This window comes from Tessaracoccus zhenghani, assembly GCF_055326325.1.
Window position 1 is genome coordinate 285,739 of the sequence record NZ_JBUZNQ010000004.1, and the last position, 43,515, is coordinate 329,253.

The 43,515-nt window shown below is 67.8% G+C and carries 39 protein-coding genes (1 of these 39 only partly in view); 29 read left to right on the forward strand and 10 right to left on the reverse strand.

What is annotated here, in order from left to right:
- Both ACZK4S_RS11190 and ACZK4S_RS11195 read right to left on the reverse strand, forming a co-directional pair.
- Positions 1–1,513: the 5' end (the start) of a S8 family serine peptidase gene (locus ACZK4S_RS11190; protein ID WP_463644305.1), read on the reverse strand. The gene continues 1,622 nt to the left of window position 1, outside the view; the window shows 1,513 of its 3,135 coding nt (coding positions 1–1,513); its start codon is at positions 1,511–1,513; its stop codon lies off the left edge, out of view.
- A gap of 160 nt (positions 1,514–1,673) precedes the next feature.
- On the reverse strand, positions 1,674–4,850 hold the full coding sequence (locus ACZK4S_RS11195) for a S8 family serine peptidase (RefSeq protein WP_463644306.1): 3,177 nt from the start codon (positions 4,848–4,850) through the stop codon (positions 1,674–1,676).
- A 258-nt stretch (positions 4,851–5,108) separates the two neighbouring features.
- On the opposite strand from ACZK4S_RS11195, the gene ACZK4S_RS11200 reads away from it, so the two are divergent.
- The 7 genes from ACZK4S_RS11200 (at position 5,109) to ACZK4S_RS11230 (ending at position 13,684) form a co-directional block, all read left to right on the forward strand.
- A complete protein-coding gene (locus tag ACZK4S_RS11200; protein ID WP_076063707.1) occupies positions 5,109–6,629 on the forward strand; it encodes a sugar ABC transporter ATP-binding protein in 1,521 nt (506 codons plus the stop codon).
- Positions 6,626–7,627 (forward strand): ABC transporter permease, encoded by a 1,002-nt coding sequence (locus ACZK4S_RS11205; RefSeq protein ID WP_076063709.1) that lies wholly within the window; start codon positions 6,626–6,628, stop codon positions 7,625–7,627. The genes ACZK4S_RS11200 and ACZK4S_RS11205 overlap by 4 nt, the downstream gene beginning before the upstream one ends.
- An 86-nt stretch (positions 7,628–7,713) precedes the next feature.
- The gene (locus ACZK4S_RS11210; protein WP_238974204.1) at positions 7,714–8,793 is read left to right on the forward strand and encodes an ABC transporter substrate-binding protein; all 1,080 of its coding nucleotides are present in this window, start codon (positions 7,714–7,716) and stop codon (positions 8,791–8,793) included.
- Positions 8,794–8,989: 196 nt separating this feature from the next.
- Positions 8,990–10,759 (forward strand): L-fucose isomerase, encoded by a 1,770-nt coding sequence (locus tag ACZK4S_RS11215; RefSeq protein ID WP_463644307.1) that lies wholly within the window; start codon positions 8,990–8,992, stop codon positions 10,757–10,759.
- A gap of 75 nt (positions 10,760–10,834) precedes the next feature.
- Positions 10,835–12,247 (forward strand): rhamnulokinase, encoded by a 1,413-nt coding sequence (locus ACZK4S_RS11220; RefSeq protein WP_463644308.1) that lies wholly within the window; start codon positions 10,835–10,837, stop codon positions 12,245–12,247.
- Positions 12,244–13,230, forward strand: coding sequence for a LacI family DNA-binding transcriptional regulator (locus ACZK4S_RS11225; RefSeq protein WP_463644309.1), 987 nt, complete (start codon positions 12,244–12,246; stop codon positions 13,228–13,230). Before ACZK4S_RS11220 ends, ACZK4S_RS11225 begins: the two co-directional genes overlap by 4 nt.
- A gap of 19 nt (positions 13,231–13,249) precedes the next feature.
- Positions 13,250–13,684: an RbsD/FucU family protein gene (locus ACZK4S_RS11230; protein WP_463644310.1), complete on the forward strand. Its 435-nt coding sequence runs from the start codon at positions 13,250–13,252 to the stop codon at positions 13,682–13,684.
- A 25-nt stretch (positions 13,685–13,709) separates the two neighbouring features.
- Here ACZK4S_RS11230 and ACZK4S_RS11235 read toward each other — a convergent pair whose 3' ends face one another.
- Positions 13,710–14,321, reverse strand: a complete 612-nt coding sequence (locus ACZK4S_RS11235; protein ID WP_463644311.1) for a protealysin inhibitor emfourin — start codon at positions 14,319–14,321, stop codon at positions 13,710–13,712.
- Positions 14,322–14,478: 157 nt separating this feature from the next.
- On the opposite strand from ACZK4S_RS11235, the gene ACZK4S_RS11240 reads away from it, so the two are divergent.
- Complete coding sequence (locus tag ACZK4S_RS11240) at positions 14,479–15,183, forward strand: hypothetical protein (RefSeq protein ID WP_463644312.1); 705 nt, start codon at positions 14,479–14,481, stop codon at positions 15,181–15,183.
- Here ACZK4S_RS11240 and ACZK4S_RS11245 read toward each other — a convergent pair.
- Positions 15,164–15,688, reverse strand: coding sequence for a GyrI-like domain-containing protein (locus tag ACZK4S_RS11245; protein ID WP_463644313.1), 525 nt, complete (start codon positions 15,686–15,688; stop codon positions 15,164–15,166). The two genes, ACZK4S_RS11240 and ACZK4S_RS11245, sit on opposite strands and share 20 nt — an antisense overlap.
- Positions 15,689–15,790: 102 nt before the next feature.
- A complete protein-coding gene (locus tag ACZK4S_RS11250; RefSeq protein ID WP_463644314.1) occupies positions 15,791–17,368 on the reverse strand; it encodes a sulfite oxidase in 1,578 nt (525 codons plus the stop codon).
- Positions 17,369–17,504: 136 nt separating this feature from the next.
- Between ACZK4S_RS11250 and ACZK4S_RS11255 the strand changes: the two genes are divergently transcribed.
- The gene (locus tag ACZK4S_RS11255) at positions 17,505–18,455 is read left to right on the forward strand and encodes a nuclease-related domain-containing protein (RefSeq protein WP_463644315.1); all 951 of its coding nucleotides are present in this window, start codon (positions 17,505–17,507) and stop codon (positions 18,453–18,455) included.
- Positions 18,456–18,545: 90 nt separating this feature from the next.
- Here ACZK4S_RS11255 and ACZK4S_RS11260 read toward each other — a convergent pair whose 3' ends face one another.
- From ACZK4S_RS11260 to ACZK4S_RS11270, 3 genes are all read right to left on the reverse strand, one after another.
- Positions 18,546–18,896, reverse strand: coding sequence for a VOC family protein (locus ACZK4S_RS11260; protein ID WP_076063732.1), 351 nt, complete (start codon positions 18,894–18,896; stop codon positions 18,546–18,548).
- A 284-nt stretch (positions 18,897–19,180) separates the two neighbouring features.
- Positions 19,181–19,444: a type II toxin-antitoxin system RelE family toxin gene (locus ACZK4S_RS11265; RefSeq protein ID WP_463644316.1), complete on the reverse strand. Its 264-nt coding sequence runs from the start codon at positions 19,442–19,444 to the stop codon at positions 19,181–19,183.
- A complete protein-coding gene (locus ACZK4S_RS11270) occupies positions 19,441–19,704 on the reverse strand; it encodes a type II toxin-antitoxin system Phd/YefM family antitoxin (RefSeq protein ID WP_463644317.1) in 264 nt (87 codons plus the stop codon). The genes ACZK4S_RS11265 and ACZK4S_RS11270 overlap by 4 nt, the downstream gene beginning before the upstream one ends.
- Positions 19,705–20,084: 380 nt before the next feature.
- Between ACZK4S_RS11270 and ACZK4S_RS11275 the strand changes: the two genes are divergently transcribed.
- From ACZK4S_RS11275 to ACZK4S_RS11285, 3 genes are all read left to right on the forward strand, one after another.
- On the forward strand, positions 20,085–20,600 hold the full coding sequence (locus tag ACZK4S_RS11275) for a SigE family RNA polymerase sigma factor (protein ID WP_463644318.1): 516 nt from the start codon (positions 20,085–20,087) through the stop codon (positions 20,598–20,600).
- The gene (locus ACZK4S_RS11280) at positions 20,597–22,342 is read left to right on the forward strand and encodes a hypothetical protein (protein WP_463644319.1); all 1,746 of its coding nucleotides are present in this window, start codon (positions 20,597–20,599) and stop codon (positions 22,340–22,342) included. Before ACZK4S_RS11275 ends, ACZK4S_RS11280 begins: the two co-directional genes overlap by 4 nt.
- Positions 22,343–22,412: 70 nt before the next feature.
- Positions 22,413–23,369, forward strand: coding sequence for a COX15/CtaA family protein (locus ACZK4S_RS11285; protein ID WP_463644320.1), 957 nt, complete (start codon positions 22,413–22,415; stop codon positions 23,367–23,369).
- Here the strand turns inward: ACZK4S_RS11285 and lplAB are convergent.
- Positions 23,335–24,450, reverse strand: a complete 1,116-nt coding sequence (gene lplAB / locus ACZK4S_RS11290) for a lipoate-protein ligase LplAB (RefSeq protein ID WP_463644321.1) — start codon at positions 24,448–24,450, stop codon at positions 23,335–23,337. The two genes, ACZK4S_RS11285 and lplAB, sit on opposite strands and share 35 nt — an antisense overlap.
- 289 nt (positions 24,451–24,739) lie before the next feature.
- Here lplAB and ACZK4S_RS11295 point away from each other — a divergent pair, with 289 nt between their 5' ends.
- The 9 genes from ACZK4S_RS11295 (at position 24,740) to ACZK4S_RS11335 (ending at position 33,847) form a co-directional block, all read left to right on the forward strand.
- Positions 24,740–25,246 carry a SigE family RNA polymerase sigma factor gene (locus ACZK4S_RS11295; RefSeq protein ID WP_459396948.1) on the forward strand — a complete coding sequence of 169 codons (507 nt, stop codon included), beginning with the start codon at positions 24,740–24,742 and terminating at the stop codon, positions 25,244–25,246.
- Position 25,247: 1 nt separating this feature from the next.
- Positions 25,248–26,333, forward strand: coding sequence for a hypothetical protein (locus tag ACZK4S_RS11300; protein WP_463644322.1), 1,086 nt, complete (start codon positions 25,248–25,250; stop codon positions 26,331–26,333).
- 306 nt (positions 26,334–26,639) lie between these two features.
- Positions 26,640–27,125 (forward strand): SigE family RNA polymerase sigma factor, encoded by a 486-nt coding sequence (locus ACZK4S_RS11305; RefSeq protein WP_463644323.1) that lies wholly within the window; start codon positions 26,640–26,642, stop codon positions 27,123–27,125.
- A 1-nt stretch (position 27,126) separates the two neighbouring features.
- Positions 27,127–28,542, forward strand: a complete 1,416-nt coding sequence (locus tag ACZK4S_RS11310; protein WP_463644324.1) for a serpin family protein — start codon at positions 27,127–27,129, stop codon at positions 28,540–28,542.
- Positions 28,539–29,762 (forward strand): serpin family protein, encoded by a 1,224-nt coding sequence (locus tag ACZK4S_RS11315; RefSeq protein ID WP_463644325.1) that lies wholly within the window; start codon positions 28,539–28,541, stop codon positions 29,760–29,762. The genes ACZK4S_RS11310 and ACZK4S_RS11315 overlap by 4 nt, the downstream gene beginning before the upstream one ends.
- On the forward strand, positions 29,759–30,973 hold the full coding sequence (locus tag ACZK4S_RS11320) for a serpin family protein (protein WP_463644326.1): 1,215 nt from the start codon (positions 29,759–29,761) through the stop codon (positions 30,971–30,973). Before ACZK4S_RS11315 ends, ACZK4S_RS11320 begins: the two co-directional genes overlap by 4 nt.
- A 94-nt stretch (positions 30,974–31,067) precedes the next feature.
- Positions 31,068–31,403, forward strand: a complete 336-nt coding sequence (locus tag ACZK4S_RS11325; RefSeq protein ID WP_182762573.1) for a hypothetical protein — start codon at positions 31,068–31,070, stop codon at positions 31,401–31,403.
- Positions 31,355–31,738, forward strand: coding sequence for a MerR family transcriptional regulator (locus ACZK4S_RS11330; protein ID WP_463644327.1), 384 nt, complete (start codon positions 31,355–31,357; stop codon positions 31,736–31,738). Before ACZK4S_RS11325 ends, ACZK4S_RS11330 begins: the two co-directional genes overlap by 49 nt.
- Positions 31,739–31,747: 9 nt before the next feature.
- Positions 31,748–33,847, forward strand: a complete 2,100-nt coding sequence (locus tag ACZK4S_RS11335; RefSeq protein ID WP_463644328.1) for a prolyl oligopeptidase family serine peptidase — start codon at positions 31,748–31,750, stop codon at positions 33,845–33,847.
- A 111-nt stretch (positions 33,848–33,958) separates the two neighbouring features.
- On the opposite strand, the gene ACZK4S_RS11340 is transcribed toward ACZK4S_RS11335, so the two are convergent.
- Complete coding sequence (locus ACZK4S_RS11340; protein WP_463644329.1) at positions 33,959–35,002, reverse strand: LacI family DNA-binding transcriptional regulator; 1,044 nt, start codon at positions 35,000–35,002, stop codon at positions 33,959–33,961.
- A gap of 125 nt (positions 35,003–35,127) precedes the next feature.
- Here ACZK4S_RS11340 and ACZK4S_RS11345 point away from each other — a divergent pair, with 125 nt between their 5' ends.
- The 8 genes from ACZK4S_RS11345 to ACZK4S_RS11380 all read left to right on the forward strand — a co-directional run.
- On the forward strand, positions 35,128–36,177 hold the full coding sequence (locus ACZK4S_RS11345; RefSeq protein ID WP_463644330.1) for an autoinducer 2 ABC transporter substrate-binding protein: 1,050 nt from the start codon (positions 35,128–35,130) through the stop codon (positions 36,175–36,177).
- Positions 36,178–36,260: 83 nt separating this feature from the next.
- Positions 36,261–37,772 carry a sugar ABC transporter ATP-binding protein gene (locus ACZK4S_RS11350; protein ID WP_463644331.1) on the forward strand — a complete coding sequence of 504 codons (1,512 nt, stop codon included), beginning with the start codon at positions 36,261–36,263 and terminating at the stop codon, positions 37,770–37,772.
- The gene (locus ACZK4S_RS11355; RefSeq protein WP_463644332.1) at positions 37,769–38,779 is read left to right on the forward strand and encodes an ABC transporter permease; all 1,011 of its coding nucleotides are present in this window, start codon (positions 37,769–37,771) and stop codon (positions 38,777–38,779) included. Before ACZK4S_RS11350 ends, ACZK4S_RS11355 begins: the two co-directional genes overlap by 4 nt.
- The gene (locus ACZK4S_RS11360) at positions 38,776–39,852 is read left to right on the forward strand and encodes an ABC transporter permease (RefSeq protein WP_463644333.1); all 1,077 of its coding nucleotides are present in this window, start codon (positions 38,776–38,778) and stop codon (positions 39,850–39,852) included. Before ACZK4S_RS11355 ends, ACZK4S_RS11360 begins: the two co-directional genes overlap by 4 nt.
- 26 nt (positions 39,853–39,878) lie before the next feature.
- A complete protein-coding gene (locus ACZK4S_RS11365) occupies positions 39,879–40,319 on the forward strand; it encodes a VOC family protein (RefSeq protein ID WP_463644334.1) in 441 nt (146 codons plus the stop codon).
- 11 nt (positions 40,320–40,330) lie between these two features.
- Positions 40,331–41,191, forward strand: coding sequence for a sugar phosphate isomerase/epimerase family protein (locus tag ACZK4S_RS11370; RefSeq protein ID WP_463644335.1), 861 nt, complete (start codon positions 40,331–40,333; stop codon positions 41,189–41,191).
- A 131-nt stretch (positions 41,192–41,322) separates the two neighbouring features.
- The gene (locus ACZK4S_RS11375; RefSeq protein ID WP_463644336.1) at positions 41,323–42,324 is read left to right on the forward strand and encodes a carbohydrate kinase family protein; all 1,002 of its coding nucleotides are present in this window, start codon (positions 41,323–41,325) and stop codon (positions 42,322–42,324) included.
- Between the two features lie 631 nt (positions 42,325–42,955).
- Positions 42,956–43,515: transposase (locus ACZK4S_RS11380; protein WP_463644337.1), on the forward strand; the 560-nt coding region annotated here is incomplete at its 3' end.

Genomic DNA, 43,515 nt, shown 5'->3' on the forward strand with positions numbered 1-43,515 from the left:
ACGAGGTGAACACCGAGGCCAGGCCTGGGGTGTAGGGGTTGGGGTCGTCGATGAAGGTACCCGGCACCGTGACCGTGACCGGACCCTGCTCAAGCGCCGCCTGCACCTGGCGTCCCGCGTCGGAGAGGATGCCGATGACGGGCGCGCCGTCGCTCCACACCCAGTCCCAGAAGTACTGCTTGTGCAGCACGACGCCGATCGCGCCGGACTGGAGCGCGAGCTGGGTGCGTCGTTCGATGTCGCAGCCGCCGTCGCCGGAGAAGAACGCCACCTTCCCGGCCAGCGTCGGGTCCGGCTTGCACTGCAGGGGGTCGCTGAAGGTGGCCAGTTCGCCGGTGAAGCCCGTCGGCACCGGGGCCTCGGACACCACGGTGTAGCCGGAGCGGATGGCCTCGCCCGCGGCGGGAGTGAAGACCACCTCGGGGGTGGAGATGCTGGTGGCGTCGAACGAGGCCACGGAGATCGCCTTGGCGGCCACAGACGGGGCGCGCAGCGTCTGGGTGCCGAACTCGCCCTCGTTGCCGGCGGCGACCACCAGCACCACGCCGGCGTCGACCATGCGGTCACCGGCCTGCGAGAGCGGGTGGTTCGCTGAGCTCTGCAGCGGCCAGCCCAGGCTCATGTTGACCACGTCCATGCCGTCGGCGGTGGCGCGCTCCATGGCGTCGAGCACGATGGCCATGGTGGTGTCGCCGCTGCAGGTCAGCACCTTGTAGGCGCCGAGGGTGGCTTCGGGGGCGACGCCCACCACGTCGCCGGCGCCGCCGACGGTGCCCGCCACGTGCGTGCCGTGGCCCAGGCAGTCCATGGGGTCGCCGTCGGGCGTGATCTCGCCCACCTCGCCGAACTCATCGGGGAAGGACGTCCAGTCGTCGCCGATGAAGTCCCAGCCGTAGGCCACGCGCTCGGTGGGGAACGTGGTGGTCTCCGAACCGGTGCCGCCCAGGTCGGGGTGCGCGTAGTCGATGCCGGAGTCGATGATGCCCACCTTGACGCCCCTGCCGGTGGCGCCGAGCTCGCTCTGGGCGCGGTCCGCGCCGATCATGGCGAGCGTCGGCCTGGTGGCGGAACCCTCGGCCGACGGAGGGGCGGCCGGCACCCGCATCGCCAGCACCGGGTGCACGGATTTCACCGAACGCAGCCCGGCCAACTTCCGGGCCTGGGCGTCGTCGGCCTTCACGGTCACGCCGTTGAACAGCCGCGTGTAGATGCGGCCCACCTCCGCGGGCAGGCTCGCGGCACGCGCCTCGGCGGTGAAATCCGAGCGGTTGCGTTGGAGCTGGGTCTGCCGGCCGCCGGAGGCGGTGGGCTGGGAGCGGAACTCGACGAACCATTCGCCGGTGGGCCTGGTCCTCCCCAGGTCTGCGGCCGGGTTGGTCACGTAGTCGGCGAGGTTGCCGAGGTTGACGGGCGCGGGGGCCTCGTCGTCGGCGCGCGACACCGCGGGGGAGAGTGCGAGAGCAGCGACGACGAGCGAAGTCATCGCCGTGCGCCACCAACGTTGCTGGAACATGGCGTCCTTCCGTTGCCAAGAGATGAGCACAACCTACTGGTCCGCGGCCCCCCTCGTCTCCGCCCCAGGTCTAAAGGGCCCGGCGCCCACGGGATGACGCGAAAAGGGGGCCCGGCGACCGTGTCGCCGGGCCCCCTCTGGGTGCTTCAGGTGCCGCTGGTCAGTTCTTGAAGCGGACCATGTTGTTGAGGATCTCCTTGGTGGCCCAGCGGTAGGCGTAGCCACCGTCAGCCGCCGGGTAGGCCTCGATGACGCTGGCGGTGATGTAGGAGCGGCAGCCGCCGCGCCCCGTCGTCGCAGTGTCGCATTCGGTGCGCCACGTGCGGCCGTCGGTGCCCTTCCAGGTGCCGTTGACGGCCAGCGGGTTGGTGCCCCACTGCGCCCGCGTCATGTGCGGGAGGTAGGTGAGGTTGTTGAACGCCCACCCGCTGCGCGGCACGAACGAGCCGTCGTCGGCCTGGATCACGGTGGTGGCCCAGATCATCGTGCGGCATCGCACCGTCTGCGAGTAGTCCTCACATGCGGTGAACCACTTGCGGCCGTTGACCTCGTGCATGCCGGGCGTGTTGTACACGTCGGCCGGCAGCTCGGGCGCAGGCGACTTCGTGACGGTCACCGTCGGCTTCGCCACCGGCACCGTGGGCGACTTCGACGGCGTGGGCGTGGGCGACGCCACCGGCGTGTTCTTCCAGCCGAAGGCCGCCGACGTCCAGCTCTGGCTGCCGCCGTCGCCGTCCGCCGCGACGCCCGTGACCTGGATCACGTAGTTGCCGGGCGTGGCCGGGACGAGCAGGCCGGCGTCGTTGGGCAGCTGGCCGTTCCACGTGTACAGCGACTCGAATTCGGAGCGTCCCAGGTGGTCGAAGCTGAGCACCGTGGCGCGGCTGGCGTCGATGGGGTTGCCCTTGGCGTCTGCGCGCAGCACGTCGATGGTCAGCTTCTGCACCGGCACGGCCTGGTGGAAGGCCACCGTCGGCAGGTCCTCGCCGCCGGTGAAGATGCGTCCGGCGTCGACGATCTCGTAGTCGACGTCCGGGTCCACGCACTGGCCCTCGTCCCAGAAGGAGCAGGCGGTGATCTCGACCACTGCCGGGAGGTCCCAGATCTCCGGGAAGATCTCGAGGTTGCCGTAGTCGCCCGCCATGCCGGCGAACGGCACGGACACGGCGGTGGCTCCCTCGTCGGAGGTCAGGTGGACGAAGCCCGAGTACTGGGCGCCCTCCGGGGCCTCCGGGTCCGCGTTGATCGTGACGTCGACGGTGGCCGCGCCGCCGGCGGGCACGGTGACGCTCGGCGCGGAGAAGGACACCTGCGAGGCGAACAGGTTGTAGCCGACGGTGTTCTGCGTGCCGTCGCCCCAGTCCGGATCGGTCTCCAGGTAGGTGCTGAGCGCGTCCTCGTAGGACAGCGCCCAGGTGACGGGGGCGTCGGTGACGTTGGTGATGGTCAGCGTCTCGGTGTGGGCGCCGTCGGCGGATTCGCCGGCGGAGATCTTGCCCGGCGAGACGACGAAGCCGTCCTGCAGTGCCCGGTCGACGCGGATCAGGCCGGCGCCCTGACGGTGGGCCGCGTCGAGGATGCCCGCATCGGGAAGTTCGGCGATCGCGGCGGGCACGGCGCTGTTCTGCAGCCGGCTGCGGATCTCCGCCGGGGTCATCGACGGCGCGTTCTCCAGCATGAGCGCCACGGCGCCGGCCACGTGCGGCGCCGCCATGGAGGTGCCGGACAGGGTGGCGTAACCGTCGGCCTTCTCCAGCGGGTAGGTAGAGCGGATGGACCCGCCCGGCGCGCCGAGATCCGGCTGCAGGGTCAGGTCTGCGGCCAGACCCCAGGAGGAGAAGTCCGAGATCAGCCCGCCGGTGGGGTTGGGCTGCTGGCTCTCCCCGCCGGTGAACTGGATGGTGGCGGGGAGCGCGCCCACCACGGAGGTGCCCACGGCCTGGGTGACGGTGACCACCGGGATGGTGATGGTCACCTCGCCCTCGACGGTAGCGTTGATGAAGCCGGGCTCGTTGTTGTAGATGACCAGCGCCTCGGCGCCGGCGGCCTGGGCGTTGGCGGCCTTCTGGTGGAAGGTGCAGGTGCCGCGCTGGGCGATGGCCACCTTGCCGGTGAGATCAGCGGCCTCCGCCTCGCAGTTCAGCGGGTCCGTGGTGCGCGCGACCGGCAGGTTGTTCAGCGCCGACGTCGCGTCGGGCGAGCCCGTCGCGCCCAGGAAACCTGCGGAGACGGGGCCGTTGGCCGTGGTGAACAGCACTTCGTCCATGGTCACGTGCGAGTTGTCGAAGGACGCCACGTTGATGGCGAGGCCGGCCGTGCCGGGAGAGCCGATCGTCATGGTGTACCTGTCGCCGGCGTTGCCGGCGGCGTTGACCACCACGACGCCGTTGCGCACGAGGCGGTCCGAGGCCTTGGAGGTGGGGGCCTCCGGCCAGGAGTCGTAGTCGGCGCCGAGGCTCATGTTGACCACGTCCATGCCGTCGGCCTCCGCGCGCTCCAGCGCGTCGAGGATCACCTGGTCGTCCACGGAGCCGTTGCAGCCGAACACGCGGTAGGCGCCGAGGGTGACGCCAGGGGCGACACCGGTGACCTCACCGTCGGCGCCGACGATGCCGGCCACGTGGGTGCCGTGGCCCTGGCAGTCGTCCGGGCGGCCGTCGGGCTTCGGGACGGGCTGGTAGGAGGTCGACGTCGGGTCGGCGTTGTAGTCGTCACCGACGAAGTCGTAACCGTAGGCCACCCGCGCGCTGGGGAAGGCGGTGGAGCCGTTGGTGCCGCTGCCGCCGAAATCCGGATGGTCGATGTCGATGCCGGTGTCGATGATGCCCACCTTGACGCCCTCACCGGTGAGGCCGAGCTCGGTCTGGGCGATGTCCGCGCCGGTCTGCGCGATGGCGGTGATCAGCCGTGGGGTGACGTCCTGCGGTTCCGGCACGGAGAATATGCGCACCGGGTGGACGGCCTTGACTCCTGGGAGCTCTGCGTACTGCTCGGCGGTGGCGGTGTCAGCGGTGACGGCCACGCCGTTGAAGAGGCGCTCGTAGTTCCTGATGACGTTCGCGGGGCGGCCCGCGCGGCGCGCCTCCTCGGCGAACGAGCGGTGTTGACGCTGGATCGTCGTACGGCTGCCGCCGCTGGCGGTGGGCTCGCTCTCGAACTCGACGAACCACTTGGTGGCGTTCAGCCAGCGGGCGGTGCGATCTTCGGCGGCGGCGCTGTCGCGCGGCACACGCAGGTCCGGGTCTCCGGGGTCTGCTGAGGCGGTCAGGGGTGCGAGCCCGACGATGGCCGCAATGGCAACCGTCGCTGCGCGCCTCCAGGCGGAGGGCAGGGGCATGGGTTTCTCCTCGCAATGGTGGTCTGGCTGGCAACCTAGCGGTTCGTCGGGCCAGCCACGCGGCTTCCGGGCAGGTGGTGTCATCGAAGGCATGGCCCGGGGGACGGCTGAATCGGCGGCGGTGTCGTATCCGAAGAGCGATGAGTCACGGTTTGATAACAAACCCTGCATCAATCGTGGAGGAGTGCTAGCGTTAACATCGTCGTTCAGAGAGCCGCATAGTTGCGGGATTTCCGGCGAAAGTACGAAGGAGTACACGTGAGCAAACTTCTTGAGCTGAAGAACGTCAGCAAGACGTTTCCAGGCGTCAAAGCGTTGCAGAACGTCCATTTGGACCTCAACGCCGGCGAGGTGCTGGGCCTGTGCGGCGAGAACGGTGCCGGCAAGTCCACGCTGATGAAGATCCTGACGGGCATCTACACGCCGGATCCGGGCGCGGAGATCTGGCTGCAGGGCCAGAAGGTCACCGTCCGCGACGTGAACCACGCCCGTGATCTGGGCCTGAGCATCATCCACCAGGAACTCAACATGGTGCCGGACCTCACCGTCGCCCAGAACCTGTACCTCGGGCGCCCCGGCAGCAGCAAGGGCGGCTTCGTCGACGACAAGGCACTCAACCGCGAGGCGAGCGAGCTCTTCGAACGCCTCGGGATGAGCATCCGCCCCACCTCCCGCGTCGGCGACCTCTCGGTGGCCCGGCAGCAGATGGTGGAGATCGCGCGCGCCCTGTCGTTCGAGTCCACCAAGATCCTGATCATGGACGAGCCCACCGCGGCGCTGACCATCTCGGAGACCGACGCCCTGTTCGGCATGATCCGCGACTTCGTCACCCCGGAGACCGGCCTGATCTACATCTCGCACCGCATGCCGGAGATCGAGGAGATCACCGACCGGGTCTCGGTGCTGCGCGACGGCCAGTACATCGGCACCGTCACCACCGACGAGGTGGAGATGCGCGAAATCATCTCGATGATGGTGGGCCGCGAGGTCTCGGGCGACGCGCGACCCCGCACCACCGTCGACAGCGACGAGGTGCTGCTCAAGGTGGAGAACCTCAACACCAGGAAGCTCCTCCACGACATCAACTTCGACGTGCGCAAGGGCGAGGTGCTCGGCTTCGCCGGCCTCGTCGGCGCCGGCCGCACCGAGGTGGCCCGGGCCGTGTTCGGCGCAGACCCCCGCACCTCCGGCGACATCCACGTGCACGGCAAGAAGATCAACATCCGCTCCGCCGCCGACGCGGTGCGCGCAGGCATCGGCTACCTCTCCGAGGACCGCAAGACCTACGGCCTGCTGCTCGAGCAGGACATCAAGTACAACGCCGTGCTCGCCGCCATGAACGACTTCAGCATCGGCGGGTTCGTCCTCGACGGCAAGATCCGCACCGTCGGCAAGGAGTTCTCCGACAAGCTCAGGGTCAAGACGCCGTCGGTCAACCAGCTCCTCGGCAAGCTCTCCGGTGGCAACCAGCAGAAGGTCGTCATCGCGAAGTGGCTCGTGCGTAACTCCGACATCCTCATCTTCGACGAGCCCACCCGAGGCATCGACGTGGGTGCCAAGGAGGAGATCTACGACCTCATCGAACAGTTGAGCGCCGCGGGCAAGGCCATCATCGTCATCTCCTCCGAACTGCCGGAGGTGCTGCGCGTCTCGCACCGCATCGTCGTGATGGCGCACGGACACATCACCGGCATCCTCGACAACGAGGACGCCACCCAGGAAAGCATCATGGAGCTCGCCACCCTCGGCAAGGCTCAGTTGAAAGGAACCGCAGCGTGAGCACTCAAGCCACCACCAAGCAGACGACGAGCCCCGTCCAGGGCTACCTGAAGTCGTCGCTTCAGCAGATTTTCGTCTTCCTCGCGCTGGTCCTGATCTACATCGTCTTCATGCTCGTGGCGCCCAACTTCGCCACGCTCGGCGTCGCGCTGGACATCGTCTCCCAGTCGGCCTACGTCGGTGTGATGGCGTTGGGCGCGACCTTCGTGATCGCGACGGCCGGCATCGACCTCTCGGTCGGCACGGGCATGAGCCTGGTCGCCGTCGCGGCGGGCGCGTTCCTCGCGGCCGACCCGTGGCTGAACCTGCCGCTGGGTGCGGGCCTCGCGTTGACCATCCTCGTGGGCGCGTTCATCGGCCTGATCAACGGCTTCAACATCGCCTTCCTCGGCCTACCACCGTTCATCGCCACGCTGGCGATGATGATGGCGGCCCGCGGCCTGGCGCTCGTCGTGTCGGACAAGCAGACCATCAGCATCAAGAACCCGCAGTACACCTGGCTGTTCAACGGCGAACTCATCCCCGGCCTCAAGAACGCCATCTTGTGGTTCATCCTCTTCGCGATCATCGCCGGCGTCATGCTCAACAAGACGCTGCTGGGCCGCTACGCCATCGCCATCGGCTCCAACGAGGAGGCCACCCGCCTCTCCGGCGTCAACGTGCGGTTCTGGAAGACGATGGTCTACGTCACCGCCGGCGTCTTCATGGCCTTCGGCGCCATCCTCTACTCGTCGCGGTTCGGCTTCGTCCAACCCGCTGAAGGCGTGGGCTTCGAGCTCAACGTCATCGCCGCCGTCGTCATCGGTGGCACCTCACTCGTCGGTGGCCGTGCCAACATCATCGGCACCGTCGTCGGCGCACTCATCATGGAGACCCTCCGCAAGGGCCTCCAGATGATGGGCATCGCACAGGAATGGCAGCTCGTCGCCACTGGCGTCGTCGTCCTGCTGGCCGTGTTCATCGACAACGTCCGCCGCGCCAGAGCTGCTGCGGTCTGACCCGCCCCCCGTCCACCACTCACGCACAACAACACCCTGTACCGGGAGGGCGGTCCTCCCAACAACCGAAAGGAACCGCTATGCGCATGTTGCGCTCCGCACTGGCTCTCGGAGCCGTGCTCAGCCTGGGCCTCACCGCCTGCGGCACGTCCACCTCCACCGAGACCGAAGCTCCCGCCCCGGCAGAGGAGACCAGCGCTTCGGCACCCGCGGAAGAGACCTCGGCCCCGGCTGAGGAAGAGTCCCCCTCCGAATCCGCTTCTGAAGAAGCCCCTGCGGACGGCGATGTCCCCAAGGGCGACGGCACGCAGACCATCTACCTCGTCTCCAAGGGCTTCCAGCACCGCTTCTGGCAGGCCGTGAAGGAAGGCGCTGAGCAGGCCGGCGAAGAGCTGGGCTACAAGGTTCAGTTCGTCGGCCCGCAGGACGAGACCCAGGTCACCGAGCAGCTCAACCAGCTGAAGACGGCCCTGGACTCCAAGCCCGCCGCCATCGGCTTCGCCGCCCTCGACTCGGGCGCCGCTTCGGATCTCCTCAACGAGATCGAGGCTGCGAACATCCCGATCATCGCCTTCGACTCCGGTGTCGACTCCGACATCCCGCTGACCACCGTCTCGACCGACAACACCGCAGCCGCTGAGAACGCCGCTGAGCACATGGTCGAACTCATCGGTGGCTCCGGCCAGGTTGGCCTGATCTGCCACGACCAGACCTCCGCCACCGGCAAGCAGCGTTGCGACGGCTTCCAGAACTGGATCAAGGACAACGCTCCTGACGTCACCGTTCTCGAGCCCCAGGTTGCCGGCGCGGTCGACCTCGCCGCCAACACCGCCAAGTCCATGATCCAGGCCAACACCGAGCTCAAGGGCATCTACGGCACCAACGAGGCCGCCGCCACCGGCGCCATCCAGGGCGCCAAGGAATCCGGCGCTGACGTCGTCGTCGTGGGCTTCGACTCCGGCAAGACCCAGATCGAGGCCATCAAGTCCGGCGACCAGGCCGGCGCCGTGACCCAGGCCCCCGTCAAGATGGGCTACGAGACCGTCGTCGCCGCCATCAAGGCCATCAACGGACAGGAGCTGCCGAAGGTCATCGACTCCGGCTTCGCCTGGTACGACGCCTCGAACATCGAGGATCCCGAGATCGCCGCCAACCTCTACGAGTGATGCGTGAGGGTGGGCCCGCCCGGGCCCACCCCACCTCATGAACAATCCCTAGGGGCGCCTGTCCGCGTTTGCCTGCCTCGCGTGGGACACGCAGACAGGGGCCCCTTTTCATCCGACGCAGCCACCCGGCCGCCTGCGCGGAGCACACCGTGCCGGAAACCTGAACCACTAGTAACGAACAAAGAAGGTGTGATTCGTGACCAACTACCCGAAGATCGGTATCCGTCCCATCATCGACGGCCGGCGTAACGGCGTGCGCGAGGCGCTCGAGGACCAGACGATGGGTATGGCGCTGCGCGTCAAGGAACTCTACGAGTCTGAGCTGAAGTACCCCGACGGCACCCCCGTCCAGGTGGTCATCGCCGACTCGACGATCGGCCGCGTGCCGGAGGCCCAGGCCGCCGCCGCGAAGTTCAAGGCCGAGAACGTCGGCCTCACCCTCTCGGTCACGCCGTGCTGGTGCTACGGCTCCGAGACCATCGACATGGACCGCACCATGCCGCACGCGATCTGGGGCTTCAACGGCTCCGAGCGTCCGGGTGCCGTCTACCTGGCCGCCGCGCTGGCCGGCCACGCACAACTGGGCATCCCCGCCTTCGGTATCTACGGCGAAGAGGTGCAGGACGCCGACGACGAGTCCATCCCGGCCGACGTGCGTCAGCGCCTGCTGGACTACGCACAGGCCGGCCTCGCCGTCGCCCTGATGCGCGGCCAGTCGTTCCTCTCCATCGGTGGCGTGTCCATGGGCATCGCCGGCTGCGTGGTGAAGGAGGAGTTCTGGAACTACTGGCTGGGCATGCGCAACGAGTACATCGACATGGTCGAGATCGAGCGTCGCATCAACCTGGGCATCTACGACAAGGACGAATACGAGGTTGCGTACACGTGGGTGCGCGAGAACCTCAAGCAGGGTGAGGACTTCAACCCCGAGGAGTGGCAGCGCTCCGCCGAGGACCACGAGAAGTGGTGGGAGTGGAGCACCAAGATGGTGCTCATCGGCCGCGACCTGATGATCGGCAACCCGAAGCTCGCCGAGATGGGCTTCGAGGAGGAGGCCGTCGGTCACGGCGCGCTCGTCTCCGGCTTCCAGGGCCAGCGTCAGTGGACCGACTACCTGCCCAACGGCGACCTGATGGAGACGCTGCTCAACACGCAGTTCGACTGGAACGGCAAGAGGCAGCCCCTCATCCAGGCCACGGAGAACGACAACCTCAACGGCGCGTCGATGATGTTCAACTACCTGTTGACCAACACGGCGCAGATCTTCTCCGACGTGCGCACCTACTGGAGCGCGGACGCCATCGAGCGCGTCACGGGCCACCGTCCCGAGGGTCGCGCAGCGGCGGGTGTCATCGACCTGCGCAACTCCGGCGCCACCACCCTCGACGGCACGTTCGCCGCCAAGGACGCCGACGGCAACCCCTGCATCAAGCCCTGGTGGGAACTCAGCGACGACGACATCCAGGCGATGATCGACGAGACGACGTTCCATCCTGCCAACACCGGCTACTTCCGCGGCGGTGGCTTCTCGACGCACTTCCGCTCCGCCGGTGAGGTGCCCGTCACGATGACGCGCATCAACTGGGTCGACGGCCTCGGCCCGGTCATGCAGATCGCCGAGGGCTACACCGTCGAACTGCCCGACGAGGTGGCCAAGACCATCGAACTGCGCACGGATCCCGGGTGGCCCACCACCTGGTTCGTGCCGAACCTGACGGGCGAGGGTGCCTTCACCAGCGTCTACGAGGTCATGAACGCCTGGGGCGCCAACCACGGCGCCATCTCGTACGGTCACATCGGCCACCAGCTGATCACGCTGGCGTCGATGCTCCGCATCCCGGTGAACATGCACAACGTGGAGCGCGAGCGGATCTTCCGCCCGAAGAACTGGCTGGGCTTCGGCACGGCTGACCTCGAGGGAGCAGACTTCCGCGCCTGCGCCCAGTTCGGCCCGATGTACAACTAGTAGCGCTGTTGGTTCCCTGGGCCGGCCGTGCGCGGCTGGCCCAGGGAACGCGCACCACCATCCAGGAGGAGAGAAGTGTCCACCGTCACCGCCCTTGCGGTTGATCTCGGGTCGTCGACCGGGCGAGTGATCGCCGGCACGTTCCGCGACGGCCGCATCGAGGAAGTCGAAGTCCGCCGCTTTCCCCACGAGGCGCGGATGCGCGACGGGTACCTCTCCTGGGATCTCGATGTCATCTGGGGCGAGGTGGTCGAGGGGCTCCGCGACGCCGTCGCCCGCTTCCCCGACGCGGTGAGCGTCTCCGTCGACACCTGGGGAGTCGACTACGTGGCACTCGGCGACGACGGCGCGGCGCTGACTCCCGGCCGCGCGTACCGCGACGAGCGCACGATCCGCACCCATGAGGCCTTCCGCGAGCGCCTGTCCGACGAGGCCCTGTGGGCCGCCACCGGTATCGCGCCGGCCACCATCAACACCGCGAACCAGCTGTTCGCGCTCCTTCAGGAGGAGCCGGAGGTGGCGGCCAGGACGTCGCAGATCCTCCTGCTGCCTGACTACTTCACCTATCTGCTGTCCGGCGCCCGCGGCTGGTCGCGTTCCCACGCGTCGTCGTCGGCGCTGATCCGCCCAGGCGCCCACGAGTTCTCCGACGAGGTGTTCGAGGCGCTGGGCATCCCGCGCTCGTGGGTGGGCGACGTGACGAGCGAGCTCAACGTGGTGGGCCGGTGCATCGTCGAGGGGCTCGAGCAGCTCACCGTGGTGCGCGCCGGGGCCCACGACACAGCCTGCGCCGTGCACGCGCTGCAGCGCGACGTGAGCCAGGACTCGTACTTCCTGAGCTGCGGCTCATGGTCCGTGCTGGGCGTGCTGCGCGACGAACCGCTGCTCTCCGACGAGGCCCGCGCGCTGGGCCTCACCAACGAGGCCCGCGCCGACGACGGCCTGCGCCCCCTGTTCAACATCACCGGCCTGTGGATCCTGCAGGAACTCCAGCGAGACTGGGAACAGCAGGGCCGCACCCACGACATCGTCGAGCTCATCCGGCGGGCCGAGGCCTCGCCGTCGCTGGGTGCCACCATCAACCCCGACGAGCCGCAGTTCGTGCTGAAGGGCGAGATGGAGAGGCGGGTGCTGGACGCGCTCGCTGCCCAGGGTGTCGCCGTCGACGACCTCGACGAGGGGGCGGTCACGCGGGTGGTGTTGGAGTCGTTCGCGGCGCGCTACGCCCGCGGCATCGCCGACCTCGCCGCCCTCACCGGAACTCCCGCCACGCAGTTGAACCTGGTGGGGGGCGGGTCGCGCAACAGGTTGTTGTGCCAACTGACCGCCGATGCGCTGGGGGTGCCGGTGATCGCGGGGCCAGTGGAGGCCTCCGTGCTCGGCTCGCTGCTGGCGCAGTTGGAGATCATGGGCCACCTGGACCCGGCCAACCGCAACGACGTCATCGCCAGCACCGCCCGTACCGAGACCTTCGGGCCGCGGTCATGAGGGCCGGGCAGCAACGCGCCAACCTGCGAGACATCGCCGAAGCCTCCGGCGTCTCCATCCAGACCGCCTCCCGCGTGGTGCGGGGCGTCGACGTGGTGGCCGAGGCCACCCGCGCGCGGGTGCTGGAGGCCATCGAGCGGCTCAACTACCAGCCCAACCTCGCCGCCCGCTCCCTGTCGGCGGCGCGCACCGGCTCCGTGCACATCATCGACGCCGTGCCGCTGTTCCACGGACACGCCACGTCGTTCGTCGCCATCTGCCAGGCGCTGTCCAACCTCGAGTTGCACACGTCCACCTCCGTGTTCGGGTCGCCGGACATCGACCATCGGGAGCTGCACCACCTGGTGCCGGTGAGCGCCGACGGCGTGATCGTGCTCGGCGGGCGGGCGGAGTCGCGGCCGTGGATCGACACCATCGCCAGCCGCCTCCCGACGGTGTGCGTGGGCGAGACGAAGGACCTCCCGTCGCCGGCCGTCGGCGTGGCTGTGGACCACCGGGCGGGGGCGGTGGCCGCTGTGGACCACCTCATCAGCCGCGGTGCGCAGCGGATCCTGCACGTGGCCGGTCCGCAGGACTGGATCGACGCGCAGGAGCGCCTGGAGGGCTACAAGTTGGCCATGGACAAGGCCGGCCTCGAGCCCACCGTGCTGTTCGCCAACTCCTGGGACGCCTCCGCCGCGGCTGCCCTGGTGCCGGACCTGCCGCCGGACGTCGACGCGATCTTCGCGGCCAACGACCAGTTGGCGCTCGGCACGATGTCGGCGCTGCAGCTGGCTGGCCGCCGGGTGCCCGGCGACGTGCGGGTCGTCGGCTACGACGACGTGCCGGGTTCCGAGTGGTTCCTGCCCGGCCTCACCACCGTGCGGCAGGACTTCTTCACGATGGGGGAGCAGGCCGTGAAGGCGTTGAACCTGTTGTTGAACGGCGAGCCTGCGGAGTCGTCGTTGATCACGCCCACGCTGATCGTCCGCGGCAGCACGTAACCACCCGAAAGGAAGCCCCATGCTCAACGGCCCCATGATCCACCCCGAACTGCTGAACGCGCTCGGCCGCGCCGGTCACGGCAGCAAGATCCTCATCACCGACGGCAACTACCCCCACGAGACGGGCGCCAACCCGCGCGCCCGCCGCATCTACCTCAACCTCGCGCCCGGGCTGCTGAACGTGACGCAGATCCTGGACGTGCTGAAGCAGGCCGTCCCCATTGAGCAGGCCGGCATCATGGTGCCCGCCGCTGACGCCCCGCCGGAGCTGCGCCCCGAGAAGATCGACGCCCACGACGAGTACAAGGCGGCCCTGCCCGGCGTCGAGTTCGTGGAGATCTCCCGTTGGGACTTCTACGACGAGGCGAAGAAGGACGACGTCGGCATCGTGATCGCCTCGGGCGAGCAGCGCATCTACGCGAACCTGCTGCTCACCATCGGCGTGCGCCAGTAGTCGCTGGTTGACGCGCAGAGCGGGGTCAGGCCAGGTTGCCGGAAACCTCCGGGAACAACGGAGGCGTCCGCGCATCCACCCATGCCACCAGCGCGTGGAAGGCCTCGGTGTCCTCCGCGTCGATGCCGTCGCCCCGGACCACTTCGTGGGAGCGCCGGCCGACCGCGATCCAGAGGCGCGACGTGATGCCATCCGCCACCGGTGACTCAGGCAGGGAGTTGGGGATGGTGAAGAAGTCCGCCTCCGTGATGAGGTGGCGGAGCTCATCATCCTCAGCCTTGGTCAGCTGGTAGCTGTCGGTCTCGTAGGAGGTGGAGCGACCGGCGAGACCGCCGGAGACGGAGTAGCGCAGCCTGATCTCGGTGTCGGGACGCGGGTTGTCCCCCCGGGCCCGGCGCACATTGCCCTGCTGATCGGCGTGGTAGGTGAAACCGTCGCCCAACCGGATGAGGTAGCCCGGCGTGACCACGTCCGCGCACGCGTCGTCGTCCTCGGCAAGACCCAGGCAGGAATCGGGCCAGTCCCGCGCCTCCATGCCCTCCAGGGCGATGCCCTCCGTGGGGATCCGCAGGAGGTTGGCGGCATTCTCGATGGCGGCAGACAGTGCGACGACGGCGGGGTGATCAGCGGCGGTCATGGTGCGCTCCTAGCTGGGCGGGGTTGACGCTTCCAGGCGGTCAAGCGAGCCTAAGCCACCGGCCCCCGGCAAAGGAAGAGGGTTCGCATCTGCCTCATGTGCGCATGCTCCCGGTTAGGGTGGGAACACCCTCGCCAAGGGAGAAGGAGGACCCGCCATGCCCATCCCCACTCCGGACACCGAGCCTCTAGATTTCACGACCCTGGCCCAGGCCGACGACGGCCCCCGCGACCCCGTTTCGACGGTGCTGCGTGACCACGCTGCCTTCGTTGAGTTCTTCGATGGTGAGCCGCCCATGGAGCACCCGGTCGACTGGGACACGGAGGTGGTGACGGTTGTCGCGCTGGGCCCACGCGGTCACGGAGCCGGTGTCGCCATTGCGGAGATTCAGCTGCACACCCTGGGGATCCGCGGCGGCACGGTGGATGTGTACTTCCGCGAGGTGGCCGGCGAGGTTGACGACGCCACGGTCACCTACCCCTTCCACGCCGTCCGGTCTACTACCTTCGGTCACGCGTTCTTCCACCCCGTCGGGCCCGCCGACGTCCCAGCGGGCCTGTTCCGCGACTGGCGTGGCCCCATCCGCACCGACGACGACGGGGTCGGTGTCTACGTCCCACGGGAGGAGGCTCCGCTGTCACGCTCGGTGGCGGGATTCGCGGTGGACGGCAGCGGCTCCTTCGTCGCCGTGGACGACGCCCCCGGTGATGGCCCCGTCGAAGTCCCAGGACACTGGCGGCCCGCCGGGGACGGGGTGAGCGTCGAGCTCGAAGACGGCCGCGCCTTCACCCTCCATGTGGTGTCGGTGGACGAGCATGAGCTGCGCGCCCGAATCCATGGCGTCAGTCGGCCAGCACGATGACGAGTTCCGTGCGCATCGACTCCGGGTCAGCCTCGGGGGTGGGCTCGGTCAGGTAGATCTCCCAGAAGGGAAGCCCTGCCTTCCTGTGGGCAGACTCGACCTTCTCGAGGAAGACGCCCCAGGCCTCGCCCAGCCGGCTGTAGGAGCCGACGTGCGAGACCGTCGCGATGTTGCCGCCCGGAAGGACCGAGCCGTGGAGCGAGGCCCCGGATGGGGTTGTGACAGCGGTGGTCAGGGGGCGGTCGACCGGCACCCCCACCTCGAAGGTCGCATTCACTCCGGGCATGCGCTCGTACAGCGTGAACACCGGGCCGACCGGATGGAGCCCCTGAGCCTCCAGCGCGGGGAACAGCGCGGACACGGCGCCGTCCATCGCCTGGGACATGGCGGACAGCGGATAGTCGGTGAACTTCTGCACCACGGTGGGGATCTCCGCCACCTCCAGGAACTCCACATCGGTGCGGGCAGGGCCCGTGTAGTACGGGGCCGGGTGGGCTTCAGTCATGATCTTCCCCTCATTGGGATTCGAGCCGACGAGACGGCGTCGGCCCGCGTGGCCAGCAACTTTACCCGCGCGGATTGCGCGTGAACAGGCTTCTACCCACGCTCACTGCTCCACCCTCACCTCGATGGTGTGGTGCCCCGATGCACCGTCGGGCGCGACCGGTGTGCGCACGTCGGTCTGCGTGTCCCCCAACCCGTCGCTGGCCCGCACCGCGATGGTGTGGGACCCGGGCGTCGCGTCCCATTCGTAGACCCACTGGCGCCACGTGTCGAGGCTGAGGCTCGCGGCGAGGCGCGCCTCCTTCCACGGGCCGCCGTCGATGCTGACCTCCACCATCTCGATGCCGCGCGTTGGTGCCCATGCCACGCCCGCGATCGGCTGGCGCCCCGCAGCCACGCTGGACCCCGCGCGGGGGACGTCGACGCGGGACTGCGTCTTGATGGGGCCCTCGCGCGCCCATCCGCGGGGGATCCAGTACCCGGCCTCGGCCTCGAAGGTGGTCAGTTCGATGACGGACAGCCACTTGGTGGCCGAGACGTACCCGTAGAGGCCGGGCACCACGAGGCGGGCCGGGAAGCCGTGGAGGGCCGGGAGCGGCTCGCCGTTCATCCCCAGGGCCACCAGCGCGCCACCCTCCATCGCGGTCTCGGTGGGGAAGCCTGCGGTGAACCCGTCCACCGATCTGCTCAGCAGTTGGGTGGCGCCGTCCTGCACCCCGGCGCGCTCCAGCAGGGCCCGGAGGGGCACGCCCTGCCACCGGGCGTTTCCGACCAAGCCTCCGCCCACCTCGTTGGAGACGCAGGTCAGCGTGATGTCGGTTTCGACGTGCGGCATCGCCAACAGATCGTCGTAGGTCAGGGTGAACGGGCGATCCACCAGGCCGCGGACCTCCAGCGACCATTGCTCCGGATCGACCTGGGGAATGGAGAGGGCGGTGTCGATCCTGTAGAAGTCGTCGTTGGCGATGTACAGCGGAGTCAGCCCGGGGAGCGCCAGGTCCGCATCAGGCGGGGCCGGCGGGGCGGGCGTCGCCGGTGCGGGCAGCCGCAGCAGCGCGCGGATCTCCTCTACGCGGCGCGACGACGTGAGCCACCGGCCGGCCGCTGCTGCGGTGCCGGCGATGGCCACCGCGATTCCGACCGCCTGCAGGAACGCTCGGCGTCCCGGCCGTGCCTCGCCGCGGCCGACGGGGCCCGGCGGGGCGGCAGACCGCGCTGACGAGGCGCGGGTGAGGATCACCAGGGCGATGATCCCGCTGGCCGCGCCGGCCAGGCCCGCCGCCATGACGGCCCAGACGGTGGAGCGCTCGTCCCCGATGGCAGCGACGACGCCCAGCAAGGCGAAGAGCGTCAGCCCGGCAGAGGCCAACGGCAGGCTGCGGCGGGCAACCACCCCGAGCCCGGTGCCCACGACGAGCGAAAGGGCCAAGATCCCGAGGATGAGAACGGGCTTGTCCGCGGTGCCGAGGATCGCGATGGCCGATCGTTCCAGCCAGCCCGGGACCAGATCGATCACAGTGTCGCCGACGGCCTCCACCAGCGACCTGCCGCCGGGCAGGAGCGCGCCCACGAGTTCGGAGGCGCCGAGCGCGACGGCGGTGGCCGCGGCGCCCGCGATTGCCGAGTCTCGAAGGGTCGGCGTGGGCACCCCGCCGGGGGTGCCTGCTGGGAGGCCGTTCACATCACGAGTTTACGAGGCGCCGCGTAATCGGGGTTGTCTTGATCGGCGTCTTAGCCGCTTTCGGGGTCCCGTGGTTTGGTGGCCGAGCGGAGACGTCGTCGACATTCGCCGTCGATGGACCACTACTTTGTTCCTCATGGTTGAGGATGCGGCCCGGGTGGACGTCAAGCGGATGCGGCTGCGCTATGCGGGCACCTGCTCAAGCTGCGGCTCGGCATTGAGTGCGGGCACGACCGCGGACTACGACCGGTCTACCAAGACGGTGGCCTGCGTGACGTGCCCACCCCAGGCTCCACTGCGCCAAACAGATCCCACTGCTCCGGGAGTGCTTGTCGACGAGACCATCGCAGCCGTCGCAGCTGCTGCGGTTCGTCCAGGGCCTGACGTGGAGAAGGTGCCCTCGTTGGGGGTGGTTGATGGGCAGGGCGGCGCATCTGCGGCTGCCGAGTACCAGCGGCGCCATGCGGCCCGGGCCGAGCGGGTATTGGGCAACCACCCGCGTATGGGGCGGTTCCTGCTGGCGGTCTTCGACGACCCTCAGTCGACGCGGGCGTGGTCGGTGGGCGCTGAGGGCGAGCGGATGCTCGGTGGCATGCTGGCGTCCATGGCTGCGGACTCGCTGCGTGTGCTGCACGATCGCCGCATTCCCCGGACCAGGGCGAACATCGATCATCTGGTCGTGTGCCCCAGCGGGGTGTTCGTGGTGGACGCCAAGCGCTACCGCAACGCCCGGCCAGCGCTACGAGTCGAGGGAGGCTTGCTGAGGCCACGGACCGAGTCGTTGACCGTCGGGGGGCGAGACCGGACAGCGCTGGTGACGGGGATGCAGAAGCAGGTAGACCTGGTCCGCGCGGCCCTGGCCGAGCGGCCAGAAGTACCAGTGCGGGGTGTGCTGTGTTTCGTTGACGCGGACTGGCCGCTGCTCGGCGGCGCGTTCACCGTCAACGAAGTGGCAGTGATGTGGCCCAAGAAGCTCAAGTCGCTACTGACCGAACGCGGACCGCTGGAGGAAGCGCAGATCGCGGACCTCCAGTGGCAACTCCACGAAGCCTTCCCGCGCCAGAAGCAGGCACCACCAGGTGAGTGAGCACTCGCCGACGGCGGCGGTGCGGGCGGTCGTGCCGGGGTGCCAGGCAAGCCGCAGAGGTCTCCCTCGCGCACCGCTGCAGATCCGTGCCTACTCGCGGTGACGCAGGATGTTCACGACATGACCGTCTTGTGTTCGTACCAAGAAGCGGCGGACGCCCCACGGCTCGGTTGTGAGCGGGTGAACGATCTCGTACCCGCGACGAACGGCTTCGGCGTAGGCCTCATCGACATCGTCAACGGCGATCGAGATGGCCGGCGCATCGGACGCAGCGCCGTCTCGAGTGAGCAACTGTAGGTTGGCGCCCGAGGGAGCAACGTAGCGGGTCACCCAATCCAGTCCCAGGTCTTCGCGACGCAGACCCAGGTAATCGCCGTAGAAGTCGTCGGCTGCGGTGATGTCCTTGACCAGCACGTCCGGAATGATGCGCACTACCCTCATGTTTGCGAGTGTGCCACTGCTGGGAAAGTGTCACGAGGGCCGGAGCAGGAGGTGCTCATCGGCAGCAACCGTCGGCGACGCTGACGAAGCAATCTTCCGGTACAGCACCTCGAGTTGATTTGCCGCCTCCGGCGCGAACCGGACCGTGTAGGTCACTGGCCGCGCAGGGACACGAGCCGCGCACGGACCTCGCCTACAGACAGCGCACCATCCGGGTCCGCCAGCAGCCTGTCATAGGCTGGAGCAACCTGCTCCAGAAGCCAAGCGTCGACCGCGCGAGTTGGTTACCGGCGTTCGTAGATGTCACGGCGGTGGCCGATGGCAACGACGAGGACGAGTAGCACGTTGTCATGGATCTCGTAGACGATCCGGTAGTCACCGGTCCGGACACGCCACTCACCGTCACCGCCAACCAGCTTCTTGGCCCCGCTGGGGCGCGGTCCGCTGGCAAGCAGTTCGATCGCCGCCTGGACCCGCCGCTGGGCGACCCTGTCCAACTTGCGCAGCTGTCGAACCGCAGCGGGCGCGACCTCGATCCGATAGCTCATGCCAGGCCGAGGTCTGCCTTGACCTGCTCCCAGGGGATCGCCGACTCGTCATCGACCATCTCGGTACGTGCCGCACGGGCGGCCTCGAGGTCGGCCAGGTCTTCCGCGGCCGCGATGAGCCGATCCAGGTCGTCGGCGTCGATGACCGCGGCCACCCGCTGCCCGCGACGGGTCAGATAGACCGGGTCGTGCCCGACCCGGGCCGCGTCCACGACATCGGCGAGGCGGGCCCGGGCATCGCTCACAGTCATCTCAGTCATGACATCCAGGATAGCCGCTGGAACAGCCGAATCGTACAACTCAGCGGCTCCAGTCCCCAGAACGAACGCGACTCTCGGCAGTTGTGGACGTTCTCGACTTGGCATGGGCGTGAACAAGTCGGGCCTGCGGTGGTACGACGCGCGAAGGGCGGAGTCCACGCGATACGCCGCTTTCGAAGGTCATCAGCCCTGTGAGTCCCCCTGCGACGCCCCGATGAAAGGCCAGACCCTCAGAGCGTTAAGGCTCCAGCTATGTAGTCGTGCTGGCCTCCTCACATATGGAGGTCCGTACATCTACATAGTTGGAGGTTTCCATCGCCGGCCCCAGCGACTAAACCCCATACTTGGGCCAACGCGTCGTAACAGGTATGGAGGTACTCGTGTTCGAAGCCCAGCCCACCGTCGACGAGACGGCAGTGGGTTTCGACTCGTTCGTCCGCGCCCGCCGCGCTGATCTCTGGCGGGCCGCGTGGCTGCTCACCGGCGACCGCGACAAGGCCGACGACCTGGTCCAGACCGCCCTCGGGCGCACCTACGGCCGCTACACGGTGCTCGCCAACGACGCCAAGTTCGAGGCCTACGTCCGCACCACCATCTACCGCACCTATGTGTCGTGGTGGCGGCGGAAGTGGAACGCCGAGCTGCCGTCGGACGACCTGCCCGACAGCCCAACGACGAGCGCGGACCAGGCGGTCAGCATGGACGTCGTCCGGGCCTTGGCCGCGCTGCCGAAGATGCAGCGCGCGGTGATGGTGCTGCGGTTCCTGGAGGACCGCACGGTCACCGAGGTCGCGGAGCTGCTCGGCATCGCCGAGGGCACCGTCAAGGCACACACCTCCCAGGGGCGCGCGGCCCTGCGCGCCTCGCTTCACCTGTCCGAGGAGGAACGGTCATGAGCGACGACCAGCTGTCCGAGATGTTCAAGCGCGACCTGCCCCGCCCCGGCGACGGTGCCTGGTCCGAGGATGCCCGCCGTCGCGCGGGTCGCCGTCGGGTGACCGTGGGCACGCTGGCCATGGTGGCCGCGCTCGCTGTCGTCAGCCCATTCGCGTTGCAGTTGGTGAACAGGTCCAGCGACACCGCGGTGCCTGCGCCCGTCGGCACCGAGCCGGTCGCGACCGCAGCCGGGGACCGCGAGGCCGCGTGTTCCGGGGCGGACCAGTCCACAGCCGACGAGTTGCCGGAGGAGGCCGTCCGGCTGTGGCTGTGTGACGAGCCGGGTGAGATCGGCTTCTCCCGCACCGGGCCGCAGGACCCGCTGACGCAGGGGGTCGATGAGGCCCTGGCCGCATTCCAGGAGCTCCCGAAGGCCGACCCGAACCAGGCCTGCACGATGGAGTACACGCTCACCTACGTCGTGGTCGCCGAGGCCGCAGACGGCACGATGACGCCCGTGCGTGGCGAGCTGCACGGCTGCCGCAGCGTCGGCAACCGCTCCGGCGGTGACGCGTTCCTCGACACGCTCGCGGGCCTGTGGCAGGCGCAGCGCGCCGAGGGCTCCGCGCCCACGTCCAGCCTCTCGTCGGAGCAGGTCTGCTCGTCCATCGGTGCCATCCTGCCGGCCACGGTCGACGGCGCCACGCAGGGTGCCCTGTGCAGCCCGGACGACGGCACCGATGCCAAGAGCGAGGGTGTTGAGCTGCCGACCGACGTGCTCCAGCGCGTCAAGGACGACGTCGCCGCCAACGCCGTCGACGGCGCCCTGGGCGAATGGGAACCCACCGCACGGATGGTGCTCGCCAACGCGTGGGGCGAGTCCGTCACGCTGACCCGCTTCGTTAGCGGGAGCTACGTGGTGGGCCCCAACCAGGTCTGGCGCCCGAAGGGCGACCTCGCCGTGGAGCTCGACGCCCTCGTCGGCCAGCTCGGGAACCCCGTCACCCAGCAGCCGTCCGTGCCGGAGCGGCCGGACTGCACCGCGGCCCGCAACACCGCTGCAGAAACCCCTGCGGTCATCGAGGGCGAGATCACCGGCGTCTACTTCTGCTTCGAGAGCCCCGAGGGTGGGCCCCGGCTGATCGCGCCCGCAGGCCTGTACGAGCCGGCGTTCGTGGAGCGCGCGGTGGCGGCGTTCAACGGCCTCCCGGTGCTCGAGGGGGAGTGCGCCCTTCCTTCCGACGGCACCAGGCCCGAGGTCTATGTGGTGTATGCCGGCATGGAGGGCGACGTGGCGGCCGTGCGGGCGGACGGCTGCGGCCCGGCGACGGGCGCGGTCCAGAAGGACGGCGACCTCGTGGGCGTGCTGGTGGACCTGTTCCACGAACAGACCGGGGATGAGGGCGCCGGGATGTATTACGGCGCGCAGGAGCTGTGCCCGCGGGCCGATTCGCTGGTCCCGTTCAGCCCCGAGGCGGAGGGCGCCACCCAGATCGTGGCCTGCCTCGGCCCCGACGGCGCGCTGCCGGTGGACCTGCCGCAGGAGCTGGTCAAGGCCATCTCCGCCACGTTCGAGAGTGCCCCGCAGCCCGACGACTGGGCAGCCGGCGAGGGCACCTTGGTGTGGGTCAACAAGTACGGCGAGCCCATGACGCTGCTCCGCGGCGAGGACGGCTCGTTCGGGTGGATCGCCGACGGCCCGCGCGTGTGGACCCCGTCGCCGGACGTGCAGGCCCAGCTGGACCGCATCTTCGGGCTCTAGCCCGGCCCGCCCGGGCCGCCCGGAACCGGCTGGATAGGCTTTCCGCGTCCGACGGCAAGGAGGCCAACAGATGGGTTCGACGACGGTGTTCCGGGTGGCCGCGGCGCTGCTCTTCACGACGATCGTGCTGGGTTCGGTGGTGTGCGCCACGGACTCCAGCTCGGCCTGCCCCGCCTGGCCGGTCTGCTACGCCGACCAGGTGGCGCCCGCGCCGCAGTTCGAGTGGCTGAACAACCCCGCCATCGAGTTCGTGCACCGGTTCATCGCGTTCCTGGCGCTCGTCTTCACGGGCTGGGCCGGCTGGCTCGGCCGCCGCTCGGCCGACGTGCGGGTCCGCCTCGTCCCCTGGCTGGCGCTCGGCCTGGCCGTCGGCTCCGCGATGTTCGGGATGATGATCATCCTGTTCACCCTGCCGCTCGGCCTGGCCCTCATCGACGTGGGTGGCGCGATGGTCGCGATGACGCTGATGACCGTCGCGTCGGCTGCGGTGACTTCCCGGGGCGACGACGCCGGGTCGCCGTCGGTGCGACGCCTGGGCCTCGGCGCCCTGGTCGTGCTGATCTCGATGCACCTGCTGGGCATCGTCGTGGCGGGCGTGACGTCGGCGGGCACGGGCTCGTTCACGCGCTGCATCAGCTGGCCGCTGTGGCTGGTGCTCGACATCGACAAGTACCCGGCGCTGCAGGTGGCGCGCATCGTGATGGCCGCCGCGGCGCTCGTGCTGATCGCGGCGACGGTGGCGAAGGCCGCCCGCAGCCCCAAGCTGCGCACGCCCGCCGTCGTGCTGGCCGCGCTGACGGTCCTCGAGTTGGCGTTGGGGCTGCTGATCCGCACCCAGGGGTTGGCGCTCACCCAGACCAACGGCATCAACGCCACGCTCGCGGTGCTGTACACCGCGCTGGCGTCGGGGATCGTGTGGGCGCTGGGCTACCTCATCGGCCGGGCGGGATCCGTCGCCGGACGTTCGCCGGAGCCCACGGCCCCAGAGGCCATCACGGGATCCGCTTGGTCCACTCCTCGGAGCTGAACTTCGTCTCCACGAGGTGCTTGGCCTTCGCCAGCTCCTCCTCGGAGTAGTCGCGGCGCTGGGTGGAGTAGAGCGACTCGAAGTGCTTCAGGAACGACGCCAGGATCTCGTCGCGGGGCAGCTGGGTCTGCGACCGCAGGGGGTCGACGCGCTTGTTGGCCGACTTCGTGCCCTTGTCGGACATCTTTTCGCGCCCGATGCGCAGCACTTCGAGCATCTTGTCGGCGTCGATGTCGTAGGCCATGGTCACGTGGTGCACGACGACGCCGCCGGTCACCCGTCGCTGCGCGGCGCCGGCGATCTTGCCCTTGTCCGAGGCGATGTCGTTGAGCGGCACGTAGCGCGCGTTGACGCCCAACTCCTTCAGGGCGCCCATCACCCACTGGTCCAGGAACTCGTAGGAGCGCTCGAAGCTGAGGCCCTCCACCAGCGACACCGGCACCACCAGCGAGTACGTGACGCAGTTGCCGGGCTCCATGAACATGGCGCCACCACCGGTGATGCGCCGCACCACGTTGATGCCGTGCCGGGCGCGGCCCTCGTCGTCGATCTCGTTCTTGTAGCTCTGGAAGGAGCCGATCACGACGAGGGGCTGGTCCCAGTCCCAGATGCGGAGGCTGGGGCGGATCTCGCCCTTCGCGAGCTCCGCGGCGAGCACCTCGTCGAGCGCCACGTGCATCCGCGGGTCCATGGAGACGGGGCCGATGACGTCGAACGTGTGGTCTGACCAGTCGGTGGCGTGGCCGAGGGCGCGGCGCACCGCGATGCCCACGGCCTCCGGCGTGAAGCCGATCATCTGCGTCTCGGAGTGCAGCCGCGCGGTGATGGCTTCGGCCATCTCCACCACCGACGACGTGGTGGGCATGCCGAGCAGCGCGCCGTTGATGTCGTCCAGGGCCTCGTCGGGTTCGAGGAAGAAGTCGCCGGAGATGGCCACGCGGCTGAGCCTGTCGCCCTCCTGTTCGACGTCGACCGCCACGAGTTTGCCGCCAGGAACCTTGTATTCGCCACGCATGTCGATGAGCTTACCCACCCGGGGTTGGGGCCCGTGGGGGACGGTGGGCTGAGTGAAGTTGTGCACCAAGTCCGCTGCACAACTCAACAACGCCTGGTGGGGGCAGCGGCCACGACGGTGGGCTGAGTGAAGTTGTGCACCAAGTCCGCTGCACAACTTCACTCTGCCGGGCAGGTTCGACGCGGGGGGCGACGCGGGGGCGGCCGCGGCGCCCCGACTCAGGCATGTCGCCGGGCCTGTGCACCGAACGGCACCCTCGACGCGTGTTGGGGGTGACAGATCGCTCAACCAAGGAGGCACCGTGCATGCCGAAACACTCGCCATACCGGCTCCCGCCGCAGTTAGGGTGAGCCTTGTGAACGACGACGTCAGCGAGGCGACCCTCGGCTTCGAGGGGTTCGTGACGCAGCGGGGCCGGGGCCTCTGGCGCGCCGCGTGGTTGCTGACGGGCGACTCCCACCACGCCGAAGACCTCGTCCAGACCGCGCTTTCCAAGACCTTCACGCGCTACGGCGACTTCGGCAACGACGCCCAGTTCGAGGCCTACGTCCGCACCACCATCTACCGCACGTTCGTGTCGTGGTGGCGCAAGCTCAGTTGGCGCAACGAGAAGGCGGCCGAGTTCGTGGCGGATTCGGCCGCGCCCGAGACACCGCACGGCGTCAACCTCGACCTCGTCCGCGCCCTCGAGGAACTGCCCCGCATGCAGCGCGCCGTGCTCGTGCTGCAGTACTTCGAGGACCTCGCCACCGACGACATCGCCCAGCGCCTGGGTATCTCACCCGGCACCGTCAAGACCCATTCGTACCGCGGCCGCGCCGCATTGCGCGCCTCCAAGCACCTCGCAGGAAGGGGTGAGTGACATGGCCGACAACCTCCACGATCTTTTCAAACAGTCCGTACCCCGGGCGCCGGGCACCAACGGCTGGGCGGCCGCCGCCCGCCGCAAGCGCCGCAGTCGCCAAATGGTTGCGGGCAGCCTCTCGGCCGGGGTGGTGATTGCGTTGGCGGTCCCGCTGGCGCTGAATCTGTCGTCGGAGGGGACGCCCAACCTCGTCGCCTCCCCGGAGCCGACGGTGAGCTCAGCGGCGCCCACCACCTCCCCGGAGGAGACGCCTCAGCCCGCGCCCAGCGTGACCGCGCCGTCGCCGGAGGTGTCGCTCTCGACCCGACGCGACGGCCAGCCCGGAGCCGAGGTCTGCTACAACGAGGTCGACGAGCCGGTGGGCAGCTGGATCAACATCGGCACCATCGACACCGGCGCGGCCCGCGCCTGGCTCTGCACATCCGATTACGGCACGGTCGGCCCGCTGGAGCCGCTCGTCGTGGACGTCGACGGGCTCGTCGAGGCCCTCTACGCCCAGCCGCCGCTGACCGAGGCTGACGCCCCGGAGACCGCGCAGTTCTACACGGTGATCTTCGAGTACGACGACGGCCGCAAGGCCTCCTTCACCGGCGACATCCAGGACTCCACTGAACTGACCGACGGCGAGAACCAGCTGCAGGGGAGCGAGGCGTTCTTCCGCGACGAGATCGAGGCCCGCTGGTTGGCGCAGCGCGTGCAGCTCGGACGCCCCGTGGGCGAGTACGCGCCGGTGCAGGCGTGCCCAGTGACGTTCAACCAGGCGCTGTTCCCGGTCGAGCTGGACGAGGTGGTGGGCGGGTACGCCTGCGCCTTGGAGGCCGGCGAGCCGACGAAGAACGTGGAGTTGCGTGAATCCGTGGCTGCTCAGATCGGGGCGGAGGCCCTGGCCAACTCCGTCCCCACCGAGGCCGCAGGCAGCGACGACGCCGGGCAGCGCACCCTGGTGCTGCGCAACGTGTGGGGCGACGAGCTGCGGCTCGAGCAGCGCGGCGACGGCTACGAGTTCCGCGGCGACGACAGCCTGATGCGCTGGACCCCCGCGCCGGAGTTCGCCGCCGAGCTCGACGCCCTCTTCGCCGGGTAGGCCGCCGAGGCGCCGGCGACGCCCGGCCCGCCGTCGACGCTCGGCCCGCCGTCGGGGGTGGAGGCAGAGTGAAGTTGTGCAGCGGACTTGCTGCACAACTTCACTCTGCCCAGCCCGGGACCGGCGCCCCAGCCGGGCGTTGTTGAGTTGTGCGGCGGACTTGCTGCACAACTTCACTCTGCCCAGCCCAGCCCTGCCCAACCCGAGGCGCCGCATCACCCACCCGCCCCGCTCCATCCCAACCGACCGCTTCTCCGTGACAACCTCCCGCGACCCCCACCGCGTCGTTAGGGTGAGGAGGTGGCCATGCAGGGCATCGAAGCGTTCATCGCCCACCGTGGTGGCGACCTCCTCCGCGCCGCGTGGGTGCTCACCGGCGACTCCCAGCACGCGGAAGACCTCCTCCAAACCGCGTTGGCGAAGTCGTTGGGTGCCTACGACACCCTGGCCAACGACCACAAGTTCGAGGCCTATCTCCGCACCACCATGTACCGCACCTACATCTCCTGGTGGCGAAGGCTCAGTTGGCGATCCGAGATCCCCAGCGAGGTCCCCGACGACGACCAACCCGCCGCGGACGCCACCGCCGAGCTCCGGCTCGACGTGCTGCGCGCCCTGGCCACCCTTCCCCGCATGCAGCGGGCGGTGGTGACCATGCGCTACGTCGAGGACCGGCCCATCGCGGAGGTGGCCGAGGCGCTGGGCATCAGCCAGGGCGCGGTGAAGAAGTACGCCCATCGAGCGTGCGCCGCCCTCCGGGAGTCGACGCACCTCACGCCCCAGGAGGCTTGAGATGAACGACGACGACATCAGGGACGCCCTCAACCGCGCCGCTCCCCACCCCACTGTCCCCGCAGGTCTGCTCCGGGGGGCGCTCCGCCGCCGTCGGCGCACCCGTGGGCTGGTCGCCGCCGGTGCCCTCGCGCTGGCCGGGGCGCTGATCGTGCCGCTGGCGCTCAACCTGGGCAACGGTGCCGGCCCGGTGGCCGAGCCCGCCTCAGCGCCGGTGACCGACGCGGTGGCCGAGGTCGCCGAATCCACCCAGCCCCCCGTCGAAGAGGCCGCTCCCGAAGCAGAGGGGACACCCGAGGCCGCCTCCGGCGAGGAGTCCGTCACGGTCTCCCCGGAGTTCGCCGCCACGCGCTCCCTGGAACTGGGCTGGGACGTCATCCAGGCAGCCGATGGCCCCAACCGCGTCGTGTCGCCCTCATCCCTGGTCATGTCCCTGGTGCAGGCGGCCGAGGGCGCCGAGGGCGCATCGCTGGCCAGCATCGACGACACCCTCGGCCTCACCGGCGACTCTCGGGCCGCCTCGTTCGCCGCCCTCAGGGAGCAGTTGCTGCCCTATGACTCCCTCCCCGCAAGCGTCGACGCCGACGACCCGCCCGAGACCCCCGTCGTGCATCAGGCCAGCCGCGTGCTGGCCATCGACTCTGAGCTGAAGCAGCCGTTCCTCGAGCGCATCGCCCTCTTCTACGACGCCCAGGCCGAGTCCACCACCTTCGACGACGCCAAGGCCAACCTCGACGCCTGGGCCACCAAGCACACCGCCGGACTCATCGAGCAGTCCGCCATCGAGCCGAAACCCGATTTCGTGGCGGTCCTCCAGGACGCCCTGCTGTTCGCCGCCGCCTGGCGCGACGAGTTCCGCTACGAGCAGCCCATCAGCTTCACCACCCCGGCGGGGCCCAAGACGGTGGAGGGGGTCTCCGACATCCTGCCGGTCGCCTACGCCGAGGGGGAGCGCTGGACGGCCGTGCGGCTCCCGTACGACGACAACCTCGCCGCCGACGTCATCCTCCCGACGGCGGGGGTGGCCCCCGAAAGCCTCACCGTCGCGGATCTCGAGGCCGCCCGCGGGGCCCTGGATGCCGCCGAGCCCGCGCCCATCAACGTGACCATGCCCACCTTCGACCTGACCGCCAAGACCGACCTCCTGAACGCGCTGCCCCAGCTAGACCTGTCCAACCTCAACGGCATCTTCGACGGCGGCTTCGCGGGGCAGTGGGTGCAGCAGGCCAAGCTGATCGTCACGGCCCAGGGCACGGTCGGCGCGGCGCTGACCGAGATGGCCGTCTTCACGAGCAGCGGGGGCTCCGCGGAGCGCGAGTTCATCGTCGACCGCCCGTACGTCTTCCGCGTCTCCGACACCCGCACCGGCTGGCCGCTGTTCGTGGCCGCAGTCTCAGACCCGACCGAGGAATCATGAACATCCGCTGGCTGAGCCTCATCACGGCCCTCGCCCTCACCGCCTGCTCGCCACCCGCTCCGGCGATCGACGCAGGCGAGGCGAAGGGCGTCGTCGCAGTCCTCGACCTCCCGTACGAGTCGACGCCCTCCGTCGACGAGGCGGCCGACGTATCTGAGGAGCTCGGCTGGCTCGCCGTCCAGAACGGTGAGGGCCTCAACCGGGTGGTCTCGCCGTCGTCGCTGAGCATGTCGCTGGTCCAGGCCGCCGAGGGCGCCAGGGGCCGGTCGCTCGAGAGCATCGACGACGCCCTCGGCCTCACCGGCGACCACCGGGCCCGCGCCTTCGGCTCCCTCCGCCAGTCGCTGACCCCATACGACGACCTCCCCGCCACGGTGGATGCCGACGACCCGCCCGAGACCCCCGTCGTGCACCAGGCCAGCCGGGTGCTGGCCGTCGACTCCGAGCTCCAGCAGCCGTTCCTCGACCGCCTCTCCGAGTTCTACGACGCCCCTGCCCAACAGGTGACCCTCGCCGACGCCAAACCCAACCTGGACGCCTGGGTCAAGAAGCACACCGCCGGCCTGATCCCGCAATCCGCCGTGACGCCCGACGGCTCCACCGTGGCCGTCCTCCAGGACGCGCTTCTGTTCGCCGCCGCCTGGGCGCAGGAGTTCACGGGCGAGCCGGCCATCCCGTTCGACACCCCCGACGGAGTGACGCCCGTGGACGGGCTCGCGGGCACCTTCTCCCTCCCCTTCGCCGGGGGTGAGCGCTGGACGGCCGTGCGGCTCCCGTACGACGACGCCCTGGCGGCCGACGTGATTCTGCCCCGCCCCGGCGTCGACCCCTTGGAGCTGACCGAGCGTGAGCTCGCCGAGGCCCGCTTCGTGCTGGCGCAGGCCGAACCGGAGCCGGTGGACGTCACCATGCCGGCCTTCGACCTCGCAGCCAAGACCGACCTCCTCAAGACCCTCCCAGACATCGACCTCAGCGACCTCGGCGGCATCGTCGAGGACGGCTTCGCGGCCCAGTGGGTGCAGCAGGCCAAGCTGATCGTGACAGCCAAGGGCACCGTCGGCGCCGCCGTGACCGAGATGGTTATCGCGACGAGCGCCGGATCGTCGGTAGAGGTCCGCACGTTCACGGTGGACCGCCCGTACGTCTTCCGCGTGCTGGACACCCGCACCGGCTGGCCCCTGTTCCTGGCGGCCATCTCCAACCCGAGCGAGGAATCATGAACATCCGCTGGCTGAGCCTCATCACGGCCCTCGCCCTCACCGCCTGCTCCGTCGCCGCCGAACCCGCGACAGAAGTCAAGGGCGCCGCAGCCGTCCTCGACCTTCCCTACGACACCACCCCCAACGTCGACGAGGCCGCCCGCGTCTCCCAGGAGGTCGCCTGGCGCGTCATCCAGAACACCGAAGGCGACAACCGCCTCACCTCCCCGAGCTCCCTCAGCATGTCCATGGCCCAGGCCGCCGAGGGCGCGCAGACCGTCTCGCTGCAGAGCTTCGACGACATCCTCGGCCTCACCGGCGACGACCGCGCCAAGGCGTTCGGCGCCCTCCGGCAAGCCCTGGCCCCGTACGACTCCCTCCCCGACGAGGTGGACGTCAACGACCCGCCGGAAACCCCCGTCGTCCATCAGGCCAGCCGCGTCCTGGCGGTGGACGCGACGGTGGAGCAGCCCTTCCTCGACCGCCTGGCCGAGTTCTACGACGCGGCCGCGGCGCAGTCCCCGCGCGCGGAGGCGCAGGCCAGCCTCGACGAGTGGGTCAAGCTCCACACCGCCGGGCTCATCGAGAAGTCCGGCGTCAAGGTCAAGCCCAACACGGTCGCCGTGCTGCAGGACGCGGTCCTGTTCGCCGCGGCGTGGCGCACGCCGTTTGAGCAGGAGCGCAAGGTCCCGTTCACCGGCCCGGCCGGCGCGGGTCAGGTCGACGGCGTGAGTGGCATCGTGACGGCCCGTCTCGCCGAGGGCGACGGCTGGACCGCCGTGCGGCTGCCCTACGACGACAACCTCGCCGCCGATGTCGTGCTCCCTGACGAGGGGACGGGCCCGGACGAGCTGGCCGCGGACGACCTCGAGGCCGCGACCGCCGCACTCAACGACGCCCAGGAGCAGCAGGTGATGGTGGTCATGCCGTCGTTCGACCTCAAATCCAAGACGGACCTCATGCAGGCCCTCCCGGAGATCGACCTCAGCGACCTCAGCGGCATCTTCCCCGGCGGCTACGGCGAGCAGTGGGTGCAGCAGGTGATCCTCCAGGTCAGCGCGAAGGGCACCGTGGGCGCGGCGGTCACCGAGTTGGCGGTGGCGGAGAGCGCCCCGATGCTCGACGGCGTGTTCGAGGTGGACCGCCCCTACGTCTTCCGCGTGCTCGACACCCGCACCGGCTGGCCGTTGTTCCTGGCCAGCATCGCCGATCCCGCCGCCAACGCTGGTTGAGCCGCGAGCTCCGCGAGCGTGGCTAAACCGCCGACACACACGCCGGCCCTCGCGCCTTGACCTGAAGTGCACTTCAGCTCTTAGCGTCAGCTCCATGAAGCAGCTCAACATCGCCCTCCGCATCGTCTTCGCTGCCGCTGCGGCCCTCCAGCTCGTCCTCGCCGTCGCCGTCCTTCCCCGCGCTTGGTGGATCTCCCTCCTCTTCCTGGCAGCCGCCGCCCTCCTCGGCCGCGGCGCGCTCCGAGGCTGCCGCCGTAACCTCATCCTCGGTTCGGCCCTCGCCGTCATCGCGCCGCTGGCTGTGGGCCTCTCCGGCGTCGAGCCATTCGACATCTGGCACCACGTCGTCCGCATCCTCGTCCTGGCGGGCATTCTTGGCGCATGGCTACTCTCTCGTCCATCGGCGCCGTCGCCCGCACCGTCGGTGTGAGCGTCGAGGCCGTCCGCTACTACGAGGCGGAGGGCCTGATCGCCCCACCCAGAGACGGCTCCGGACGCCGCCGCTACCGCGAGGTTGATGTCGACGCACTGCGCGTCATCACCGCGCTGCGGAAGGTGGGCTTCGGCATCCGGGAGATCGGCGACCTCATGGCCGTGAAGCGCCACGACGATCCGCCGCTGCAGAGGATCGACGCCGGGCTCACCGCCCTCGGGGAACTCACCCGTCACCTCGACGAGCGCCAGGCGGCCCTCGACGACGCCCGCAGGCTCTGCCAAGAATGGGAGGGCGACCTCCGGGGGGCCCGGCAACAACTGGCCCCATAGGCTGGTTCCATGACCTACCCCCACACCCGCCGCGACGACACCGTCGACAACCTCCATGGCACCCCTGTCCCTGATCCGTACCGCTGGCTCGAGGACGCCGACAACCCGGAGGTGCAGGAGTGGGTGGCGGCGCAGCGCGACTTCACCGAGGCCCAACTCCAGCACCTCCCCGCCCGCGGCTGGTTCACGGAGCTGATGGGCCGCATCGTCGCGCGACCCCGGGCGGGCGTGCCGCTGAAGCGCGGCGGCCGCTGGTTCGTCAGCCGCAACGACGGCACCAGCGCGCAGGACCTCTGGTACACCGCGCCCACGCTCGAGGAGCTGGTCGACGGGGGAGAGGTGGTCCTGGACCCCAACACCTGGAGCGACGACGGCACGTCCTCGCTGTCCACCTTCACCGTCGCCCGCGACGGCTCGCTGATGGCCTACGCCCGCAGCGACGGCGGCTCGGACTGGCAGCACATCCGCACCCGCGACCTGCGCACCGGCGAGGACCTCGACGGCGAGGTCACCGCGAAGTTCTCCAGCCCCGCGTGGCTGCCGGACAACAGCTCGTTCCTGTACACCACGTTCGACGAGGCCGACGACGCCCGCGGCACCGCGACGGCCGGCCTCGGGGTGGCCCGCCTCATGATCCACCGCCCCTGCGGCGACGACGAGCTGCTGCTGACCTTCCCCGATGAGCCGCACACCATGGCCAGCGGCGAGGTGAGCCACGACGACAACTGGCTCGTCGTGAGCATCTTCCGCGGCACGGAGAACGTCAACCGCCTGTGGGTCTACCCGATCACCACGGCGGACGGCCGCTCCACCCTCGGCGAGCCCGTCAAGCTCCTCGACACCGCCGACGCCGAGTACACCTTCATCCGCACCGACGGCGGCCACCTCTACCTGCACACCGATCTCGACGCCCCGCTGGGCCGGGTCATCCGCTTGAACGTGGCTGGCTGTGAACTGACCGAGGTGGTCCCGGAATCCGACGCGACGCTCGCTGCCGTCGAAGCGGCGGGCGACGGCATGCTCCTGGCCTACCTCGACGACGCCCAGCACCGCGTGGAGTACCGCAACCTCGACGGCTCAGATCCGCGTCCCGTCGACCTCCCGGCCGGCGCCCTGGTGGCCCTCGACTCCTCGCCGCTCCGCGACGAGGCCTTCGTGGGCCTCAGCACCATCGTCACCCCCACCGCCTCCTTCCACGTCCCGCTGCCGGTCACCGAGGCTGCCCGTGCGACGGAGGAGTCGGGCAGGTCGAAGGGCCACACCCTCCCCGCCCAGCCCATCGCCCTCTCGGCGGCCTCCGAACGGTTCGCGCCGTCCTTCACCGTGGAGCGACACCGCGCGCCCAGCGCCGACGGCACGCCTGTCCCGTACTTCCTCATCACCCCCGACGACGACCACTCGGGCCCTCGCCCCACGCTCCTCTACGGCTACGGCGGCTTCAAGATCCCCGTCCTGGCCGACTATCGCCCCGGCTGGTCCGCGTGGCTCGCGGCCGGGGGCGCGCTCGCGATCGCCAACCTCCGCGGCGGGGGAGAGTTCGGCACCCGCTGGTACGACGACGGCCGCCTGGCCAACAAGCAGCGGGTGTTCGACGACTTCATCGGGGTGGCCGAACACCTCATCTCCACGGGCGTCACCACCTCGCGGCAGTTGGCGATCTACGGCCGCTCCAACGGGGGCCTCCTCGTCGGCGCTGCGCTCACGCAGCGCCCCGACCTGTTCGCGGCAGCGATGCCCACCGTCGGCGTGCTGGACGTGTTGAGGTTCCACAAGTTCACGATCGGCTCGGCGTGGATCAGCGACTTCGGCGACCCCGACACCCCCGAGGGCTTCGACGCGGCCTACGCCTACTCGCCGCTGCACCTCCTCCAGGAGGGCACCCAGTACCCGCCGACGTTGATCCTGACCGCTGACCACGACGACCGGGTGGTGCCGCTGCACAGCTTCAAGTTCGCCGCGGCACTGCAGGCCGCGTCGCCGTCGGATGCCTGGCTCCGCGTGGAGTCCTCAGCGGGTCACGGGGCGGGCAAGTCGTTGGAGATGGTGGCCAGCGAGTGGGCCGACCTCCTCGCCTTCGCCGCTCACCACACCGGGCTCGGGCCGAGCTAGACCCGCCGGGCTTCGGGTGCGGCGCTGCTGGTGATGCGCCAAGAATCTGATTCTGAGCGGGGTGCGCGTGCCACGTGCTCGACTTGGGGCCACATGCTGACGCTTGAGTTCCTACTGGCCCGATAGGGGCCCCCCTGTGCTCTCCCCGAGTCGAAGCATTCCCGGCAACGCCACCGTGATGCCAGTACGGGCGTTGAATGGATCGGAGAGCAGGCGGATCCCCTCCGCCGCGATCCCGGCCAGCGGTTGCACCACCGTCGTAAGGCTTGGAGCCATGATTGACGAGAACCTCATCCCGTCAAAGCCGGTGACCAGCACGTCTCTGGGGCAGCTGATCTCATGACGCCGTAAGCCGTTGAGGAGTCCGACGCCCAGAAGATCGTTCACACAGACAATTGCGTCTGGGAGCGGGCCTGCATTTAGAAGGACTCCGGCGGCCGCAACACCGTCTTCGAGTGAGAGGTGCGTGTCAATGAGGTGCTCCGACGAGAGATCCATGTTGAGGCGCTGAGCCTCACGTATCACCTCTTGAGTTCTGGCGCCTGCAGAGATACTGGCCGAGGTACTGGTCACCATACCGATGGTGCGGACACCGATCGCATTTAGGTGAGCCATGAGCTCTTGGATCCCCTTGTGGTCCTCGACGCCCACCCAAGGTGCCGCCAGCCCTCTTACCTGACGGTCCAGCTGCACAAGGGGTACTCGCGCTGCAGCCGCTGCTACGGCGGGCTCGCTGAGCGTCTCGTGGAGCGGCACGGACAGGATGCCATCGACTGCGCCGTTGGATAACGATTTCAACCGGGTCGCCTCTATCTCGATGTCCCCGCGGGCATCACATAGATAGAGGTTGACCCGCGCCGCAGCGAGCTGGTGTTCGACCGCCTCGACCAGTTCGGTGAAGAAGGGGTTGCCAATGCTTGGAACCACCATGCCAACGGAGCCGGTGGTGGAGAGTCTTAGAGCGCGTGCAATGGGATTAACACGGTAGCCAAGTGCGCGCGCGACTGACTCCACCTTCGCCCGGGTCTGCGCACTCACGCGATGCTTGCTGCCGCCCAACACGCGTGAGACGGTGGCCGGCGAGACGCCCGCTGCCTGGGCCACGTCCGAGATGCGTACCGTTTCCTGCGTCACTGCAGAATCACCCTGTTCCATTGCTCCATAGTAGGCGCTTGACGGCTCCGAGCGTTCTGGAATATGCTCCAAACAGGAAATCGATTGCCATTCCAAGGCGGCATGGCACGGGGTGGCCCTCCACCCCACACAGATCGGAGTTGATCATGAAGACGCGTTCCCTGGTTGCGTTCGCCGCAACCGCCTCTCTTCTCCTGGCAGCCGGCTGCACTGAGCGCAGCACGAGTGATGACCAGACTGCCACTGCGGCAGGAACCACGGCCAGCAGCGCCACAGCTCAGGGTGACGGTGACATCACGGTTGCTTTCGTCCCGAAGCTTCAGGGCATTCCCTACTTTGAGGAAATGAACCGTGGAGGAGAGAAGGCCGCCGCAGAGTTCGGTTTCGAGTGGCTTTACCAGGGCCCCACCACGTCCGATGCTGCCGCGCAGTCCGATATCGTTCGCTCCTTCATCCAGCAGGGCGTCGACACGCTCATCGTGGCACCGAACGATCCTGATTCCCTTGCACCTCTCTTGAAGGAGGCCCAGACCGCAGGAATCCGCGTGGCCACGTCAGATACGGACGCTCCCAATTCGATCCGGGAACTGTTCGTCAATCAGACCACCACGCAGAACCACGGGTCTACCCTCGCTCAGACCCTCGCCGACGCCATGGGGGGTAGCGGAAAGTTCGCAATCGTCTCCTGTGGTGAGACGGCGACCAACCTCAACGCATACATCGATGCCGCCAAGGAGAAGATGGCATCCGACTATCCCGACATCGAGTTCACCCAGACCGTTTACGCCGGTGAAGACCAAGCCAAGGCTGCACAGATGGCAACGGATCTCATGAACGCTGACCCGGAGATCAACGGCCTCATTGGCATCTGTGCCTCGGCAGCGCCGGCGGTTGCGCAGGCGGTACAGGACGCAGGGAGAATCGGGGAGGTCTTCACCGTCGGCGGCGGCACCCCCAATGACCTGAAGCCGTACCTCAAGGATGGCTCGTCGAGCGGCTCCGTGCTCTGGAACGTGTCGGATCTTGGCTATCTGACTGGTTGGGCCGGATGGCAGCTGGCCCAGGGCGAGGAATTCGATGAGTCCATCAGCGTCGGCGAGCTTGAGGGTGTCGAGTACGACCCCGAGTCCAAGATGATGCTCCTCGGAGGTCCCTTCGTCTTCACTGCAGAGAACGTCGATCAGTTCGACTACTAAGCCATCCAGCGATCATAGGTTGCACGCCGGGCCTCGAGCCGGGCGGCTGGGCCTGGCGTGCACTCTTAACCCCGGAGATAGATATGACTTCCGTCCCTCCGCGCATCGAACTCAGAAATATCCAGAAGAGATTCGGCGGCGTCCATGCCCTTCGCGGTGCATCCCTTGTGGTGGCGCCAGGCTCGATCCACGCACTCATCGGTGAAAACGGTGCGGGCAAGTCCACCATGATCAAGATGATTGCCGGTCTTGAATCGCCTGATTCGGGCGAGATCCTCATGGATGGAGAACACGTCACAATTGCGAGCACTGCTGAGGCGATGCGCTTGGGCGTGAGAACTGTTTACCAAGAACCGGAGTTGGTCCCCGAACTGACGGTTACCGAGAACATCTTCTTGGGGCGCGAGATGACGCGAGGCGGACGAATCTCCTGGAAGGAACAGGCAGGGCGAACCGAGCAGATACTGGATTTGATCGACTTCCCCAAGGGGCGCGCTGCGATGCCTGTGCGCAGACTCTCCATAGCGGAACAGCAGCAAGTGGCCATCGCGAAGGCTGTCGCGGACGATGCAAGGATTCTCATCCTGGATGAGCCTTCGGCCATTCTGACCGACGCGGAGATCAGCCGCCTCTTCGACATAGTCCGGCGACTCGCCTCAAGCGGGGTGGCCGTCATCTATATCACCCACCGTCTGGACGAGGTCTTTAAGATCAGCGACGCGATCACGGTGCTTCGTGATGGCCAACTCGTGACTTCCGTGGAAACCAAGGAGGCGCGAATGCGGGATGTCATCGAATGGATGGTGGGCGACATCCAGACCCGGGAGAAGGCGACGCGTCCGACGAGCGGTGAACCGGTTCTCGAGGCCAAGGAGATTGGCTTCTCGGAAGCGGGCCCTTTCAATGACGTCACCGTCTACAGCGGAGAGGTTGTAGGACTCTACGGCCTGCTCGGATCTGGAACCTTCGAACTCGTCGAGTCCCTATATGGCATGCGGTCGACCCACGGCGGCCAGGTTCACCTGGATGGCAAGAGGAGCCAAATGTCCGATCCCCGTTCGGCCAAGGCTGCCGGTATCAGCGTTGTCCCTGCGAATCGAGCCCGCCAAGCGTTGTTTTCCTTCCAGAGCATCAAGTTCAACATCACCATTCGCGAACTGCAGCGCTTCAGTTCAGCAGGGTTCCTCGCTCTGCAAAAGGAGCTGAAGCGGTCGAAGGAGCTCATCTCTGCGCTGCGCATCAAGACTCCCTCTCCTCATCAGCACGTTTCAGCGATGTCGGGCGGTAACGCGCAGAAGGTTGTCATGGCTCGTCAGATGGTTGGTTCGCCAAGGCTCCTCCTTCTCGCCGAACCGACCCAGGGCGTCGACGTCGGCGCGAAGGAGGAGATCCATCAGCTGATCGAGAAGATGGCCGAAGAAGGTTCGGCAGTCCTCATGGCCACGACTGATCTCACTGAACTGACGCGCATGTGTGACCGGGTCCTCGTCTTCCGAGAAGGCGAGATCGTGCGTGAGTTCCGCTCTGGGTTCACACAGTCTCAACTCCTTGCAGCTGCTTCAGGAGTGACCGAAGAAGAAGGAGCTTCAGCATGAGTATGACGCTGCTCAGCCCCGCTCAGTCGAAGGGCAAAGCGCCACGGGTGTTACCGAACCTGGTGACCGGCCAAGAATGGGTCCTCATCGTTCTCATCGCGGCGCTGTGGGGGTTCTTGGCGCTCACCACGCCAGCCTTCCTCACCCAGGGTTCGATCGTTCCCCTGCTGGTGAGTGTTGCTCCCATCGCCCTCATAGGCGTTGGCATGACGTTCGTCATGATCACAGGAGGAATCGACGTCTCAGTCGGCGGCATGGTCATGCTGGCCGCTGTCGTCACGGCGAAGCTCCTCGTGAACGGTACCCCGGCGGTGCTGGCGATCGTTGTCGCCGTCGCCTTGGGTGCGGTCTTGGGCCTGTTCAACGGCACGGTCGTCGCCCTCGGCAAGATTCACCCGATCATCGTCACGTTCGGCACTGCCAACCTGTTCCAGTTCGTGGCCTTCAGGATTTTCGATTCGTCCACGGTCAGCGGCATCCCGCCGGTCCTGGATGTGTTCGGACGGGGCGTCAACGGACGTACGTTCGGCATTCCCCATAGCTTCGTGTTGACATGCATCTTGGTGGCGCTCGCCTGGGTGTTTCTTCGTCAATACCGCGCTGGGCGCCATCTCTATGCGGTGGGCGGCAACCAGACGGCAGCCGTGAGAGCGGGCGTTCGCGTGTCTGGCCTGGCCATCATGGCGTACGCCGTCACAGGGCTGCTTGCCGGATTCGCCGCCACCTTCGTGATTGCTTCGGGCACGAGCACCGTTGAGCAGTCGGTCGGGATCGGCATGGAGTTGTTGGTGATTGCGTCAGTCGTCATCGGTGGCACGTCCGTCCTCGGAGGCCGAGGTTCAGTGCTCGGGACGCTCCTGGGCGCCGTGCTTGTGCAGACGGTCCGTTCGGGTGTGACCCAGCTCGGATGGCCGTCACAGTCGGCTGACCTCTTCGTAGGTATCGCCATCGTCCTGGCTGTTGGCGTCGACATCATCCGTGAGCGCCGCCATAGGAGAGAAGTATGAAGCAAAACCCAATCCAGCGAGTTCTTGCCAATCTGACCACGAATCGGGTGCTGCTGCTTGCTGTGCTGCTTGTGGTCGTGGTGGTGGGAATGATGTCCCTCAGTGCCGCAGGATTCACCTCCGCCCGCTATACGCCCGACTACATGGCTATGGCCTTGATCAATGCGATTCCGCTCGCCATGTTGGGGCTTGCGCAGCTCCTTGTGATCCTCTCGGGACGGGCCGGCATCGATCTGTCGGTGGGAGCGGTGGTTTCACTCAGTGGGATCGTCTTTGGTTTCGCCTACGGTGTGTGGGGCTGGCCGCTGTTTCTTGCAATTCTCTTGGCAGCGCTTGTCGGAGCAGCGTGCGGGGCAGTCAATGGCATCCTCGTCGCCTACATTGACTTTCCCCCCATCATCGCGACCTTGGCGAGCTTCTACGCACTGAAGTCCATTGCGATCCTGGTGAGCAACCAGTCACCAATCAACACGCAGCCCATCCAAGACTTCTACTCGGCTGCGCAGTCAGTTGAGATCCCGCTGATCGGCAGGTTCCTACCTCTCGTCCCGCTGGGACTGCTGACATTCCTGGTTCCGGTGGCGGTGTTGGTCTGGGTCCTTCTCAACCGGACCACCTTCGGCAGGGTCCTGTACGCCGCCGGCACCAACGATGAAGCGGCACGGTGGGCCGCGCTCCCCAACCGACTCTACCGAGCCTTGAGCTACGCCCTGTCTGGTGGCATCTCGGCGCTCGCGGGAGTCTTCGTCGTCGCGCAGTTCGCATCAGCGAGGCCGGACGCCGGGGTCTCGGGTAATGGCATGGCGCTTCCGGCAATCACCATCGCGGTCTTGGGCGGTGTCGCCATTACCGGCGGTATCGGAAGAGTCGCAGGTGTGCTGCTGGCGACGCTCGTGGTCGTGTGGCTGAACGCCGGAATCCTGCTGCTGGTTCCTGGCAATGCCGGGTCTCAGATGCAGTTGCTGGCACTCGGTGTCCTGCTCTTGGGGGCGTCATTACTCAACTCCCCGTTCAAGTTCCCTTGGAAACGCCGACAGTTGACCAAGCAATCAGTTCCATCTGTGGCTGCATAGCAGCCCAATTATGAAAGGAAGATGTCATGGGCATTTTGAATCACGTTGGAATCACCGTCTCGAACCTTGAGCGCTCCATCGAGTTCTACACGCGACTCGGTTTCGGCAAGCCGCCGGCGGAGTGGGTCTTCACGATTGAAGGCGAGTGGCTCAGCAAGCTGGTGCAGGAAGAGGACGCGGTCATCCGCGTCGCCTTCCTTCCAATGGATGAGGGTTCGGTGCTTGAGTTGCTTGAGTACCAGACGCCGCAGGGACGCCCGACAAACGATCGCCCTAACCGCGATGCCGGAGCTATGCACGTCGCCCTCAACGTGGAGGATGTCGAGAAGCTCTACGGCGAACTCAAGGACACCATCGAATTCAACTCTGAACCGCAAGTGGTTGCGATGGGCCCCTGGGCCGGCAACAAGGTCGTTTACCTGAATGACCCTGACGGCACGCCCGTCGAACTCGTTGAGAACGTTTGAGAGGAAGCCTCATGAACCCGCTAGGAATTCACGCTCTGGTCTGGGCGGGCGACACAAGTGCAGCATCCGTGCAGCAGGCCGTCGCCAGCACCAAAGCAGCTGGCTTCGATCTGCTGGAGTTCTCGCTCCACGCTGGTTTCGATTCTGACCCCTTCCAGGCGTCCAGCCTCCTGAAGGAGGCAGGACTGTCCGTCGCGTGCTCCAGGGGCTTGGCTCCGGATGCGGATGTCTCCAGCGATGACCCCGCTGTGGTGAAGCTTGGGCTCGACCTGATCGAGGAATCGATCAAGATCACCCGTGACCTGGGTGGCAAGGTTCTGACAGGCGCTCTCTATGGCGCCTTCGGAAAGGCCACCGCTCCCTTATCTGCGAAGGGGCGCGCCAACATCGTCGCAAGCCTCAAGGATGCAGCCCAGATGGCTGCTGAAGGGGGGGTTGATCTCGGGCTGGAGGTCTGCAATCGCTACGAGACGAACGTAATCAACACAGCAGCGGATGCCCTGAGCCTCCTCGACGACATTGGTGCCGAGAACATGTTCATCCACTTGGACGTGTATCACATGAACATTGAGGAGTCGGACTTCTCGCGACCCGTGCGGATGGTGGGCGACAGGTTGGGGTACGTCCACATTGGCGAAAACCACCGCGGCTATCTGGGATCCGGGCACATCGACTTCGGATCGTTCTTCAGTGCGCTTGCCGATATCCGGTACGAAGGTGCCATCACCTTCGAGAGTTTCTCCAGCGCGGTGGTGATGGAGAGCCTGAGCAGTGACCTGGCGATCTGGCGCAATCTCTGGGATAGCGGAGAAGCGCTGGCAACCCACGCCCGCAGCATGATGCAGGGCTGGATCGAAGCCTCGCAGGTCTAGTGCGGTGGGCGCGGCGCTTGCCGTGCCCACCCCCTTTCGGGGCCGGAATCACCGCACTGAATCCCAAGGAGCCGCAGCGTTGGCGAGTCCTCTCCTAGAGCGAATCACGACAGTATGACAAGGAGTCAATGATGAGGTTTGTAGTCTGTGGCGAAGCGCTTATCGACCTGATCCCCGATCATGCACCTGGGGCAACCGCCGGCAAATGGACTGCCTATTCGGGTGGTGGCCCTTTCAACACCGCGACAGCCCTGGCGAAGTTGGGCGAGGACGTTCACTTCCTAGGAAGGCTCAGCACCGACGCCTTCGGACAACAGTTGCGGATGCACTTGGCGCGCGCCGGTGTGGATGTGGGCCTCTCCGCCAGCACTGAGGAAGCAACGTCGCTTGCAATCGTGTCGCTCGATGGAGCCGGAAAGGCGGACTACTGCTTCCATTTCGACAAGACCTCAAACTTCAGTTGGCAGGCTAAGGATTTCCCAACGCTGCAAACCGTCGACTGGCTGCACTTTGGTTCCATCGGGACGGTGGTGGGGGCTGGTGCGTCGGCGATTCTGGACTTCGTCAGCCAGACTGCCGCGTCCTTGAGCTACGACATCAACGTACGGCCATCAACGATGCCCAACAGGGCGCGATACGTCGAGCGGGTCTCCAACCTCATGAGCGCGGTCGGGAGCAAGTCGGGGATCGTCAAAGCCAGTGACGAAGACATCGCGTGGTTGGTCGACGACTCTTCAAGGCCCCTCCACTACGCGCAGCGCTGGGCGAGAGACTTCGGCCTCTCCATGTTCGTAGTCACACTCGGCGCCGAGGGCGCGGTGGCTGTGACACCCGACGGCCGACAGATCACTTCTCCTGGTAGGCGAGTGCCAGTGGTGGACACAGTCGGAGCGGGGGATACCTTCATGGCTGGGTTCTTGTCATCCCTGTCTCAGAACTTCGTCGATGTCCAAGGAGCCCTTGATCGCGGTGTTGCGGCCGCCGCTATCGTCTGTAGCCGCCAGGGCGCGCAGCCCCCGTCGTTTGCTGAGGTCGCACTGGTCCTTGGAAACGTGGATTGGCGCAGGGAGGAGATCGTCGCCGAGACCGACGCCACGCTCACCGTACACGCCCACGCTGATCCTGACCGGTGACCACGACGACCGCTTGGTGCCGCTGCACAGCTTCACGTTCGCCGCGGCGCTGCAACATGCGCTGGTTGAGGCCGCGAGTTCTACGAGCGGTGTCGAAACCGCCAAGCCGACACGACATCGTCGTCCGACGCCTGGCTCCGCGTGGAGTCCTCAGCGGGTCATGGGGCGGGCAAGTCGTTGGAGATGGTGGCCAGCGAGTGGGCCGACCTCCTCGCGTTCGCCGCCCACCACACCGGCCTCACGCCCGTTCCTTGAGGGCGCGGCGGCGCTCCGAATGCCGGGCGAGTTCTCGGCCCACGATCGCCCCGCTTCGCGGGCATCACACTCGAGGTACGCCGCTTCAAGCTCATCTGCGTCGATGATGCCGAGCGATCCGAGTCCTGACGGAACGCCCTCACTGGTTTCCTCGCGGTCGGCATCCCACTGCTCTGGACGCGTGTTGGAAACGCCCCTCTTTCTCCAGGGGCTTGTCCACAACTCGCAAAAATCCGGCTAGAGGCGCTGTCCGATCACAGCAAACGGGCTCATCACAGATGAGGGTGTAGGGGGCTTTTCGGCGCGTCGGGCCGGGTAGGGGTCGAGGTCTCCCGATGATGGAAGTTCTCACACTGCCCATCTGGAAGACCTCGACGTGTCTGATGCTACCCCTGTGGCGGGGTTCGCCTGCCCTGACCTGACCTCGTTCTGTCGGCTCGACGAGCTCGGCCTGGAGGTCACCGGCCAACTGCTGGAGCCTGGCCGCGCGGTCCTCGCCTGCCGGGTCGTGGAGCCGGATCAGTGGTGCCGACGCTGCGGCTGCGAAGGCCTCGCGCGTGACACCGTGACGCGGCCGTTGGCGCATGAGCCGTTCGGCTGGCGGCCGACGACCTTGCTGGTCACGATCCGCCGCTACCGCTGCACCGGCTGCGGGCATGTGTGGCGACAAGACACCAGCCTCGCCGCGGAACCGCGGGCGAAGCTGTCACGCCGCGGGCTGCGATGGGCGTTGGAGGGCCTGGTAGTTCAGCACCTCACCGTCGCCCGGGTCGCCGAAGGGCTCGGGGTGTCGTGGAACACCGCCAACACGGCGGTCCTGGCCGAAGGCAAGCGGGTCCTGATCGACGACCCGACCAGGTTCGACGGCGTGAAGGCCATCGGCGTGGACGAGCACGTGTGGCGCCACACCCGCCGCGGCGACAACTACGTCACCGT

What these genes read in the sequence shown, in the direction of transcription:
- ACZK4S_RS11210 (WP_238974204.1), top strand. Translation starts at nt 7,714, where the DNA reads ATGTTGCGCTCCGCACTGGCTCTCGGAGCCGTGCTCAGCCTGGGCCTC.
- ACZK4S_RS11230 (WP_463644310.1), top strand. Translation starts at nt 13,250, where the DNA reads ATGCTCAACGGCCCCATGATCCACCCCGAACTGCTGAACGCGCTCGGC.
- ACZK4S_RS11235 (WP_463644311.1), bottom strand. Translation starts at nt 14,321, where the DNA reads ATGACCGCCGCTGATCACCCCGCCGTCGTCGCACTGTCTGCCGCCATC.
- ACZK4S_RS11325 (WP_182762573.1), top strand. Translation starts at nt 31,068, where the DNA reads ATGAAGCAGCTCAACATCGCCCTCCGCATCGTCTTCGCTGCCGCTGCG.
- ACZK4S_RS11330 (WP_463644327.1), top strand. Translation starts at nt 31,355, where the DNA reads ATGGCTACTCTCTCGTCCATCGGCGCCGTCGCCCGCACCGTCGGTGTG.
- ACZK4S_RS11270 (WP_463644317.1), bottom strand. Translation starts at nt 19,704, where the DNA reads ATGACTGAGATGACTGTGAGCGATGCCCGGGCCCGCCTCGCCGATGTC.
- ACZK4S_RS11255 (WP_463644315.1), top strand. Translation starts at nt 17,505, where the DNA reads ATGGTTGAGGATGCGGCCCGGGTGGACGTCAAGCGGATGCGGCTGCGC.
- ACZK4S_RS11365 (WP_463644334.1), top strand. Translation starts at nt 39,879, where the DNA reads ATGGGCATTTTGAATCACGTTGGAATCACCGTCTCGAACCTTGAGCGC.
- ACZK4S_RS11260 (WP_076063732.1), bottom strand. Translation starts at nt 18,896, where the DNA reads ATGAGGGTAGTGCGCATCATTCCGGACGTGCTGGTCAAGGACATCACC.
- ACZK4S_RS11265 (WP_463644316.1), bottom strand. Translation starts at nt 19,444, where the DNA reads ATGAGCTATCGGATCGAGGTCGCGCCCGCTGCGGTTCGACAGCTGCGC.
- ACZK4S_RS11305 (WP_463644323.1), top strand. Translation starts at nt 26,640, where the DNA reads ATGCAGGGCATCGAAGCGTTCATCGCCCACCGTGGTGGCGACCTCCTC.
- ACZK4S_RS11315 (WP_463644325.1), top strand. Translation starts at nt 28,539, where the DNA reads ATGAACATCCGCTGGCTGAGCCTCATCACGGCCCTCGCCCTCACCGCC.
- ACZK4S_RS11245 (WP_463644313.1), bottom strand. Translation starts at nt 15,688, where the DNA reads ATGACTGAAGCCCACCCGGCCCCGTACTACACGGGCCCTGCCCGCACC.
- ACZK4S_RS11360 (WP_463644333.1), top strand. Translation starts at nt 38,776, where the DNA reads ATGAAGCAAAACCCAATCCAGCGAGTTCTTGCCAATCTGACCACGAAT.
- ACZK4S_RS11370 (WP_463644335.1), top strand. Translation starts at nt 40,331, where the DNA reads ATGAACCCGCTAGGAATTCACGCTCTGGTCTGGGCGGGCGACACAAGT.
- ACZK4S_RS11355 (WP_463644332.1), top strand. Translation starts at nt 37,769, where the DNA reads ATGAGTATGACGCTGCTCAGCCCCGCTCAGTCGAAGGGCAAAGCGCCA.
- ACZK4S_RS11345 (WP_463644330.1), top strand. Translation starts at nt 35,128, where the DNA reads ATGAAGACGCGTTCCCTGGTTGCGTTCGCCGCAACCGCCTCTCTTCTC.
- ACZK4S_RS11300 (WP_463644322.1), top strand. Translation starts at nt 25,248, where the DNA reads ATGGCCGACAACCTCCACGATCTTTTCAAACAGTCCGTACCCCGGGCG.
- ACZK4S_RS11280 (WP_463644319.1), top strand. Translation starts at nt 20,597, where the DNA reads ATGAGCGACGACCAGCTGTCCGAGATGTTCAAGCGCGACCTGCCCCGC.
- ACZK4S_RS11310 (WP_463644324.1), top strand. Translation starts at nt 27,127, where the DNA reads ATGAACGACGACGACATCAGGGACGCCCTCAACCGCGCCGCTCCCCAC.
- ACZK4S_RS11240 (WP_463644312.1), top strand. Translation starts at nt 14,479, where the DNA reads ATGCCCATCCCCACTCCGGACACCGAGCCTCTAGATTTCACGACCCTG.
- ACZK4S_RS11320 (WP_463644326.1), top strand. Translation starts at nt 29,759, where the DNA reads ATGAACATCCGCTGGCTGAGCCTCATCACGGCCCTCGCCCTCACCGCC.
- ACZK4S_RS11195 (WP_463644306.1), bottom strand. Translation starts at nt 4,850, where the DNA reads ATGCCCCTGCCCTCCGCCTGGAGGCGCGCAGCGACGGTTGCCATTGCG.
- ACZK4S_RS11335 (WP_463644328.1), top strand. Translation starts at nt 31,748, where the DNA reads ATGACCTACCCCCACACCCGCCGCGACGACACCGTCGACAACCTCCAT.
- ACZK4S_RS11350 (WP_463644331.1), top strand. Translation starts at nt 36,261, where the DNA reads ATGACTTCCGTCCCTCCGCGCATCGAACTCAGAAATATCCAGAAGAGA.
- ACZK4S_RS11225 (WP_463644309.1), top strand. Translation starts at nt 12,244, where the DNA reads ATGAGGGCCGGGCAGCAACGCGCCAACCTGCGAGACATCGCCGAAGCC.
- ACZK4S_RS11285 (WP_463644320.1), top strand. Translation starts at nt 22,413, where the DNA reads ATGGGTTCGACGACGGTGTTCCGGGTGGCCGCGGCGCTGCTCTTCACG.
- ACZK4S_RS11375 (WP_463644336.1), top strand. Translation starts at nt 41,323, where the DNA reads ATGAGGTTTGTAGTCTGTGGCGAAGCGCTTATCGACCTGATCCCCGAT.
- ACZK4S_RS11340 (WP_463644329.1), bottom strand. Translation starts at nt 35,002, where the DNA reads ATGGAACAGGGTGATTCTGCAGTGACGCAGGAAACGGTACGCATCTCG.